This is a genomic window from Spiroplasma cantharicola (assembly GCF_001281045.1).
GTDB classification, from domain to species: Bacteria; Bacillota_I; Bacilli_A; order Mycoplasmatales; family Mycoplasmataceae; genus Spiroplasma_A; species Spiroplasma_A cantharicola.
Genome location: NZ_CP012622.1, coordinates 922,745 through 980,415, shown reverse-complemented (window position 1 = coordinate 980,415; position 57,671 = coordinate 922,745). Strand labels below are relative to the sequence as shown.

The 57,671-nt window shown below is 28.0% G+C and carries 48 protein-coding genes, 3 rRNA genes and 1 riboswitch (2 of these 52 running past the window's edge); of the genes, 44 read left to right on the top strand and 7 right to left on the bottom strand.

Annotated features, from left to right (window positions below):
- The 9 genes from SCANT_RS04270 to phoU form a co-directional block, all read left to right on the top strand.
- Positions 1-1,867, top strand: the 3' portion of a protein-coding gene (locus tag SCANT_RS04270; protein WP_053946486.1) for an ABC transporter permease. It extends 1,853 nt beyond the left edge of the window; the window shows 1,867 of its 3,720 coding nt (coding positions 1,854-3,720); its start codon lies off the left edge, out of view; it ends in the stop codon at positions 1,865-1,867.
- 44 nt (positions 1,868-1,911) lie between these two features.
- The gene (locus SCANT_RS04265; protein ID WP_053946485.1) at positions 1,912-2,130 is read left to right on the top strand and encodes a hypothetical protein; all 219 of its coding nucleotides are present in this window, start codon (positions 1,912-1,914) and stop codon (positions 2,128-2,130) included.
- A gap of 76 nt (positions 2,131-2,206) precedes the next feature.
- Positions 2,207-3,211, top strand: coding sequence for a phosphate acyltransferase PlsX (plsX, locus tag SCANT_RS04260; protein WP_053946484.1), 1,005 nt, complete (start codon positions 2,207-2,209; stop codon positions 3,209-3,211).
- Positions 3,211-3,903, top strand: coding sequence for a ribonuclease III (rnc, locus tag SCANT_RS04255; RefSeq protein WP_053946483.1), 693 nt, complete (start codon positions 3,211-3,213; stop codon positions 3,901-3,903). The genes plsX and rnc overlap by 1 nt, the downstream gene beginning before the upstream one ends.
- Positions 3,904-4,036: 133 nt before the next feature.
- Positions 4,037-6,988, top strand: coding sequence for an AAA family ATPase (locus SCANT_RS04250; RefSeq protein ID WP_053946482.1), 2,952 nt, complete (start codon positions 4,037-4,039; stop codon positions 6,986-6,988).
- 24 nt (positions 6,989-7,012) lie between these two features.
- Entirely contained in the window at positions 7,013-8,209 is a 1,197-nt protein-coding gene (gene ptsS, locus SCANT_RS04245) for a phosphate ABC transporter substrate-binding protein (protein ID WP_053946481.1), read from the top strand.
- A complete protein-coding gene (pstA, locus tag SCANT_RS04240; RefSeq protein WP_053946480.1) occupies positions 8,202-10,328 on the top strand; it encodes a phosphate ABC transporter permease PstA in 2,127 nt (708 codons plus the stop codon). The genes ptsS and pstA overlap by 8 nt, the downstream gene beginning before the upstream one ends.
- 4 nt (positions 10,329-10,332) lie before the next feature.
- Positions 10,333-11,202 carry a phosphate ABC transporter ATP-binding protein PstB gene (pstB, locus tag SCANT_RS04235; protein WP_083434228.1) on the top strand — a complete coding sequence of 290 codons (870 nt, stop codon included), beginning with the start codon at positions 10,333-10,335 and terminating at the stop codon, positions 11,200-11,202.
- Positions 11,203-11,216: 14 nt separating this feature from the next.
- Positions 11,217-11,906: a phosphate signaling complex protein PhoU gene (phoU, locus tag SCANT_RS04230; protein ID WP_053946479.1), complete on the top strand. Its 690-nt coding sequence runs from the start codon at positions 11,217-11,219 to the stop codon at positions 11,904-11,906.
- 12 nt (positions 11,907-11,918) lie between these two features.
- Here phoU and SCANT_RS04225 read toward each other — a convergent pair whose 3' ends face one another.
- The gene (locus SCANT_RS04225; RefSeq protein WP_053946478.1) at positions 11,919-12,812 is read right to left on the bottom strand and encodes a hypothetical protein; all 894 of its coding nucleotides are present in this window, start codon (positions 12,810-12,812) and stop codon (positions 11,919-11,921) included.
- Positions 12,813-12,890: 78 nt separating this feature from the next.
- Here SCANT_RS04225 and ftsY point away from each other — a divergent pair, with 78 nt between their 5' ends.
- From ftsY to SCANT_RS04145, 16 genes are all read left to right on the top strand, one after another.
- A complete protein-coding gene (ftsY, locus tag SCANT_RS04220; protein WP_053946477.1) occupies positions 12,891-13,898 on the top strand; it encodes a signal recognition particle-docking protein FtsY in 1,008 nt (335 codons plus the stop codon).
- The gene (ylxM, locus tag SCANT_RS04215; protein ID WP_053946476.1) at positions 13,891-14,214 is read left to right on the top strand and encodes a YlxM family DNA-binding protein; all 324 of its coding nucleotides are present in this window, start codon (positions 13,891-13,893) and stop codon (positions 14,212-14,214) included. The genes ftsY and ylxM overlap by 8 nt, the downstream gene beginning before the upstream one ends.
- Positions 14,214-14,978, top strand: a complete 765-nt coding sequence (locus SCANT_RS04210) for a TIGR00282 family metallophosphoesterase (RefSeq protein ID WP_053946475.1) — start codon at positions 14,214-14,216, stop codon at positions 14,976-14,978. The genes ylxM and SCANT_RS04210 overlap by 1 nt, the downstream gene beginning before the upstream one ends.
- Before the next feature lie 99 nt (positions 14,979-15,077).
- On the top strand, positions 15,078-15,443 hold the full coding sequence (locus tag SCANT_RS04205; protein ID WP_053946474.1) for a hypothetical protein: 366 nt from the start codon (positions 15,078-15,080) through the stop codon (positions 15,441-15,443).
- Positions 15,444-15,518: 75 nt separating this feature from the next.
- Complete coding sequence (locus tag SCANT_RS04200) at positions 15,519-16,484, top strand: alpha/beta fold hydrolase (protein WP_053946473.1); 966 nt, start codon at positions 15,519-15,521, stop codon at positions 16,482-16,484.
- A 36-nt stretch (positions 16,485-16,520) separates the two neighbouring features.
- A riboswitch (SAM riboswitch) is annotated at positions 16,521-16,615 on the top strand.
- Positions 16,616-16,673: 58 nt separating this feature from the next.
- A complete protein-coding gene (gene metK, locus SCANT_RS04195) occupies positions 16,674-17,807 on the top strand; it encodes a methionine adenosyltransferase (protein ID WP_053946472.1) in 1,134 nt (377 codons plus the stop codon).
- 1 nt (position 17,808) lies between these two features.
- Positions 17,809-18,471: a copper homeostasis protein CutC gene (locus tag SCANT_RS04190; protein ID WP_053946471.1), complete on the top strand. Its 663-nt coding sequence runs from the start codon at positions 17,809-17,811 to the stop codon at positions 18,469-18,471.
- Entirely contained in the window at positions 18,471-19,760 is a 1,290-nt protein-coding gene (gene trmFO, locus SCANT_RS04185; protein WP_053946470.1) for a methylenetetrahydrofolate--tRNA-(uracil(54)-C(5))-methyltransferase (FADH(2)-oxidizing) TrmFO, read from the top strand. Before SCANT_RS04190 ends, trmFO begins: the two co-directional genes overlap by 1 nt.
- A 37-nt stretch (positions 19,761-19,797) precedes the next feature.
- The gene (locus tag SCANT_RS04180; protein WP_053946469.1) at positions 19,798-20,505 is read left to right on the top strand and encodes a hypothetical protein; all 708 of its coding nucleotides are present in this window, start codon (positions 19,798-19,800) and stop codon (positions 20,503-20,505) included.
- A gap of 78 nt (positions 20,506-20,583) precedes the next feature.
- On the top strand, positions 20,584-22,212 hold the full coding sequence (locus SCANT_RS04175; protein WP_053946468.1) for a biotin/lipoyl-containing protein: 1,629 nt from the start codon (positions 20,584-20,586) through the stop codon (positions 22,210-22,212).
- A gap of 67 nt (positions 22,213-22,279) precedes the next feature.
- Positions 22,280-23,269, top strand: a complete 990-nt coding sequence (locus SCANT_RS04170) for a 3'-5' exoribonuclease YhaM family protein (RefSeq protein WP_144416890.1) — start codon at positions 22,280-22,282, stop codon at positions 23,267-23,269.
- Between the two features lie 119 nt (positions 23,270-23,388).
- Complete coding sequence (locus SCANT_RS04165) at positions 23,389-24,129, top strand: helix-turn-helix domain-containing protein (RefSeq protein ID WP_053946467.1); 741 nt, start codon at positions 23,389-23,391, stop codon at positions 24,127-24,129.
- A 74-nt stretch (positions 24,130-24,203) separates the two neighbouring features.
- Positions 24,204-26,798, top strand: coding sequence for a PTS glucose transporter subunit IIABC (locus SCANT_RS04160; RefSeq protein WP_053946466.1), 2,595 nt, complete (start codon positions 24,204-24,206; stop codon positions 26,796-26,798).
- Between the two features lie 2 nt (positions 26,799-26,800).
- Positions 26,801-27,742: an ROK family protein gene (locus tag SCANT_RS04155; RefSeq protein ID WP_053946465.1), complete on the top strand. Its 942-nt coding sequence runs from the start codon at positions 26,801-26,803 to the stop codon at positions 27,740-27,742.
- Positions 27,720-29,129: a glycoside hydrolase family 1 protein gene (locus tag SCANT_RS04150; protein ID WP_053946464.1), complete on the top strand. Its 1,410-nt coding sequence runs from the start codon at positions 27,720-27,722 to the stop codon at positions 29,127-29,129. The genes SCANT_RS04155 and SCANT_RS04150 overlap by 23 nt, the downstream gene beginning before the upstream one ends.
- Positions 29,129-30,583 carry a glycoside hydrolase family 1 protein gene (locus SCANT_RS04145; RefSeq protein ID WP_053946463.1) on the top strand — a complete coding sequence of 485 codons (1,455 nt, stop codon included), beginning with the start codon at positions 29,129-29,131 and terminating at the stop codon, positions 30,581-30,583. Before SCANT_RS04150 ends, SCANT_RS04145 begins: the two co-directional genes overlap by 1 nt.
- A gap of 71 nt (positions 30,584-30,654) precedes the next feature.
- Here the strand turns inward: SCANT_RS04145 and SCANT_RS04140 are convergent, their stop codons facing one another.
- The 3 genes from SCANT_RS04140 to SCANT_RS04130 form a co-directional block, all read right to left on the bottom strand.
- Entirely contained in the window at positions 30,655-31,056 is a 402-nt protein-coding gene (locus tag SCANT_RS04140) for an HIT family protein (RefSeq protein WP_053946462.1), read from the bottom strand.
- A 67-nt stretch (positions 31,057-31,123) separates the two neighbouring features.
- Positions 31,124-32,884: a lipoprotein gene (locus SCANT_RS04135; protein WP_053946461.1), complete on the bottom strand. Its 1,761-nt coding sequence runs from the start codon at positions 32,882-32,884 to the stop codon at positions 31,124-31,126.
- Complete coding sequence (locus tag SCANT_RS04130) at positions 32,884-35,154, bottom strand: lipoprotein (protein ID WP_053946460.1); 2,271 nt, start codon at positions 35,152-35,154, stop codon at positions 32,884-32,886. Before SCANT_RS04130 ends, SCANT_RS04135 begins: the two co-directional genes overlap by 1 nt.
- 161 nt (positions 35,155-35,315) lie before the next feature.
- On the opposite strand from SCANT_RS04130, the gene sufC reads away from it, so the two are divergent.
- The 6 genes from sufC to SCANT_RS04100 are packed head-to-tail and all read left to right on the top strand — an operon-like array spanning position 35,316 to position 40,694.
- Positions 35,316-36,059 (top strand): Fe-S cluster assembly ATPase SufC, encoded by a 744-nt coding sequence (gene sufC / locus SCANT_RS04125; RefSeq protein ID WP_053946459.1) that lies wholly within the window; start codon positions 35,316-35,318, stop codon positions 36,057-36,059.
- The gene (locus tag SCANT_RS04120; RefSeq protein ID WP_053946458.1) at positions 36,059-36,829 is read left to right on the top strand and encodes a SufB/SufD family protein; all 771 of its coding nucleotides are present in this window, start codon (positions 36,059-36,061) and stop codon (positions 36,827-36,829) included. Before sufC ends, SCANT_RS04120 begins: the two co-directional genes overlap by 1 nt.
- Complete coding sequence (locus SCANT_RS04115; protein WP_053946457.1) at positions 36,829-38,043, top strand: aminotransferase class V-fold PLP-dependent enzyme; 1,215 nt, start codon at positions 36,829-36,831, stop codon at positions 38,041-38,043. The genes SCANT_RS04120 and SCANT_RS04115 overlap by 1 nt, the downstream gene beginning before the upstream one ends.
- A gap of 15 nt (positions 38,044-38,058) precedes the next feature.
- Complete coding sequence (locus SCANT_RS04110) at positions 38,059-38,493, top strand: iron-sulfur cluster assembly scaffold protein (protein ID WP_053946456.1); 435 nt, start codon at positions 38,059-38,061, stop codon at positions 38,491-38,493.
- Between the two features lie 4 nt (positions 38,494-38,497).
- The gene (sufB, locus tag SCANT_RS04105) at positions 38,498-39,910 is read left to right on the top strand and encodes a Fe-S cluster assembly protein SufB (protein ID WP_053946455.1); all 1,413 of its coding nucleotides are present in this window, start codon (positions 38,498-38,500) and stop codon (positions 39,908-39,910) included.
- A 25-nt stretch (positions 39,911-39,935) separates the two neighbouring features.
- Entirely contained in the window at positions 39,936-40,694 is a 759-nt protein-coding gene (locus tag SCANT_RS04100; RefSeq protein ID WP_053946454.1) for a hypothetical protein, read from the top strand.
- A gap of 41 nt (positions 40,695-40,735) precedes the next feature.
- Here SCANT_RS04100 and SCANT_RS04095 read toward each other — a convergent pair whose 3' ends face one another.
- Positions 40,736-41,191: a hypothetical protein gene (locus tag SCANT_RS04095; RefSeq protein ID WP_053946453.1), complete on the bottom strand. Its 456-nt coding sequence runs from the start codon at positions 41,189-41,191 to the stop codon at positions 40,736-40,738.
- A 32-nt stretch (positions 41,192-41,223) separates the two neighbouring features.
- Positions 41,224-41,463: a NifU family protein gene (locus SCANT_RS04090; RefSeq protein ID WP_053946452.1), complete on the bottom strand. Its 240-nt coding sequence runs from the start codon at positions 41,461-41,463 to the stop codon at positions 41,224-41,226.
- 88 nt (positions 41,464-41,551) lie between these two features.
- On the opposite strand from SCANT_RS04090, the gene SCANT_RS04085 reads away from it, so the two are divergent.
- From SCANT_RS04085 to SCANT_RS04060, 6 genes are all read left to right on the top strand, one after another.
- Entirely contained in the window at positions 41,552-41,878 is a 327-nt protein-coding gene (locus SCANT_RS04085; protein WP_053946451.1) for a S1 RNA-binding domain-containing protein, read from the top strand.
- Between the two features lie 22 nt (positions 41,879-41,900).
- Positions 41,901-43,181: a glucose-6-phosphate isomerase gene (locus SCANT_RS04080; RefSeq protein WP_053946450.1), complete on the top strand. Its 1,281-nt coding sequence runs from the start codon at positions 41,901-41,903 to the stop codon at positions 43,179-43,181.
- A gap of 69 nt (positions 43,182-43,250) precedes the next feature.
- Positions 43,251-43,754: a dUTP diphosphatase gene (locus SCANT_RS04075; RefSeq protein WP_053946449.1), complete on the top strand. Its 504-nt coding sequence runs from the start codon at positions 43,251-43,253 to the stop codon at positions 43,752-43,754.
- 29 nt (positions 43,755-43,783) lie between these two features.
- Positions 43,784-44,899 carry a hypothetical protein gene (locus SCANT_RS04070; RefSeq protein ID WP_053946448.1) on the top strand — a complete coding sequence of 372 codons (1,116 nt, stop codon included), beginning with the start codon at positions 43,784-43,786 and terminating at the stop codon, positions 44,897-44,899.
- 1 nt (position 44,900) lies between these two features.
- Positions 44,901-45,635: a TrmH family RNA methyltransferase gene (locus SCANT_RS04065; protein WP_053946447.1), complete on the top strand. Its 735-nt coding sequence runs from the start codon at positions 44,901-44,903 to the stop codon at positions 45,633-45,635.
- A 19-nt stretch (positions 45,636-45,654) separates the two neighbouring features.
- Complete coding sequence (locus SCANT_RS04060) at positions 45,655-47,070, top strand: NADP-dependent glyceraldehyde-3-phosphate dehydrogenase (RefSeq protein WP_053946446.1); 1,416 nt, start codon at positions 45,655-45,657, stop codon at positions 47,068-47,070.
- Positions 47,071-47,145: 75 nt separating this feature from the next.
- Here SCANT_RS04060 and SCANT_RS04055 read toward each other — a convergent pair whose 3' ends face one another.
- Positions 47,146-47,823, bottom strand: coding sequence for a type 1 glutamine amidotransferase domain-containing protein (locus SCANT_RS04055; protein WP_053946445.1), 678 nt, complete (start codon positions 47,821-47,823; stop codon positions 47,146-47,148).
- Positions 47,824-48,031: 208 nt separating this feature from the next.
- Between SCANT_RS04055 and SCANT_RS04050 the strand changes: the two genes are divergently transcribed.
- The 7 genes from SCANT_RS04050 to pheT all read left to right on the top strand — a co-directional run.
- Positions 48,032-49,330, top strand: a complete 1,299-nt coding sequence (locus SCANT_RS04050) for an ABC-2 family transporter permease (protein WP_053946444.1) — start codon at positions 48,032-48,034, stop codon at positions 49,328-49,330.
- Between the two features lie 362 nt (positions 49,331-49,692).
- Positions 49,693-51,213, top strand: a 16S ribosomal RNA gene (locus SCANT_RS04045).
- A 299-nt stretch (positions 51,214-51,512) separates the two neighbouring features.
- Positions 51,513-54,424, top strand: a 23S ribosomal RNA gene (locus SCANT_RS04040).
- A 115-nt stretch (positions 54,425-54,539) separates the two neighbouring features.
- A 5S ribosomal RNA gene (gene rrf / locus SCANT_RS04035) occupies positions 54,540-54,645 on the top strand.
- The 16S, 23S and 5S rRNA genes sit together here, the layout of an rRNA operon.
- 65 nt (positions 54,646-54,710) lie before the next feature.
- A complete protein-coding gene (locus SCANT_RS04030) occupies positions 54,711-55,220 on the top strand; it encodes a hypothetical protein (protein ID WP_053946443.1) in 510 nt (169 codons plus the stop codon).
- 125 nt (positions 55,221-55,345) lie between these two features.
- Positions 55,346-56,392: a phenylalanine--tRNA ligase subunit alpha gene (gene pheS / locus SCANT_RS04025; protein ID WP_053946442.1), complete on the top strand. Its 1,047-nt coding sequence runs from the start codon at positions 55,346-55,348 to the stop codon at positions 56,390-56,392.
- Between the two features lie 14 nt (positions 56,393-56,406).
- On the top strand, positions 56,407-57,671 hold the 5' portion of the coding sequence (pheT, locus tag SCANT_RS04020; protein WP_053946441.1) for a phenylalanine--tRNA ligase subunit beta. It continues 1,144 nt past the right edge of the window; only the first 1,265 of its 2,409 coding nucleotides appear in the window; the start codon lies at positions 56,407-56,409; the stop codon falls past the right edge of the window.

The window sequence follows — 57,671 nt, the reverse complement described above, 5'->3', positions numbered from 1 at the left end:
AATGCAGCATGCCTTTGTATCTGCAGGAAAAGGTAAGTTTGCACTTATTATGGGATTATTCTTATTTAGCTCATTTCTATTTACATTACAGTTAAGAGCTATGCCTGTAATTAAAAATATGATTGAAGGGGCATACAATATCTATACTAAAGATGTTAACCATTATTATTCATTCAAAAATGTTGTTCCTATTAAAGTAAAATCAAATGGAATATCTCAAGATGTTACAAAAGAAAACTTTGGTATTAAATATAAAAATATAGAAAAAGAAACTGTTGAAAATTATATTAGAAATTCAGCAGAAGACAAATATAGAACTACTAATAATTTTTCATTATTAATATCTGGTCTTTCAAAAGCAAGAGATCAAATTATAAATACACCTTATTGAGAAGAAAATAAAGAAATTATTTCTAGTGCTGCTACAATAACTGCTCTTGTAACACCACTAAATATCAACATTCCTAAAAATCAAGGTCTTTCAAATAGAATTAGCATTCCCAAAGAAATTCCAGAGTATTCAATATTGAAAGTCACTCCTGAACAAATGGGGGGTATCTTTTTAGATGATATTGGAAAGCTTGCTTGTCTTTCTCCTTTAGGGATGAATTACAAGGGAAGTTGCGATGATGTTGAATCAGTTAAAAAATATTTTATAGATAATATGAATAACATCATCCCAAGAAGTCAAACAAAAACTGATATAAAATTGAGTAATATTTTAGTTAATTTGTTAACAACCTTTTCAAAAATGCGAGAAGGAGTTAATTCTTTATTAAGTGTTAACAATGTAATTTTTAATGGTGATAGTGAAGCTCTTCAAACAATTTTGCCATACCATATTAAAAATAATACTGAAGTTGATATTGAAAAATCAATTTTAAGATTAATTGATACAACAAATATAATTGGGGGAAATACCAGAGCTGTTGTTAATCTTGAATCAGTAAGTGAAAAAGCTATGAAAGAATTACAAGAAAATAACGGAAACTATATTAATGCTGTAGTATCATTTAGATTATCAAAAATTTTAAATAAAAATGTTGGTGATATTTTTCAAATTACTTTAGGCAAAGATAAGAAAGTAGATATAAGAATTGCTGCTATAAATGGAAATGATACTTTACTTCAAGATATCTATGTTGACTACTCAACATTTATTAAAAATATTAATCAAGTACAATCAATTGATAAAGATCAATTATTATTCAATTCAATAATTAGTACAAAAATAGCAAGTGAGGGAACAATTGATTTAAAAGATATTGCTGGATCTCAAAGGAGTTTTAGATATTCACGTGATACTTATACAATTGCATCTTCACAAAATAAACCTTGACTGGGAAGTATTTTAGCACCGTCAATAAATGGTAATTCATTAGAGAAACCAACAGCTGTGAATTTCTTTATGGATTCATCTGTTATTACATTACCAATTTTAAAATCAGTAATAAATCAAGTACTAGGTAAAATGACAAAAGCAATGTTAATGTATATATTAATTGATGTTGTCTTATTAATTATTTTATTAATAGTAATTATGAATATTATTATTACAGATTCTATCAATGTTATTACAATAATGAGATCACTTGGGTATAAAAATGCTCAAATTAATTGAATGGTTATGGGTAAATATGTTTCAGGTTCAATAGTCAGTTATATATTTGCATTCTTAGCTTCACTTGCTGTATGAAGTATAATTCAAGGTTTTGTTTGACAAGAATTTAAAGTATTAATTGCTTTACCATCATTGCCTTGAATACCATTTGTTTCTGCAATTATTCTAGGAGCTATTCTATATATTGGTTGAACAGCAGCTATGCTACAAATCAAAAAACGTCCGCTTACATTGCTTGTAAGCTAATAATTAGGTATAATTTTAATATCAACAATAAGGGGGTCAAACAAATGCCATTACCAAGACAAAAAAGTGAATCATCAAGTGACGTATGCTGTCCTGGAGGAGCTCACAATTGTTATACTTGTAGAGTTTGTAGTGGTTCATTTCATGGTTGCCAAAGTTGTTTAAAATGTATAGGCTGTCAAGTTTGTTTATCAAAAGAATGCCCTTGTTGTTTGCAAGGTACTAAAAAACAACAAGAAAATAAAGTTAAATATAATAAATAAAACATTAAAATGTTTTATTTTTTTTTGCTTTAAATACTAATTATATATATAATCACTATTGTACAGGAGTTAAAATATGGATTATAAAGTAATAGCTTTTGACGTTATGGGTTCGGATAATGGTTTAATTCCAGCAGTTGATGCTGCTATTAAACTTTTAGGTGAGCAAAAAGATTTAAAAATCATTTTTGTAGGTGATGAAGTTAGTTTAAAAAAAGAGCTATCATCAAGAAAATATAACCAAAATCAAGTTGAAATATTAAATACTACAGAAGTAATTGAAATGACAGATGGAATCATGGATATTAGAAGAAAAAAAGATTCAAGTATGGTAAAGGCACTTGAATTAGTAAAAGATGGAAAGGCAGATGCCATTACAACCGGTGGTGCAACAGCTCCATTTGTTGCTGGTTGTCATTTTATTTTAAAAAAAATTGATGGTATTGAGAGACCAGGTTTTATGCCAGTTATACCAACTTTGGTTAAAGGAAAAATAACTCTATTATTAGATGTTGGAGCAAATTTAGAATGTGATCCTGAGGATTTAGTAAATTTTGCTATTATGGCAACAGCTTATTCTAAAGCTGTTAATGGTATAGAAAATCCTGAAGTTGCTTTATTAAATATTGGGGAAGAAAAATCAAAAGGATTGGAATTACATCAAAAAGCTTATAAATTATTAGAAGAAAATAAATCATTAAACTTTGTTGGAAATATTGAGTCAAGATATTTAGCAAATGGTAAAGTAGATATTATTGTTACTGATGGATACACAGGAAATATTGCTTTAAAAGCAGCAGAGGGAATGGGTAAATCACTTTTAACAGAAATAAAATTTGCTCTTACAAAAAATCTATTTAGAAAATTGGCAGCATTAAGATTACGTAAAGCATTTAAAGAAGTTTCAGCAAAATTTGATTATAAAAATCATGCTGGAGCAATTATCTTAGGAGCAAAAAGTATTGCATTTAAATCTCATGGATCAAGTGATAAAATTGCTTTTTATGCTACTTTAAAAATGACTTACAATGCAATCAAAAATGATGTTGTTAATAAAGTTAAAAAGGCTTTAGAGAAATAATGACAATTAGAAAATTTCTTTTAAGCGAATTTGGAATTGAAATTAAAGATGAAGCTTATTATAATGAAGCATTAACTCACAATTCTTTTTCAAATGAAAATAGACTTGCTAAAAACTATCAAAGACTCGAATTTCTTGGAGATGCAATTTTGCAAATGAAGGTAAGTGAATATATTTATAAGCTTTTCCCAAAATCAAACGAAGGTTTATTAACAAAATATCGAAGCTCAATTGTTAAAAAAGATACACTAGCTGAAATATCAAGAAAAATAAATCTTGGTAAATTAATTAGATTAGGAATTGGAGAATTAGATTCTAAAGGATATGAAAAAGATTCAATTCTTTCTGATGTATATGAATCAATGACAGCAGCCATATATTTGGATCAAGGTGAAAAAATTCTTGATAAATGATTAAAAAAAACTATTTTTAGTGATTATGTAATTAATCAATTTCTAGATAAATCTCATGATTTTAAATCTGAATTGCAAGAACTTATTCAATTGGAGATAAGAAGTGAATTATCATATGTTGTTGTTAGTCAAGAAAAACTTGAAAATAATACAACTTTATTTATAGTTAATGCTGTTCTTGAGGGAATGGTATTTGGAACTGGAAAAGGAAGCAATAAAAAGCAAGCAGAACAAGAAGCTGCAAAAAATGCTTTATCAAAAATTAAAAAAACTAAATAAAGGCTGAAAAAGCCCTTAAACAAAGGGTTTTTTTAATTGTTAAATTTTAAAAAAAATTGTACAAATGCATTAAAATATATATAATGAGTTTGTTATATAGGACGGCTATATACGATTACAAGAGGTAAAAAAAATGATATTCTTAAAAAAAATTGAAGCGTTTGGGTTCAAGTCTTTTGCTGAGCCTACTACTTTAAATTTTGATTTTTCAATGACAGGGATTGTAGGTCCTAATGGTAGCGGTAAGTCTAATATAAATGATGCTATTATGTGAGCTCTTGGAGAACAGTCATATAAATCACTTCGTGGAGATTCAATTGATGATATTGTATTTTCAGGAAGTAGTGAAAAGAAACCATTAAACATGGCAGAAATTACCCTTGTATTCGACAATAGTAATAAAGCGTTCAGTTCATTAGAATATAATGAAGTGTCAATTACAAGAAAATTTTTCAAATTAACAAAAGAATCTGAATATTATATAAATGGTAGCAGAGTTAGATTGAAAGATATTCAAGATGTTGCTTTAGAAACTGGATTAACTAAATCAAGTTTGGCAATTATTTCTCAAGGTTCAATTAGTAACTTTGTTGAATCAAAACCTGAAGATAGAAGAAGACTTTTTGATGAAGCAGCAGGAGTTGCTCGTTATAAAAAAAGAAAAGAAGAGGCTATTAGAAAACTAATAAGGTCACAAGAAAACTTAGATAGATTAAATGACATAATAAATGAAATTGAAAGAAAATTACCAACTTTAAAAAAACAATCAAAAAAAGCAGAGTCTTATAAAGAGTTTTTTGATGAACTTAAAAACATTGAGGTTTCTGTTCTTGTAAATGATATAAAACTTTACAAACAAAAAATTCTTGAAATCAATGAACAAAAAACTGAATTAAAATTACAAATTAGTTCTTTAGAAAAGCAAATAAGTAAAAGAAGTGAAGAATTTAATACTATTGCTAATTCAAATTATGAGAAGGAAAAGGAATTATCAAGTCTTAATAAGGGATTTACTAAAATTGTTGAAAAAATCGGTGAGTTAAAAGTTTCAAGAATTACTTTGGAATCTAAAAAAAATAAAGTTGATATTGATGATAAAGAATTTAAAATCTCTGATTTAAAAAATAAATCAAAGGAATTGGAAATTAGATTAGAAGCTGAAGAGCAAAAACTTTCAAAATTATTAAAAGACAAAGTTGAAAAAAGAGAAAAACTTGATGAAGCAAGTGAAAAACGTTTTAAATTAAATCAAGACTTAGACTCAATTAGAAAACAACTTGCAAAAACTGAATCTAGTTTAGAAACTTTATTAGCAAGAAAAAATTCTTTTGATAATTTATTTGAGGGAGTTAAAAATATTCTTGAAAATAGATCAACTCTATCAGGAATTATGGGAACTGTTCAAGAGTTAATTACTGTAAATAAAAATTATGAAGTTGCACTTTTAACTGCAATTCAAAATGGTTTACAAAATATTGTTGTTAAATCCACAACAGATGTAAAATTATCAATTGATTTCTTGAAAAATAATAAAGCAGGTTATGCAACATTTTTACCACTTGATAATTTAAAACCAAGTTTCATTAATAATGAAACAAGATTTATTATTCAAAAATCAAAAGGGTTTATTGGTTTTGGAAATGAACTTGTAAAAATTGATAAAAAATATCAAGTAGTTCTAGATTATCTTTTATCAAATTATTTAGTTGTTGATGAGTATGAAAATGCAATTGAGCTTTCAAAAATTACAAATCAAAAATTTAATATTGTTACTTTAGATGGTCAAAGAATTTTACCACATGGTGCAATAATTGGAGGAAGTAGAAAAAGTAAAAATGTAGTTTTAAATGATTCAGTTCAAATTCAAGAATATGAAAATAGAAAAATAGAACTTGATGAAAAAGAACTAGCAACTTCAAAAGAGGTAGAAGTCTTAAGTTCTACAATTGAAGTTCTTAGAGAAGAAATTGCAGAAATTCAAACTTCAATTGGAGCTTCAAGAAACTCTTCTCAACTAATTGAAAAAGAAGCAACAGAAGTTAAAGATGAATTTAGAATTATCACTGGTAAAGAACTTGATGGTGGTCAGCAGGAATTTCAATCAATAGATGAACAAATAATTAAAATTATTTCTCAAATATCTGCACAAGAAACTTTAAAAGATGAAATTCAACAGCAAATTAATGTTATTAGATCTCTAAAAGATAAATCAAATGAAAGACAAAATAACTTGAATTCAATAATAAATGAGGATAGAGGTTTATTATCTTCATTAAAAGATAAATACTCAAATTTAAATTCTGACGCAACTTTGATGCAAGAAAAACAAGGAAATGCAACAGCAAGATTAGCACAAAACTATAATTTAACTTTTGAAGCTGCTTTGGAGTTAAATACTAATCTTGTTGAAACAGAAAGTGAAGTTAGAGATAGAATTAACTATTTAAGAAAAGAAATTAATTTATTAGGAAATGTTAATTTAGATTCAATTGATGAATATCAAGAAGAAAATGACAGATATCAAACATATGTTGATCAAACTCAAGATGTTATTGAATCTATAAAAAATTTAAAAGACGCAATTGGTGATATGGATCAACAAATGATAATCCAATTCAAAAAAATAATCAAAGATGTTAATGGAGTATTACCAGATACATTTGCAACATTATTTGGGGGGGGAACTGCGTCTATCATTTATACAAATCCAGATGATATTTTAAACACAGGTATTGATTTAAAAATTGCTCCACCAGGTAAAAAAATTGCAAATCTAAATTTATTAAGTGGTGGAGAAAAATCAATGGTAGCATTATCTGTTTTATTCTCAATCTTAAAAGTGAAACCAATTCCATTAGTTATTCTAGATGAGGTAGAAGCTCCTCTAGATATTGCAAACGTTGAACGTTTTGCAAAATACATTAAAACATTTACTAAGAGTACACAATTTATGATTGTTACTCATAGGATGGGTACAATGGAAAACTGTGACACTTTATTTGGAGCAACAATGGAACAAAAGGGTATTACAAAACTTGTTCAAATTAAGTTAATTGAAGCAAAAAAATTATCAAATACAAATTAGCATAGAAATGCTAGGAGACGAAATATGACAAGAAAAATAAGCATAATATTACTGACTTTTTTATCAGTAATATTATGTCTATGAATATGAAGTGCAGCTGCTCCTAAAAAGGCAATTATTTTAGGTGGAAGCACTAGTGTTAACCCGTTTATGCAAAAACTTACAAAAGAATATTATAATAAATCAGAAAAGGTAGACTTTGTTTATAATTCAACAGGTAGTCAAGCTGGAGTTGGTGGTGTTGAAAAAGATATGTATACAGCAGGTTTCATATCTAAGGATATAAATGATAAAACTTTAACTAAAGGAAATAATTTTTTACAGATATGTGAAAATTCGAATGAATGTGACTTTAATCCAGAAGTTATAAAAGAAATTGAAAAAGGTGAAAAAGATAACTCTTATATAGCATTAGAGTTTGCAATTGATGCAATTGGAGTAATCTATAATCCTCCAACTTATTGAAATCAAAAAATTGAATTAAAGGAAAATAAAGAAATTACTTTAAACGATCTTATGAATTTTGATTTTAAAAAAGAAGATGAAGCAGACAAAGAATTATTGAAAAAAGCTTATAGTGGAAATTATAGTTGAGAAGAATTAGCAACTGAGTTAGTAAATTCACACCAGTGAGAAAATAATAAAGATGCTTATAATGAAATTATAAATTTAATAAATGGTCAATCAAAAACTAAGTTAATAACTTTTACAAGAGAAGATGGTTCTGGAACAAGATCAGCATTTTCTGATTTAACTAAAATAAAAGATATGTCTTCTTCAAATGTTGTTAACTCAAATGGTTCAATGATTGAAAATATGAGTAAAAGTCCAAGTCTAGGTTATGTTTCAAATGGATTCTTGGGTCAATTATCTCAAAGTGGTATTGTAAAATTAGCGGGATTTAATGGTTATAAATTACCAATAGGAATAGACAATGATAATCCTTTAGAATGGTCAGATCAAGATAAAGAATGAAAGAGCTGAGAATCATCATCTTCTGAATCTGTTATTAATGGATTAATTACAGATGAATTTATTAAAACTGTCTATGATTTTAAAAGACCATTTATTGCAATATTTAACTCATACAATAAAAAGTTAGACCAATTAATCGAACTTTTCAATTTCGTGAATAGTAATGATTCAAATGAAGTATTTAAAAGTGAAGGACTTGTGAAAAACATGAAATATAAGTCTTTAGGAGGTACTTCTAATGATTAAGAATAATGTAAAGAGTTTGCCAAAAGCAAAAACCTCTAAAATGGATTTATCAACAAAAATATCAGTTTTTTTTATAACTACAATTGTTTTAGTTATACTAGCAGTCTTGGTTGGATATATATTATATAAATCTGTTCCTGTATTTAAAGAATTTTCATTTTTTAAATTCTTATTTTCTGGGATGTGAGCACCAGCAAGAGATGGTGAAGATGGGTCGTATGGATTAGGTAAAATAATATTATCAACGTTAATGATGTTATTTTTAACGTTACTTTTTGCAATACCATTAACAATTTTTAGTTCACTCTTTATTACTGAGTATTTAAAAAATAGAACTAAAAAGTTTGTAATAACTATGATTCAACTATTAGCTGGAATACCATCGGTTGTTTTTGGACTATTTGCTTTAGATCAAATTGGACCAATTTTTGTTGCAATGGGTGCACCTACAAGTGGGAATATGATGACAGCAAGTTTTACATTAGCATTTATGGCTTTGCCAACAATGATAAGTTTATCTGTTAATGCAATTGAATCAGTGCCTGAGGGACATAGATTTGCTTCATTAGGTTTAGGAATGACAAAAGAAAAAACTACTTTTGGTGTAGTTTTAGTTGCAGCAATGCCTAAAATTATTACAGCAATTATTACAGGTGTTGCTAGAATAATTGGTGAAACGATGGCTGTTATTTTAATAGCTGGGAATTCAACAAAAGGATTAAACACTGGTGATGGTTTCTTTGGATTTATTTTTTCTTCAATTAGAACATTAGCAGGAACAATTGGTTTAGAAATGTTAGAAAATCATGGAACAACTCATGAGTCAGCACTTTATGCAATTGGTATGGTTTTATTTGTAATAGTTATCTTTATAAATTTATTAATAATTGCTGTAGGAAATATTAATAATAAAAAGACAAAATCAATTAAAAATTTAAAACATAAAAAGACAAAATCAATTAAAAATAACTATCGTTATGATAATCATAATTTAAATATTCTTGTGCATACTTACACTGAAAAAAGATTTGCAAAAAAAGTAAATAGTTTTATTCTAAATTTCTTTATGATATCTTCAACTGCAATAATTGTTGGATTTACCAGCTGAATTTTATTGACAGTTATGATTAAGGGAATTGGTGGTTTTGATTCAGCAGCTTTTGTTGAAATTGAAGGACAAAGAAGTGGAATCTTTGCTTTATTATTTACAACTATACTATTAGTTTTAGCAACAATAATATTTGCAATACCATTAGCTCTAATAGTGGCAATATATTTAGCTGAGTATGCTCATAAAGATAGCAAGTTTGCAAAAGTAATAAGGTTTTCAATAAACGTTCTTGCCTCTACACCAAGTATTGTTTTTGGGGTATTTGGATTAAGTTTATTTGTTGTTGGTATGGGAATACCAATGTCAATATTTGCAGCAAGTTTAACTATGACAATTGTTATTTTGCCATCAATGATAACAAACTTTGAAGATTCAATTACTGGTGTGCCATTACTTTATAAAGAGGCTGCTTATGGTATGGGAATGACAAAGACAGGAGTTCTTTTAAAAGTAATTATACCCAATTCAACAAAGGGACTTGTTACAGCAACTATTTTAGCTGTAGCAAGAATTATTGGAGAATCAGCGCCTGTTTATTTAACATTAGGAACTGCTGTAAGAATGCCTTCAGAGGGATTCTTCTCATCAGGAGCAACATTAACAACTCAAATTTACATGATGGCATCTGAAGGAAATGATCCTCATACTTTGGGAGTAGCTTATCAAATAGCTCTAGTAACAATATTCTTAGTTTTAGGATTGAATTTTTTAAGTAAATATATTGGATTTAAGTTAAATCCAATTAATAAAAAAATTTCAATAAAAATGCGATTCAAATTATTTATTGGAATGTTTACTTGAACAAGCATTAAAAAGGTTTCTTTAAAAACAAAAAAAGATACAATATCCTTGTATAAGAAATGAATAAATTTCTTTAATTTTAAAAGGATGAAAATATATATTAAAAATGCTAAAACTCGAAATAAAGTTATAAAAACAATTAAGAGTGAGTCCAAATTAAAATCCAAAAGTAAAAATAAGACAGAAATAAAAGAGAGTGAGAATTAAAAAGATGGCTTCAGATAAAATCATAGAAAATGAAAATTTGGAAAAAGAAGATTTAGAAATCTTATCAGAGGAAAAAATATTTCAAAAACCTAAAAAAGTTCCAATAAAGCAAAGACAAAATGTAATAGAAATTGAAGGATTTAATTTCTATTACAATTCTGGTTCAAAGCAAGCTTTATTTGATATAAATATGGCAATTAAAGAAAATACAGTTACTGCATTTATTGGACCTTCTGGATGTGGAAAATCTACATTATTGAGATCAATCAATCGAATGAATGACCTTGTAGATAATATTGCAGTAGATGGAAAAATTGTAGTTCACTCTAAAGATATATATGAAAAAGGGATGGATGTTGTTAAGTTAAGAACTGAAGTTGGTATGGTATTTCAAAAAGCAAATCCATTCCCTATGTCAATTTATGACAATGTCGCATTTGGTCCTAGAAATCAAGGAATTTCAGATAAAAATATTTTAAATCAAATTGTTGAAGACTCATTGAAAAAAGCAGCTTTATGAGATGATGTAAAGGATTATTTAAAAGATTCAGCACTGGGATTAAGTGGTGGTCAACAGCAAAGATTATGTATTGCAAGAGCGATAGCAATGAGACCAAAAATTTTATTAATGGATGAACCAACAAGTGCATTAGATCCGATTGCAACGCTAAAAGTTGAAGAACTTATACTAAAATTGAAAAATGAATATACAATAGTAATAGTAACACATTCAATGGCACAAGCCACAAGGGTGAGCGATTATACAGCGTTCTTCTTACATGGTGAATTAATTGAATATGATAGAACAAAAAAAATATTTACAAATCCAAAAGATCAAAAAACAGAAGATTATATTTCAGGAAGATTTGGATAGGGAGGGAAATTTAAATGTCATATAACAAAATACTTGATAGTGATATCAAAACTATTAAACGTGAATTAATAAGATTAGTAGAGGCTACAAAATCTCAGTATGCAAATACTTTTGAATCTTTAAAATCACAAAATCTTGAATTAGCACAAGAGGTAGTTAATGGTGATATTAAAATAAATGATTTACAAAATAGTTTCACAAAAATGGCTTTATGAAAAATTGCAAAACAACAAATGGTAGCTGGTGATTTAAGATTAGCAGTTGGAGGAGTTTTAATTAGTCGTGAAATTGAAAGAATTGCTGACGTTGCTAAACATATTTGTGCCTTTACTATTAAATATAATCCCCAACCAATTGAAATCGAATATATTTCAAAAATGTTTGATTTAGTTAATAAAATGCTAAATATAATATCTGTTTTAATTGACAATTATGACAATGATCAACATCAAAAAGTTTTAAAAGCTGAAGAACAATTGAGCATTGAATTTTCTAATCTTTCAAATATTCTAGCGACTAGAATATCAGATTCTAAAAATGCAACTGAATCTAGAAAAATAATAACAATTGTGAGACAGTTGAAAAACTTAGAAAGAGCTGGAGAGTGCTTAATTAATATTGAAGAGACATTGCAATTTATTAGAACTGGTAAATTTGAAGAACTTCAAGAATCAATGATTAATAATTTAACTACTAAGAAATAATAAAAGGAACTTTTAAAAAGTTCCTTTTATTATTTCTAATGTTATTAATTTGCCATAGTTAAAATACTTTTTTGAAAGTGAAAAAGTTATTTGTTTTTCATCTTTTGACTCAATTTTAAATATGTTATTATAATCTGTTATTTCTTCATTAAAAAATGAATATTTTTTAATTCAATTAAATATCTCTTTATTCATTAATTTTTTATCTGAATAATAGGTAATATATTTATCACTTTTTTTAACTCCTATATTTGAAGCATCTCTCATTATTCTAAAATCTAAATTTGTATTATTCAAAAAATTAGCTTTTATAATGTCATTTTTTTGGTTCTTCACTTCTTCAAAATCTAGAAACTCTCAAAATTCATTTACACTTTTTAAGAATATATTAGAAGAAATATATCTATCAAATAATCTTTTAAATTTATTTTTCAAAAGATCTTCCAATTCAATTTGAATATACTTACTTTTATTTATAATCAAAGGATTAGCAAATAAATAATTATTCAAAATATAGACTGCATCATTAATTTTGTCATAATTAAACAAAACAAGATTGAATTTTATAATAATCTTTTCATTTAAAATATTAGAATTTTGCTTATCTTTAAATAATATATTTAATTCTCCATCTTCTTGATTTAAAATTTCATAATCAATTTTTTTATATAAATTAATTCCAAATTCATTGATAGAAAATGCTTCCTTTAATATTTTTTCAATTTGTTTATTTGATAATTTGTCTACGCTCTTTTCTTTTTCTACTTTTAAATAAAGAAAATCATCTAAACTAGTTAAAAACTTTGAATATTTATTAATATTCTTATTTTCATCTTTCAATACAACACTAACACCAGTAGAAACAGTCAAACCTAATGAAAGTCAAACTGATAACATCTTTTTCATAATATCCCCTCACACATTAATATATGTATAATATATTAAATTTATTATACAATTAATATTGAGAAATGAGGAATTTTTATGGGATTTTGGAGCAATTTAAAAGAGCGTAGGGAAATTAAAAAACAGCAAAAGGAAATCAAAAAAGAACAAAAAAAACATAAAAAAGAGCACAAAAAGACTTTAACATTTTCAACTGATATTAAAAAATTAAGTAAACGTTATAAAGAACCAAATAACGAATTTTTTGAAGACTTAGAAAATATTTTAATTAGAACTGATATGGGAATGAAAATGGTTTTAGAAATATCAAATAGAGTTAGAAAAAAAGCAAAAGCAAAACATTCTTTTGATCAAATAAAAGAAATCCTTGTTGAAGAAATCTATGAAACATATAATAGTGGTCGTAAATATAATGATAAATTAAACTATAAAGATGGTAGATTAAATATCTTTATAATGGTTGGGGTTAATGGTGTTGGAAAAACAACAAGTATTGCTAAAATTGCAAACTATTATTCTAACATGGATAAAAAAGTTCTAATTGCAGCAGCAGATACATTTAGAGCAGGAGCAGTTGAACAACTTCAAGAGTGATGTGATAAAAGACTTAAAAATGTTGATTTAATAAAATCTGTAAATAATTCTAAAGACCCTGCAAGTGTTGTTTTTGATGGTATTAAAAAAGCAATGGAAGATAAATATGATTTATTATTAATTGATACAGCTGGAAGACTTCAAAATAAAGAACACTTAATGAAAGAGTTAGAAAAAATGACAAAAATTATTCAGAAAAGTGTTTCAGATGGTCCACATGAAAGATTATTAGTTATTGATGCACAAACTGGTCAAAATGGTATTAGTCAAGCAAAAGCATTCTCAGAAACAACAAATGTTTCTGGGATAGTTCTTACAAAAATGGATGGAACAAGTAAGGGTGGAATTGCTTTAGCTATCAAAGATATTTTAAATATTCCTGTTAAATTAATTGGAACAGGTGAAACTGTCAATGATATAGAAGAATTTGATGTAGATAATTATATTTGAGAGTTGACATCTGATTTTATGGAAGAAAATATAAATGATTAATCAAGATATACAAAAAACTGCTAATTTAGCTGAACTTTATGATTACTATAAAAATTTATTAACTGAAAAGCAAGGACACTATTTTGAACTATATTTTTTTGAAGACTTAACGTTGCAAGAAATTGCTGAAGAATTTGGAGTTTCAAGAAATGCAATTTATGATAGTATTAACAAAACTTCTTTACTACTAAATGATTTAGAAAAAAAGTTAAATTTAAAATCTAAAAATAATAAGCTTAAAGAAATTTTGGATAAAGCAAAAATTGATAAAATTTCAAAAGCAGATTTAATTATAGAATTGGAGAAAACTTTATAATGAATTTTTTAATGATAGGAGATGTATATTCAAAATCTGGAAGAGATGTTTTAGAAAAACAACTTAGTTCAATTGTTGAAAAAAATCAAATTGACTTTATTATTGTTAATGGTGAAAATATTAGTCATGGTAAAGGCATAAATAAAAATCATTATGATTTTCTTAAAAAATTAGGAGTAAATGTAATAACTAGTGGAAATCACATTTTTAAAGTAAAAGAGACTTTTGAATTTATTGATAGTGTAGATGATCTTTTAAGACCAGCAAATATGAATTCTTTTAATCTTGGTATTGGAACAAATCAATATAATTTTGGAAAAATTAAAATTAGAGTCACTAATATGATGGGTAAAAGTTTTATGGAACATGTAAATAATCCATATGAAGTTATGGATAAAATAATTAAAGAAAATACAGCTGATGTACATATTGTAGATTTTCATGCTGAAGCAAGTGCTGAAAAATTAGCATTTGCTTGAAATTATGATGGAATTTTAACAGCAGTACTTGGCACACACACACATGTTCAAACAGCAGATGAAAGGATTTTACCTAAGGGAACTGCGTTTATAACTGATGTTGGAATGACAGGGCCCATTGATTCTATAATTGGAGCAAATCCAGAAGAAGTTATTTTTAAAGAAAAAACAGGTTTGCCAACAAAGTTTTCTCCCTCAGAAAACCCTGGACTTCTTTGTGGAGTAATAATAAAATTAAACTCTAAAAATAAAGCAAAATCAATTAAAAGAATACAATTGAAATAATTTTTTCTTTTTTAAGAAAGGTATTGAGCTTGAAAATATTTTGTATTTTAAATTGTGTATAATAAAAATATAAAATATTTATTCTTAAGGGAGAAAATTATGAAAAGACAGGACAGACTTAGAAATTTACGTGAATGCCTATTTGCTTTAGATAACGAAGTAAAAAGTGTTTGTGATAGTATTCAATTTAGACTAAAATCATTTCAAAAATATAATGAAACTTATAAGAGAGTTTTAAGTGAAGTTGAAGTAGAACTTAAAAATGAAATGTATGGTCGTTCAACAGTTTATAATTTTGAAACAATGAGAATTAATTTAGAGCAAGATGCAGGTAATGTCGTATATGAAGCAATTAATATTATGGATAATAGTGATTTTTTAATTAAAAAACAAAATGTTATTTATGCTTTTTGATTTATGGGTCAATTTGATGTTTATGCACTAGAATTATCACATCAAGACTAAAAAATTTATAAAAAGGAATTTATAAAAAGTACTTATTTTAAGTGCTTTTTATTTATAATTAAAAAAGGTGATTTTATGGAAATTTGAGTGGCAGTTTGAAACTTACTTAGCATAATTATTTATATTATGTTAGGAACCTTTCTCTTTATTTTTCTTTTAGCTTTAAGCGCAAGAATAATTAAATTTAATAAAATTAAATTTAAATCTACTCCAATTGTTAAAAGTGAACTTATAAAGAAAAAAATGTTTAAAACTAGTTCAGGCTATGAGCTAAGATGATTTGGAGAAATAGATCCTAAAAGTGAGTATATTATTATTGGAGTTCATGATATCTATAGAAATAGAAAAGATTTTGATAAGTTAGAGAATTGATTAAGAAAAAACCAAAAAAATAAGTATTCTCTGGTTTCTTTTGACCAAAGAAATTGTGGAGAAAATGAAATAAATAGCCATTTTAGTTTTGGTGCAACAATTGCTGATCTAAATGAAATTATCGATGTCATTAGTGAAGCAAATCCAAGTTCTAAAATAGTTCTTTTAGGAGAAGGTTTTGGAGGTACTATTTGTTCATTTTTTTCAAAAAACAAAAAGGTATATAAAATAATTTCTTCATCATTAAGATTAAATAATCCTTATAAAAAAAGTTTTGGTTTTTATATAAAACTTTGATGGGGGACACTTTTTAAAGCAGAAAGTAAATTGATTGTTCCAATAAATGGGTTAGACTTTACTGATGAAAAGGAGTATGCCAAAAAATTAGAAGATGAAAATATAACCAAAAACTTATGGAGTGTTAGAGAGTATTATTTATGAAAAAGAATTAATAGAAAAGCCATTAAAAATATTAATGACAGTGAAATAGAAATTGTATTATTTCTTTCAAACAACGATTTTTATTGTGACCCAAAAAAAATTGCTAAATATTTATCAAGATTAGATAAAAATAAATATATTTTAGAGAAAATAAAAGAAAAAAAACATTACTTATTAAATACTAAAAAATCAGAAGAAGTATTTGAATTAATTGTAAAAAATATATAAAAATTTGTTATTATTACTTTGTAAAACTTAAAATTATTCTTATTTAGAACTACTGAGAGAAAACAACTCAATGAGGTAGTAGCAACCTATTAAATTAGGTGCTGAAATTAAGGGGAAACCAACGATGAGATTTATTAGACTTCTCTTTTGTTGGAGAAGTTTTCATTTTTTAAAAGGAGAAAATAAAATATGAAAAAATTATTTACTAGTGAATCTGTTTCAGAGGGACATCCAGATAAAATTTGTGATCAAATAAGTGACGCAATACTTGATGAATGTTTAAAACAAGATTCAAATTCAAAAGTTGCTTGTGAAACTTTTGTAACAGAAAATTATTTATTAATAGGTGGGGAAATAACCACAAAAGCAGTTGTTGATTATGCTGGCATTGCAAAATGAGTTTTAAAAAGAGTAGGTTATAAAGATGCTGCAACAGGTATTGATCCAGAAAAATGTGAGATTGTAATTAAAATTAACACACAATCTCCAGATATTGCAATGGGTGTTGAAAAAAAAGAAATGGGTGCAGGAGACCAAGGAATAATGTTTGGTTATGCAAATAGTGAGACTCAAACATATATGCCTTATTCAATTCAAATAGCTCATGATTTAGTTCACATCGCTTCAAAATTGCGTAAAAATGGTGCTTTTAAATGAGCTCAACCTGATATGAAATCACAAGTAACTATAGATTATACAAATGAAAAAAATCCAAGAATTGATACAATTTTAATGTCAATTCAGCATGATGAAAATTATAATCAAGAGCTTTTTGAAAAATTTATAAAAAGTAATATTATGGATGTAATTGCAAAAAGATATGGATTAAATACAGACTTTAAAGTTTTAATTAATCCAACAGGAAGATTTGTTATTGGAGGACCAAAAGGTGATACTGGTCTTACTGGAAGAAAGATAATTGTTGATACTTATGGAGGATATTCTCGCCATGGTGGAGGAGCTTTTTCTGGAAAAGATCCAAGTAAAGTAGATAGAAGTGCAGCTTATATGTGCCGATATGCAGCTAAAAATATTGTCGCTGCAAAATTGGCAGATAAAGTTGAAATTCAAGTAAGTTATGCGATTGGAAAACCTGACCCAATTTCTATATTGATTGAAACTTTTGGAACAAATAAAGTATCTATGGATATTCTTTATAAGGCTCTAAATGAAAATTTTGATTTTAAAGTTAGTTCAATTATAAAAACCCTAAATTTACAATCACCAGTATATTTCAGAACAAGTAAATATGGGCATTTTGGAAAAAAAGAATTTAGTTGAGAAAAGTTAGATAAAATAAGAGTGTTGGAGGAATATTTATAAGATGTTACTAGAAGTAATTGCAAAGGATTTTAAAGATATAAGAATTATAAACAATTCTAATGCTAATAGAATTGAATTTTGTGAGGATCTAAAAGTTGGTGGATTAACACCAGCTTTAGAAGATATTAAATATGCTTGTGATTTATCAAAGTTACCAATAAATATTATTGTTAGAAATACATCAAGAGATTTTTTTTATACTGATAAAGAAAAAAAAGATATGATAGAACAAATTAAATTTATTAAAACAACTAAAGCAAATGGAATAGTTATAGGTGCTTTAAATAAAGACCTTACAATTGATGTTGATTTTTTAAACGAAGTTATTAAACATAAAGGAAACTTAGAAATAACTTTTCATAAAGCTTTTGATGAAGTAAAAGACTTTATAGAAGCATTTAAAATTTTAGATAAATTAGGTATAACAAATGTTTTAACAAGTGGTGGAAAAGATATTAAAAAGGGTAAAAAAGTTATAAAAAAACTTGCTACTCTTAACTTAAATACTAAAATATTAATTGGTGGAGGAGTTAATCAAAAAAATTTTTCTAGTCTAAAAAAAATATCAAAAAATATTCATGTGGGATCATGTGTAAGAAATAATCAAAGTTGAGATGAAAGTGTTAATGATAAAAGAATAAATGAGTTATTGGAGACAAATTAATGAAAGTTAATATAATTGGAGCTGGTTTAGCTGGTTGTGAAGCTGCTTGACAACTAGCAGAAAATGGAATTAATGTTCACTTATATGAAAAGAAAAAAATTCAAAAAAATGAAATTCAAACTTTAGAAACTTTTGCTGAGTTAGTTTGTTCAAATACTTTCAGAAGTCTTTCAACTCAAAATGCTGTTGGAATTTTAAAAAAGGAATTAGAGCTTTTGAATTCTTTTATTTTAGATTGTGCTTTTAAAACTCAAATTCCTTCTGATGATGCACTTGCAGTTGATAGAACTGCTTTTTCAAATTTAGTTGATGAAAGAATTAGAAATCATAAAAATATCAAAGTATTTGAAGAAGAGTTTTTGAACTTAAATACACAAGAAATAATTTTAATAGCCAGTGGTCCTTTATGTTCAAAGGAATTTAAAATTGAGTTGGAAAAATTACTTGGTAAACAAAAATTATTTTATTTAGATGCATCTGCTCCTATAATTGAAAAAGAATCAATAGACTTTTCAAAAGTTTATTATAAGTCAAGATATAAGAATGATAATAGTTATATTTGCATTCCGCTAAATGAGCAACAATTTGATATTTTTCATAATAAATTAATAAATGCAAAAACAGTGGAACTTAAAGATTTTGAACAAGAAATTTTCTTTAGGGGCTGCCAACCAATAGAACAATTGGCAAAAACTTCAAAAAAAATATTATTAAAATCAGCAATGTCACCAAATGGATTGGAAGATATTCATGGTTTTAAGCCTTATTCAGCTGTTCAATTAAGAAGAGATGATGCAATGGATAATTTGTATAATATGGTAGGTTTTCAAACAAATATTGCTTGAAAGGAACAAAAAGAGATTTTTTCAACACTTCCAGGACTTGAAAAAGCTGTTTTTAGAAGATTTGGAGTTATGCATAAAAATAGCTTTATAAATTCACCTAAAATACTTAATAATAAATTACAAATGATGAGAAAAAAGAATATTTTTTTTGCAGGCCAAATTACAGGAGTAGAAGGTTATATTGAGTCTTTTGCTTCGGGTTTAGTTGCAAGCAGAGGAATTATTAGTTTTATTAATGAAAGTAAATTTATACCCTTTCCAGAAGATACTGTTTTGGGAAGTTTAATAAACTATATTACAAATTCCAATCACAAAAAATTAAAACCAATGAAATCGAATATGGGTTTAATTAAGGTTGACCCAACTCTAAGTTTTTCTTCAAAAGAAGAAAAATATTTTTATATATATAAAAATTCTTTAGATAAAATAAAAGACTTTATTTAGTTTAAATTATAAAATGATGTAAATGGAGGTTTTTTATTTGTATAGAGATAAGCGAGTATGAGCTGAAATTGGTTCAAGATTAGTATCGAGTCTTTCGTATTATAATGATTTTAAAATATCAGAAGAAGAAATTTTTGAACTAATTGCAAATGGTGAGTATCTTTTAGATGATTCAGAAGAAATCTATGGAAAAAATCTAATCAATTTATTAAAAATTTGAGAAATTATTAGAACTAAAATAATTGAAACTAAGGATAATTTTATAAAAACTGCACATCATAAATGAGCATTTAATTGATCTGATTATAGAGAAATTTACTTACTTTTAGATGAAAAGAATGAAAACGGCAATATTTTTGAAAATGAAAAATTTATCAATGAGAAAAGTGAAGAAATGACTAAATTTTTTGAAAACTGTTTAATTGAAGAATCTAGTTTAGAGTCAATTTTAGAAGATATTTTAATTTCATATATTTATTTAGCAATTCATAATTCACTAGGTATAATAACTTCAATTTTTATGTATCTAATAATAAATGCAATGCTTTTATACAAGGAATTTGGTCCAATTTTAGCAACATATAGAGGTGAAGTAACTAATATTTGAGATTTAGTAAAAAGATTAACAATTCAATGTCGCAATTTACCAATTAAAAGTTATATTACAACCCCATTATTTAGTGTATGTCTTAGAAGAATTATCGATTTATCTGAGAATAATAAGTTATTCTTTGAGTCAATATAAAAAACTTCAATAGTTGATTAAAGTAGTGTAAAATATTAATATAGTGTTTTATTAGCACTTTAACTAAAGGGGTTCTTTATGGAAAAAATAAAATTTAAGAATGTCAAGAAATATAAGGGTATTGTAGAACAAGTATTAGTTAAAGAAGGCCAACCAGTCAAAAAAAATGAAATATTAGCAACAATTTCAACACAACTTGAAAAATTTGATATACGTTCTACAACAGATGGAGTAATTAGAAACATTTATGTAATTGAATCATTAATTGTTTCGCATGGAGATACTTTATTTGATATATTCTCTTATAAAGAAATGAAAAATTTATTGAAAAAACCATCAAATATGAATGAAACATTAAAAGATGGATTAAGCGAATTTGGGTACTTAGAAAAGTTAATAAGTGAGCCAGATGAACCAGAAGAAGAAATTAAAGAAGTAAAATCAAAAAAAGACAAAAAGACAAAAACTGCAACTGAAGAAGAATTAGAAATTCTTAATGATTTTGAAAATAAAAAGTACTTAATTGATGAAGTTATAGATACTGACTATCAAATTGAAGAAGAATTTACAGAAGATCCTATCGCAGATGCAAAAATAGATATTGCTCCTGTTAAAACAATAACAAGAGAAACTTCTACTTTTGATTTAAGAGAAAGTCCAGTTATTGTTTCTGAAACAATAACAAAAAAAGTTATCTATGAAAATTCTGATAATTTTAAAGATGATGATATGTTTTCAGATGACATTTCAACAGTTTCTCAATCTGAAATTTTAGAAGAAATTTCAAGAAGTAATTCACAAAAAAATGTTATTAAAGTTGAGAAAGAAGTAAAAGAAAAAAAACAAAATATTATAAAAGAAGAAAATAAAGTTGAAGAGTCTAACTCTGTTTTATTAAAAGAATTAGACTACGAAAGATTCCAAAAGGTTCTAAAAAATAATGAAAAATTATCTAATAAAGTTAAAGAATTAGAAAAAACAGTTTCATCATTTATAGAAGAAAGTAAAGAAAACAATGATAAAAAAATTAATTCATTAACAAAAAAAATAGAGGAAAAGTCAAAAACTATTGAATCTAAATTAAAAGAAGTTGAATTAATGTCTTCAGAAAATAGTAAACTTGTATCAAAAACAATAGAAAAAAAAGTTATTGTAGATAAAACAGATATTGGTAGCTTTTCATTTAAATTGGATATAACTGCTTTAATAAGTTTACAAACATTAATGATTGAACCTTCAAAAGAAGAAAATATTGATTTAGAACTTAATGCCTTTTATGTTAAAGCATTAAAAAGAGCTTTAACTAAATTTGAAGAATTAGATTCAAATCACTCACTTGTAAGATTAGTAAAAACTGATGGTTATTCAGTAAAAGATACTGTTGTTAAAGTTAGCGATGATTTAAGCATTTTAGATATTTCAAAAGAAATACATAAAAATAATCTAGTTAAAGATAAAGAAGTTAAAGTTGCAATATATGATATTTCAAACTTTGGATTGGATAATGCTAATTTTGGCCTAAATAAAAATTCAATCTTGTCAATTTATATCTCATCAATCTCAAGTTCGTTTAAAGATGATGGTAGTTTAACAAATTATGTAAAAATAAATTTTGCATTTAATCAAAATAGTTTGGAACCTGAAGATGCAATAATGTTTGGAAAAGAATTTATAAGTATTTTAAAAAATCCGGGTTTCTTAATTTAATAATAAAATAAGCACTAAACAATAGTGTTTTTTTGTTAAAATTAGAATATCTTTGAGGAGTATAAAAATGATTAATGAAATTAATGCAGATAGTAAAATAGTTACTTTAATAGCTAGAATAGAAAAAGCAATTTTATCAACAGGGAATAATGGAGCTAATTACTTAATTTTAAATTTAGTTGATATGACTGGAAGAATCGAAGCAAGACTTTGAAATTCTACTGAAAAAGATCTAGATGAATTAAAAACAGGCTTAATTGTAAAAATAGAGGCTGTTACAAATGTTTATAGACAACAATTACAATTAAAAGTTAATTCATATGAAATTATTAATGAAGGTGATTATCAAAAGCATAGTATAAATGAAGAAATGTTTAGTATTAGTGCTCCAATTAATGTTAAGACTAATTATGTTAAATTAGTTGACTTTATAAACAGTCTTGAAAATAAAACTTATAAAACAATAACTTTGGAAATTTTAAAACAATACGAAGTTGAATTTAAAACATTTCCAGCTGCTGTAAGTATTCATCATAATGTAGTTGGTGGTTTATTCTGACATAGTTTTTCTTTATTAATGGGTGCAAAAGCACTAAGAGAGGTTTATAAATATGCAGATATTGACTGAGAATTAGTATATTGTGGCACAATTCTTCATGATATAGGAAAAGTACTTGAAATGGCAGGTAAGAATGCTTCAGAATATACTGATCAAGGTAAACTATTAGGTCATATCTCGATAGGTAATACATTTGTCTCAAACAAGGCAATACAACTGGGTTTACAAGACAATGAAGATGTATTAAAGCTACAACATGCAATATTAGCAAGTCATGGTAAAAATGAGTATGGTTCACCTGTAGAACCTTTATTAATTGAAGCAGTTATTATTTCTTCTTTAGATTCATTAGATGCAAGAATTTATAAAATTAATGATGAACTATCCAAAGTAGAAGAGGGAGCTTGAACTTCAAGAATTCTTTCTGAAGATGGTAGAAGCTATTTAAATCATATTAAGAAAAGAAATAAAAGTAAATCTTCAAAAATAAAAACATAATCTAAAGATTATGTTTTTATTTTTTAAATATTACTAAAGAAATATTATAAATTTGTTATTTTGTTAAACTTTATTTTTTTAATTTAAAATTATAGAGAAAATACAAGGAGCAATTATGTATGAAATCAATTTTTTCAAAATTGGAAAATTTAACAAGAGAATATAAAAACACAAGCGATAAAATAATTGCAATTAATGTTATAAATGCAATGAGAAAAAAACAAATATTGACTCAAAAACAACTTGCTAAAATTTGTTTTGTTTCAGAATCAAAAATCACAAAATTTATTCAAAATATTGGAGAACCAAATTATAAGCTCTTTATTTCTAAACTAAAAAGTGAACATTTTTTATATGATTCAATTAATAAAGCTAATTTAAAAATGAATATTATTCATTTAATTGAAATGTGATGTAGAGTGAATTATGAGTTTATTAAAAATTTAGCAGAGGAAATAAAAGTAACTAAAAATATTAATATTTTTGCTTCTGCACAAACAGTTTGAATTGCAGAGGGCTTAAAAGACATATTAGTAAATTATAATAAGCGCCCCTTAGTAATTTATAAAAATTTTAATATTTTTAATGAACCAGAAATTGATAGTGAGGACTTAAATATTGTTTTTTTATACGGTAGAGATATTTTTACACTTAATTCATATTTAAAATTAATTAATAATAAAACAAATCCATCAAAAAATTTTTTAATTGCTTCAGAAACAAACTATGATACAAAAATATTGAATTGCAATAATTCTTTAAAGTTGGATTATTTTAGTAATAATAAATCAAATATTTATAGAAATTTAGCTTTATATATTTTGATATCCGAACTTGCAAAAGAGATTGAATCAAAGTAAAACTTTCCGAAAGGGAAAGTTTTTTATTTACTTTTATTAATGGACTATTATCTATTTGAGGAGGAAGTAAATAAATGAGTATAAAACTTTATGCTCCAGTTGATTGTGAAGTTAAACGTGTTGAAAAATGTTCTGATGAAGCCTTTGCTAATAAAATGTTAGGAGATGGAATTTTAATAATTCCTAAAAATAACATATTTTTTTCACCTTTTTTTAATGCAAAAGTGAAAATGATATTTAATACAAAGCATGCATATAAATTTGAAGTTGAAGGCTTTAATGTATTACTTCATTGTGGACTGGAAAGTGTGAATTTAAATGGTAAATATTTTGAAACTGATTTAAAAATAAATCAGGAGGTTGATTTAAAAACAAAGTTATTTTCTGTTGAAATAATTGAATTAGAAAAGTTAAATATTTTAACAGAAACACCAATAGTGTTTGAAGATCCAAAAATAAAAATACCATATTTTGAAGAAAGAATTTATAAAAAGGGAGAATTAATTTGTGAAATTAATTTAGAGGATGAAAAAAAATTAGATAATGAAAGTATAGATCCTTATACTTTTTTTGAAACAGATAGTAAATATATAGCAGTAGGTCGTAAAATTAATGAATTTATAGGAGGAAAAGAAAATTATACAAACTTTTATAATTGTGCTACAAGATTACGATTCAAAATAAAAAATAAAGATAAAGTTGATCTAAAAAAAATAAAAGAGCAAGAAATTGTTAAAAGTGTTATATGAAGCAGTGACGAGTTACAAATAATTATTGGTCCAGATGTATATAAGTTAAAAAATGCAATAGGAGAAATAAATGATTCAGGTGATGTTAGTTTTGCTTTAAAAGAAAAAGTAAAATCAAATAAACCAAAAGTTTCATTATTCTTTGGAACAATAATGGCAATTATACTTAGAATATTGCCATTTTTGGTTGGATTAAGTTTATTGCAAGCAGCAATAGCTATGTTTCAACAATTGGGTTGAATGCCAGATATTACAACTGACCCCACAAAAGAGACTGGAGATACTATTTATTTATTAAATGCTCCTGTAATTTGAGCAATGATATTTATAATGGCAAGAACATCAATTGTTATGTTAGGAATAATGATTGCATGATCTACTTCTGATTATTTTAAACTAAGACCAGTAATAGGAATTGGAATTGGTGCAATTCTATGTTCACCATATTTGTTTGTAAGTGGTGGACCAAATGGAATGGGAGAACATATTGTTATTTTTGAATTATGAGATCAACCACTTGATCCAAAAAATCCAGTAACTCTTTTTTTAAAACAACTTTCCGAAGTTCGTTTAAATGGGATGAATACTAAACCACTTGTAATTTTACCAACAATTTTATTGGCTAAAAAAATGGATGATAAAATTGGAGAATGAATGCCTCCTTCATTGGAATTAATTGGTAGACCCTTTTTAATATTTATAACAACATTACCAATTGCATTTTTAATTTTTAGCCCAATTTGGAACGTAATTGAAGCACTAATGGCCATTTTTGTTTTCTATTTTAAAAATATACCATTCGGTTTAGGAATTGGATTTTATGTGGCTTTTTGACAAATTGCTATTATCTTTGGTATACACAGTATTCTAGCAATGGTTCAATTTCTTGACCATATAATTAATGGAGGACAAACTGAAATTGGTGTAGCTGGAGGAATTTCATTATTTGCCCAGTTTGGAGCTTTAGTTGCTGTCATAATTGTTACAAAAAATATTAAACTGCGAAATCAGAGTATAGGACTTATAACAGCTGCTGTAATTGGTGTTACAGAACCAATTCTATATCAAGTTAATTTACCTAAACGTCGACCATTATATTCTGGGATCATAGGAGCCTTTGTATTTGGTACATTATCTGGTCTATTAGGTATAACAACAAGGGCTAAAACGGGATGGGGCTTTCTGGAACTAATTGGATATTATTCTGATCCAATCTTAGGGGGCACATCCGACATCTCACCTTTAGCAAATGGTTTAATGTATACTTTTTGTTGTCTTGGTTCATTCTTATTATCAGGAGTAATTTGTGTTTTCTGATTTAAAGAGCGTAAATCAGAAAAAAAATTAGTAAAAGAAGTTACAAATAACTTAGTGAAATTAGTTAAATTACAAGACGGACAAAGTTCATTGGAATTTAAAACAGAGGTTTATAAAATAAATAAAATGTTAAATAGTATGAATGAAAAGATGATTAAGGAATATGAGATTAAAATTCAAAACTTAGTACTAGTTAGAACCAAAATTCAAATGTTAAATAGCAAACTTGAAAAGGCAAAAGAAAGAATTTTACTTAAAGGTAAAAAACTTATGAATGAAAATAAAATTGAAAAAGCAAATAAACTTATTTCAAAATATAAAATACTAATTGAAAAATACGATGTTTCAGATTTTGAAAAAAAATTGCTTTTAATTGAAAAGGAAATTGATTTTAAAACTTTAGATTTATTAATATCAAATAATTTAAATGAAGTATCAGAAGTTCTAAATAAATATAAACAAAAAATTGGAGAAAATAAGATAGAACAAGTAAAAAATAATTATAATAATGCCTTAAATGCTTTACGTATTAATTATGAACTAGATGTTCAAAATGATAATATTTTAAACTTTGAAAAAGAATTTAAAATGCTGAGAGGATAAAAATGAGAAGATATACATTTGATATTGGTGGTATGGGAATTAAATTTATCTTATTTGATAATCAAAAAAAGATTGATTCTCAGATAATAAAATTTGAGCAAAATGAAAGAATGAGAAATACAATAAGTTTTCAAATAGAATTAATTACAGTTATTGAAGAAATCAAGAAAATATTAAATTTAGAAAAAGATAATTTTGAATTAGCAATTTTAATACCAGGAATTGTAGATTCAGTTAACAAACAGGTTTTAAGCGATTCAGCAATTTGCAATGTAAATTTAGATCTTCCAAAAATTTTTTCACAGTATAAAAATTGTAAAAAATTTATAATTGAAAATGATGCAAGAGCAGCTTTAATTGGAGAATATTATTATCGCAATGATTCAAAAATTAAAACGCAGATCCATTTAACAATTGGAACTGCATTAGGCGTAGCTATGATTATTAATAATAAAATTTATAAAGGAAATACGCTTAAAGCAGGAGAAATAGGCAAAGGGTTTTTCAGTTTAAGTATTGAAGAAAATTTACCAATTGTAGCTTACTGTGGAGTTGGTGCAGTATTATTTAAATATAAAATGGCAACTAAAGCAGAAGAGTTTATTGATGGTAAAAAGGCTTTTAGCTTATATGAACAAAAAGATCCGATCATGCTTAAGTTATTTGAAGAACTAGTTACTGGTCTTACTAAATTAATTATTAATTTGGATTTTATTCTTGATTATGACTTACTTACTTTGGGTGGGGGAATTAGCAATAATGAAAAATTTGTTAATTTAATAAAGGCAAAACTAAATGAACTTGAAAACTTTAATTATGAAGGACGTATTCTTTATCAAAACTTAGATGCCAAAAATAAAGTAGAAGTTGCTAAATTAAAAAATGAAGCTGCTTGTTATGGCGGAATGTATATTTTAGAAAATGGAGATAAAATTTATGAGTAAAATTAGAAATGACTTTTTATGAGGAGCTTCGACTAGTGCATATCAAGTTGAAGGTTCAATATCTGAAGATGGTAAAGTTAGTTCAATAATGGATGATGTTGCTAATAGAGACAACTATTCAAAAGATATTACTGACTTTCGTGATGCTTCTGGACATTATAAGAATTGAAAAGAGGATGTAAAATTATTTGCAGAAATGGGAATGAAATCTTATCGCTTTTCAATCTCTTGACCAAGAATTATGAAAAATCTTAAAGGTGATGTCAATGAGCAAGGAATTAAATTTTATAGTGATTTAATTGATGAATTAATAAAATATAAAATTGAGCCTGTTGTAACAATTTATCACTTTGATGCTCCCAATTTTATTTTTGAAGATGGTAAGTTTACAGATAAAAGATTTATACAGTTATTTGAAAATTACTGTAAAGTTTTATTTGAAGCTTATGGAAGTAAAGTTAAATATTGATTAACAATTAATGAATTAAATATGTTTGCAATGGCATCATCAGCAATTGGTATATTAAAAAGTAATCAAATAATTAATCGATGACAAATAGTACACGCCTTAAATGTAGCTCAAGCACGTGCTATAAATTTATGTCATGAAATGCTACCAAATGCAAAAATAGGACCAGCTCCAAACTTAGGATGTATCTATACAAATAGTTCAAAGCCAATTGATTATACAGCTAAATTAAATATGGATCTTGTGCGAAATTGAGTCTATTTAGATATTGCTTGTAAGGGTCACTACAGTAAAACTTTTTTAGAATTTGTTAAAAAAAATAATGAGGTTTTTTTAATTGATCCAAAAGATATGGAAGATATTAAAAGAGCAAAACCAGACTTTATTGCCTTTAATTATTATTCTTCAATGACCGTTGAAATGACCAATGAAGAGACAAATATTAAATTAGCTCAGGACCAACAAAGTGGACATACTATTCCAAATTTTGCTGCAGCTGTAAAAAATACAAACTTAGAAAAAACTCAATTTGGTTGAGAAATAGATCCTCAAGGATTTAAGAATACTTTACGTGAAGTTTATGAGCGATATAATCTTCCAATAATGATTACAGAAAATGGAATAGGTGCAAGAGATGTGTTAACTAAAGATGGCAAGATTCATGATACATATCGAATTGAATACTATCAAAAGCATATTTCAAAAATGTTAGAAGCAATTAATGAAGGAGTAGATATTATTGGTTACATGCCCTGAAGTGCAATTGACTTAGTTTCTACTCATGAGGGAATTTCAAAGCGTTATGGTTTTATTTATGTAAATCGAAACGAATTTGATTTAAAAGATATGAAACGATATAAAAAGGATAGCTTTTATTGATATAAAGATTTAATTGCAACAAATGGAGAAAAAATATAATGAAATTTGAAGATAAGGATTTTTTATGGGGTGCTGCAAGTTCAGCAGCTCAAATTGAAGGAGCATATGACATTGATGGTAAATCATTGACTGTAGCTGATTTAATTCCATATATTAAATTAAAAAATAAAAAAGACCTTTCTGAAATTCGCTCTTTGGGCAAAGAAGATTTTTTGGATGGACTTAATCCCAATAGCACTAAAACTTATCCAAAGCGTTTAGGAAATGATTTTTATAATCGCTATAAAGAAGATATCAAATTAATGAAAGATGCTGGTATGAATATTTATCGCCTTTCTGTTTCATGAGCTAGAATTTTTCCAAATGGTGATGAAGAAGTTCCAAATGAAGCAGGACTTGCTTTTTATGAACGTGTCTTTAAAGAATGTCGCAAACAAAATATGGAAATTATGGTAACTTTAAGTCACTTTGATTTTCCTTATCCAATTCTTGAAAAGTACAATGGTTTATTAAATCGCAAAGTTATTGAAATGTTTGTTAAATATGCTAAAACATTAATTGAGCGTTTTTCGAAATATGTCAAATATTGATTACCTTTTAATGAATTAAATATTTGTTTGATGCATACACATATAGGATTAGGTTTTTTTAGTGAAAAAACCAATAATCATATGGATATTATAAGAAAGTCCTTTCAAGGATTACATCACTTATTTATTGTTCAAGCAGAAATAATTAAATTTGCAAAAAAATATCCTGATATTAAAGTTGGGTGTATGGTATCTGATATGACAACATATTCTTATGATTGTAATCCAATCAATGTTCTTAATAATTTAAAACAAGAGCAAATTCGTAAATGATTTTTCTTTGATGTAATGGTAAGAGGTGAATATCCACGATATTCTAAGCGCTTTTTTAAAGAAAACAACATTGAATTTACTATTGCAGAAGGTGATATGGAACTGTTGAAAAATAACCCAATTGATTTTATTTCATTTAGTTATTATCAAACTCATACTACTTCAGTTACTGAAAATGTTGGTCAAAGCCAAGGGAACTTAATTGATGGAGGAATAAATCCGTATTTAAAACAAACTGAATGAGGATGACAAATTGATCCAGTAGGCTTACGCTATGAGTTAAATCAACTATGAGATCGATATCAATTACCGTTATTTATTTCTGAAAACGGGATTGGCGCTATTGAAAAATTGGATAAAAATATGACAGTTGAAGATGATTATCGTATTGAATATTATCGTGAACATTTTCTTCAAATTAACGAAGCTATTAAAGATGGTGTAAATGTATTTGGTTATACAATGTGAACTTCAATTGATTTAGTAAGTGGCTCAACAAGTGAATTTGATAAGCGTTATGGAATTGTCTATGTGGATTATGATGACTATCATAATGGAACAGGTGATAGATTTTTAAAAAAATCATATCATTGATTTAAAGAGTTTATGAGAACAAAAGAATTAAAATAAAAATTGAAGAACTACAATTAATTTAATTAATACAATAAAAACTTTATAAAAAAAATAGTTACATATAGTAACTATTTTAATTTTTTATAGATTTTGTCAATATCGCTTAAATATTCCGGTTTATTGTTTATTTTAAAGCCATATCCTTGCTCTTTTACAAATTTAGGGATAATGTGCTCATGATAGTGAAATACCATTTGAAAGGCCTCTGAACCTTGATTAGAGACGTAATTCATTCCTTTTGCATTCAATTTTTCTCTTAACATTTTAGCCACAATTTTTTTAGTCTTGGCAACTTCTTGTAGATAGAAATCATCAGTTTGCTCATAGTTTTCAAAGTGCTTTTTTGGGATAACCAAAGAGTGACCATCACTGTTTGGGAAAATATCTAGAAAGGCTAGGGTATGTTCATTTTCATAAAATACCTTAGATTCCATTTCTTTGTTAATGATTTTACAAAAAATACAATCCATATTTTAATTCCTCTTTTCTTAAATATTTTATAAAAAAAATAAACCTTGTGTAGGTTTATTTTGAACTTTATTCGTCTTTATCATCTTCACTTTTAATATATGTTCCAATTTTATCTCATAGTCCTGCATAATATACATCATCTTTATCTAAGTATTTTGTATATATGATTGTTTTTGCCAATTCACTTGAAGTAGCATCTTTTGAAATTCCATACATTATTTGGTTTAATAAAGCATTTTGTTTTTCAGAATTTTGAGCTAATTCAGCTACATCTTTTGAATGAAGAGTTGAGTTATTTTTATTATTTCATCTCTCTTTATAAATAGAATCATTTCCGATAGTATTACTGAATTTTATTTTACTTTCTTCGTCTTTTCCTTTACCAACAATTTTATAAGTTGGATCTTCATTTGCATCTTCATTTGAACCATCAACTGTACCAGATCCACCTAATAATTCAATCATATAGATTGGAAGAACAATTACTAAATCTGCATAGTTATTATTTTCTGAATCGATAGTTAGGAAGTTTTCAGAACTTGATTTTATAATACCTGGACCATTATTTCATGATTTAACTTTAGATTCATAAGCTTTACCTGCAATTGGACTTTCTCCAATTGCATTTTCACCATCATAAATAGTTAATCCTTGGAAACCTTGTAATCCAAAGTATGAGTCATAAGCAGTTTTATTATCTTTAATTGGTTTTTCAGTACCATTGAAAATACCAACAATATCTTTAATTGATTTACCTTTTATTAAAGCACCACTACTAATATTTAATAGATCTTTTTTATCGTTAATTACTTTATTTATGTTAGTAATTGCCTCAGCTTTAGTAATATCAAATTTTAAAGTTCAAACCATTTTAACATTTGATTTTCAATACTCATTAATTGAAGTTTCATTTAATGTTTGTGTTTTTGAAAACATTGCTGAAGATGGATTTATAAAAGGTGCCTTTTGATTATCACCAAATGTTTTAGTATCAAACATTGTTGATTTTAAATATGAATTTGTTAGAAGATTATCATTGATATCTTCTAACAGTTTTGATTCAAAATAATCTTGAAATCTTAAATACAATGCTGTTTTTGCACTAATTTGTTTAAATTCTCCATCATTATTTTTAACTCAAAACATTGATGAACCGTTTTCTTGGTATTCTTTTGTTAAATCTTCAATTTGAGGTAGTTTACTTGTTCCCCCAATTGGACCTTCTTTTCCTTGTTCATTTGAAAATTTTCAAATACTATTTTCATCAGTTGGAGCACTTTCAGATATGTAAATATAAGGATTTTCATTGCTTAACTCAATTTGCTCACTATTGATATCATTTACTTTTGTTTCATTATTTTGAATATTTAAATTATAATTGTTTCTTATAGCTCAATAGTCAAGTCTTGTAGTACCAATTGACTTTGTGTAATCTTCAAATAATTTATTTTCAGCTATTGTTCTTGATTCAAGACTATATTTAGTTTTAAATGCTTCTTCTATTCCTGTTTCTTTATCAGAAGTATAAAATTCTTTAAAATCTAAATTTCTAAACATATTGTTTGTTGAATCAAAACTGTATTGTAATGATAATAATTCGTTTACCATGTTAACAATTACTGTTTCAATTTGAGCATCTGTAAATAGTGAACCAAAATCAATATTTGCAAGATCTTTATTACCTGAAATTTGTACTAATAATTTTTTAGCTAGTTCTTTATTTAATTTTGGACTAGTTATTCTTTCTTTTGTACCACAAGCAACAACAAGAGAAGGGGTAGATACAGTTAATGACACTGCACTAAGTATTCCTAATAATCTTTTCATTATTTAATACCTCCCTTATTGAAATTTAAATACGAACTTTCAATGTTTTTTATTACTAAATTATAGTCAAATACAATTGAACTTAAATCATTGCTTAAATTTCTATTACTTGGAATTTCTTCACTTACTTTAACTTTTGGTTTTCAAAATGATTCAATTGTGTTTGAAACAATATCTTCTTTATACTCATCATTTTTTAAAAGTTTCTTTGGATAACCACTAGCATCAGTTTTTGTTTTAATTTCGTCTGTTCATTTTTCACTTGCTTCAATAAATAAGATAGCTGGGTCAATTGCTGCTAAACTTTGTTTTGAATTAACTGCAGCGTAGAATCAAGATTGAGTTTTTTTAATAACTTCTTCTTCTTGACTTTTTTCTTCACTTACATTGAAACTAATGTAGTTATCAATAAATTCTTCTTGTTTAAATGAATCTTTTTTATCATCTTTTACTTTTGAAATTGTTTTAAAGTAATCAAATACTGATGTCATTCAATGTGAAGCTCCACCTTCTGTTGAAGAAGATACTTGTGCTCATGATTTAACTTCTGACATAACATCAAAGCTTGAAGCAGAACCTGCAATACCTTTCAACATTGAAGAATTTGTTAAATAATGTAAATAGGGATTTACTATTGTTTTATTTAAATTATCGTAAGCTTCGCTTTTGTTTGTTTGTAAAGCAGCTACTTTTTCATTATCTTGTAAAGCATTGTACTTTTTAAATTCATTTAATTCATTTAATGTATGTTCATTAATTTTGCTTTCTTTAATTCCTTCTTGGCGCAGTCCTTCTTTTGGAGCTCCCTTAGAATCTTTAAAGTATTTGTAGCCATCAATTTGAACTATATGTAACCCAGTTGAATCAACATAATAAACTCTTCCTTTATCTTCATCATAAACATAAAATTTCTCTGCTTTTTCGTTTCTTGAAATTTCATTAATTAATGATTCTAAATCACCTTTAGAGTAAGGTTTTCCATTTTTGTTCTCACCTAGAATAAAGTCATAGACAACAGCTCTCATATCTTGAGTAAAGTCTGCTGAATTACTTAAAGTCATAAGTTTATCGTAGTTTTTAACAGTTGCCTTTGGATGTTTATCAGTTTTTCCTTCAACCATTCATCTTCTTCATGTATCTCCAGTTTCATTATCTGATGATATTTGAGTTAACAGTTCTTCAGTGTTTACTTGATCATTTCCATCTAATGATTTAAAATCTGCTACTGTAACTCCATCATCGAATGAACCATTTTCTGAAAATGGAATAACAACTTCACTTATAGCAAGAGGGGCTTGAGTATTGTAGAAACGATCTAAGAAAAATTTCTGTGAATTACTTAAGAAACCTGCTCTTGAGTTATTTGTATCACTTATTGTGAAATTGTTTATGCTAACTGGTGTATCATTCTTAATTTCTTGTACATCTACTTTAATTGCTTCTTTTGCAGCTGCAACTAATTCTGCATCAGTTGATTCTGAATGCAATTTAGTTTCTTTTCAATCTTTTGAAACATCAGTTAATGAGTTGTTAATTTGAGCTATTTGATCTAAATCTGATTTTAAATAACTAGCAATTGCTGCATCATTGCTTGTATTTTCTTCAACTACTTTTTTTAGCGCATTATATTTTTTCATAATGTCATTTGAGCTAATTCAAGTAACTCCTGTTTGATCAGTGTTAATTAAAACATCTAATAATGTTTTTGAAGCATTATTATTTGAATCTGTTAACAGTATATCTGCTTTGTATTTGTTTTCTAGGAAGTCTTTATTCATTGACTTGACGTCGTCTTGATAAACGCTGTATTTTTCAACAAGCATTTTATTTCATTCTTTTTCTCATTTTTTACCGTGTTCTTTTTTATATACATCTTTTTCATTTGCAATTTGTCTATCAACATTTGAAATAGCATTTGCTCATCTTTCTTTCAAAGTGTTTTTTAAATCATAATTTGTATATAAGTTATCTTCATCTATTGTAAATTTGTTTTCTTCTGAATCTATATTTGCTAGAATAGATAAATTAATCATTTTCAATAAGTCTAAAGTAAGTTTTTCTCTATTTTTTGGACCATTTGAAGAATTAATTAACTTTCATAGAATATCAGTAGATGTAATTTTTGCTTTTCCATCTATTGATTGTAAAAATTGAATAAGAACTGAGTTTCCGTCGTCTTTAACGTCATAGTTTGTACCGCAAGCTACAGCCATTGTTGCTGTTGTTGCTGTTAAACTAACACTTCCTAACAGTGTTAATAATTTTTTCACACCATTCACTCCTTGGTTTGTATCAAAATAATTATAATGAAAAATAACATAAAATAACATTAAATTGCAATTTAATGTTAAATATTTGCTTTTTGCTCTTTTAAAGTTCGCTTAACTTTTACTATAATAATAACTATAATAATAAAGCAAGGAGCTTAGAAATGCACAAATTAGAAATTAAAGAACTATATGTAAGTATAGAGGACAAAGAAATATTAAAAGGAATTAATTTAACAGTTAATTCAGGAGAAATTCATGCTCTAATGGGGCCAAATGGTAATGGAAAGTCGACTTTATTAATGGCAATTATGGGTCACCCCAAGTATGAAATTACATCAGGAGATATCTTAGTTGATGGAAAATCAATTTTAGAAATGGATGTTAATGAAAGAAGTAAAGCTGGTATATTTTTAGCAATGCAAAATCCGCAAACTATTCCAGGGGTTTCAAACTTAGAGTTTTTAAAATATATAGTGAATGCTCACAGTGATGAAAAGAAAAAGTTACAAGAAATCTTTAAAGATATTAAACAAGGAGCTAAGGAATTAGATTTTGACTTAAATATGCTAAAAAGATTTGTTAATGATGGTTTTAGTGGTGGAGAGAAAAAGAAAAATGAAATTTTACAATTAAAAATGTTAAATCCAATTTTTAGTTTAATTGATGAAATTGATTCAGGATTAGATGTTGATGCTTTAGAAGTTGTTTCAAAAAACTTAAATAAAGTTGATTTATCAAGAAATGCAATGGTTATTGTTTCTCACTATGATAGATTCTTTAAAAAAGTAAAACCAACTCATGCACACGTTATTATTGAAGGAAAAATAATAAAAAGTGGTGGAAAAGAGATTGTTGAAAAAATTAACAAAGAAGGTTATACATGAGCAAAGGAACTATCTAAATAATGGTTAATTTAAAATTAAATGAATCATATATAGATTTTAGAAACAAACTACCTAAAACTTTTAATTTTGAAGATAATAAAAGTAAAATTATATTATTAGAAAATACATTTGGAACAATTAATTTAAATATCAAAGAAAATATTGAAATTAACATTATTGTTTTATTCTTACCTTCAAAAGAAAAAAGTCAAAAAGACTTTAATTTGAATTTTAATCTAAGTAAAAACTCTTCTTTAAATTTGAAAATATCAAATATTGCAAATTATGATTGTAATGATAATTTCACTATTAATTTAAATGAAGAAAATACTGCTGTGGAGTTTTATAATGCCACAATTATTAATAAAAACTTTAAAAAAAATTCAATCATAAATTCAGTACATAAAGCTCGAAATTCATATTCAAATATAAGAACATATGAAGTTTTAAAAGATACCTCAAAGGGCTTTATTAGATGTATTAGTGATATTAAAAAGGGTTCAAATCAAGCAGAAGCACACCAGGAATTAAGGTTATTAGTTCTAGATAAGAAAGCAAAAGCTGATTCTGATCCAGTTTTATTAATTGATGAAAATGATATTGTAGCAAGTCATGCTAATGCAATTGGTATGCTTGACCCAGATCAAATATTTTACTTGCTTTCAAGAGGTTTAAATGAAACTCAGGCACAAGAACTGATTATTAATGGTTATTTTGAGCCTGTATTTCAAGAAATTGAAGATGAACAATTGCTAAATTACTTAAAACAACAATTAAAAGGGATGATTTAATGAATTTTAAAGATAATTTTTCATATTTTAAGAATAATAGTCAAGAGATTTACTTTGATTCAGCAGCAACATCAATTAAATTTGATAAGGTTATACAAGCTCAAAGCGACTATGATTTAAAAATTGGTGCAAATACCCACAATAATTTATTTAATAATGCTTATAAAGCTAATGAAATGCTTAATGATACTAGAATTAAAATAGCCAAATTTATTGGTATTGAAGATAAAAATGAAATTATATTTACAAGTGGAACAACTCATTCATTAAATCAATTAGCATTTGGTATGAGAAATTATTTAAAAGCAAATGATGAAATTTTAGTTACAAAATTGGAGCATTCATCTAATTTATTGCCTTGGATGGTTTTAGCCCAAGAGGAAAAATTGAAGTTAGATTATTTAGAATTAAATGAAAATTTTTTGATAGATGTTTCTAAAATTAAAAATAAAGTAACTAAAAAAACTAAAGTTATTTCTTTTGCAATGAATTCCAATACAATTGCTGGATTAAATGATGTAAAAAAGATAGTTAAAGAAATTAGAAAATTAAATAAGAATATAATAATAGTTTTGGATTTAGCACAATCAATAAAACAAAATAAAATTAGTATTAAAGATTTAGATGTTGATTGTGTTGCATTTTCTGCTCATAAAATTTATGGACCTTTTGGATTGGGTATTTTATGAGCAAGAAAAGAAATTTTAGAATTTTTAAAACCTATTTTTTATGGTGGGGGCAATAATACAAGTATTGGTATTAATAATTATAAATTAGCACCAATTCCTGAAAAGTTTGAAGCAGGAACTCTTAACTTGTCAGCAATTTATGCTTTTAATATTTGTTTAGATGTGCTAGAAGATTTAAAAATAGATAAAATGATTGCTTATGAAGAGGAATTAAAAAAATATTTTAGAAGTAAAGTCAAGAAAATTGACCATTCAAAATTTGAATTTTATAATCTTGAAAATGATCAACCAATTGTTTTGTTTAATTTAAAAAATGTAAATTCTCAAGATTTTGGAGCGTTTCTAAATAAAAAATATAATATCTCAGTAAGAGTTGGAAAGCACTGCTCAAGATTAGCAAATGAACTTTTTAAAGTCAGTTCTACAATAAGAGCAAGTTTTTCAATTTATAACACAAAAGAAGATATTGATAAGTTCATTGAAGCTTTAAAAGATTGTGATAATTGAGTTAATGAAATTTTATAAAAGGGGGATTATGTAATGTTTGATAAAAATGATAAGATTCAATTAAGGCAAATAATTATGGAGCATTATACGCAACCAGATTTTAAAGGCCTTATTAAAAATGATAAATCAATTATTAAATTTCAAGATTCACCAACTTGTGCTGATGAAATTAATGTTCAATTATTAATTGAAGGTGAAAAAATTGTAGAGGCAAGATTTGAAGGCAATGCTTGTGCTATTTCAACTGCTTCAACTGATATCTTATGCTCAAAACTACTAAATTTAACTCGTCAAGATGCTCAAAAGCAACTTGTCAATTATTTTAATATGATAGCGGGCAATGATTATGATGAAGATATTTTAGATGAATTAATAGCTTTTTGAGAAATAAATAAGCAAGGCAATAGAATTAATTGTGCTCTTTTAGGAGCAGATGGCTTAAAGTGAATTCTAAACAAGGAGGTGTAAGGATATGAAAAAATTAAAACAAGAAGAAGAAATTAAACAAATATCAGATTATAAATATGGTTTTAATGAAGGTGAAGTTTCAACTTATAAAGTTCAAAAGGGTTTAAATGAGAGTGTTGTGAGAGAAATATCAAAACACAAAAATGAGCCACAGTGAATGTTAGATTATCGATTAGAAAGTTTAAAGGTTTTTGAAAAAAAATCTCAACCAAGTTTTGGACCAGATTTAAATTGAATTGATTTTAATGATTATTATTACTATACTGAGGGAGCTGGGAAAACTGTAAGATCTTGAGATGATATTCCAGATAATATCAAAAGAACTTTTGATCGTCTTGGAATTCCTGAAGCTGAAAAAAATTTCTTAGCAGGAATTAATGCACAATGAGATGCACGTCCAGTTTATGAAAGAATGAATGAAGAGTTAGTTAAACAAGGAGTTCTTTTTACTGATTGTGATACTGCTTTAAGAAAATATCCTGAAATTTTTAAGAAATATTTTGGTCAATTAGTTAAAAATGATGACAATAAATATGCTTCTTTAAATGCAGCTGTTTGATCTGGGGGAACTTTTATTTATGTCCCAAAAGGAGTTAAATTAGAAAAACCCTTACAAGCTTATTTCAGAATTAATTATCAATCTTCAGGACAGTTTGAAAGAACATTAATTATTGTAGAAGATGATGCTGAATTACATTACATTGAAGGATGTACTGCACCAGTTTATTCTGAAAATAATTTACATGCAGCTATTGTTGAAATTTTTGTTGGGAAAAGATCTAGTGTTAGATATACAACAGTTCAAAATTGAAGTGATAATGTTCTAAATTTAGTTACAAAAAGAAGTATTGTTGAAGAAGATGGTAGAATGGAATGAATTGATGGAAATATTGGCTCAAAAGTCAATATGAAATATCCATCTTGTATTTTAAAAGGAGATAGAGCTCAGGGAGATACTATTTCAATTGCAGTTGCTAAAAAAGGTGTTTATCAAGATGCTGGAAGTAAAATGATTCATTTAGGGAAAGAAACTAAATCAAAAATTGTGTCTAAGTCTATTACTTTCCAAGGAGGAACTGCAAATTATCGAGGGCTTGCCTATATTGGTCCTGAAGCTATAAATTCAAAAGCAAGAGTAGAATGTGATACTTTAATTTTAGATAATCAATCACACTCAGATACAATTCCTCAAAATAAGGTTCATAATAATCAATCTCAAATTGAACATGAAGCAACTGTTTCGAAAGTAAGTGAAGAGCAATTATTTTACCTAATGAGTAGAGGACTTGATGAACAAGAAGCTTTAGAAATAATTGTTATGGGGTTCTTAGAACCCTTTACAAAGGAATTACCTTTAGAATATGCAGTTGAATTAAATCAGCTAATAAAAATGGATATGGAAGGTTCTGTAGGTTAAGAAGTCATCAAGAGGAGAAATATTTATGTCTAAAAAAAACGAAATTAAGAAATGATTTAACTATTTTTTCTATGTATGATGTACTTTAGCATTACTTTTTGCAGTCCTATTAGATCTTATTTGTGGAACAGTTTATGATCCGAAAAAAAGTAACTTTGATGTTGCTATTATTGAGCAATCAATTTATTTCTCTGTATGAGTAGCTATTATGACATCTTTTTTTGGTTTAATAAATTGAATTCACATTCACAATAAAAGTATGGCTAAATGAATGGTGGGCAAAAATGCTCATACTTCAATTACGACTTTAAATATAGTAATTTTTATATTATTTAATGTTACATTTATAGTTCAAAAGGGAGATATTATTGGTTTTGATACTTGATATGGTAAAACCAAATCAATAATTGAGCATATTCTAACTCCAATTATTGTGTTAGCATTTTATTTTATTTATCAAAATGAAAAAGTTGAAGATAAATTATTTATTAAAAAATATTGTTGATTTAATTTAATATTTGTAGGTATTTATTCATTTTATATTATTTTAAGAATGAGTATGTTATTAAAATTGAATATTGAAACTAATGAGACATTACCATTAATTCCTTATCCTCAAATTGACCCAACAATAGTTGGTTATCCAATATTTATAGCAGGTACACTTGCTGGTAATTTTGGAACAGTTTTTATTTCAATTTTTTTCAATAAGATGTCTAATATTAAATATGTAGCAATTCAAAAAAATTTAAGTGCAAATAAAACAAATAAAAATATTAACTAAAAAAAACGCTAGCTTATTGCTAGCGTTTTTTAAATATATTTTTAATTAGTTAATGCTTTTTTTGTTACTTTTTTCTTAGTACATTTATAGCAAAATAACGTAGTTAATTCTATTTTAAAACTCATTCTTCCTGTTTTAAATGAAAAATTATTTATTTCAGGAATTGTTTTATCTACTTTTTCAAATCAAAGCATATATTTTTTTGAGTTACATTTCTTTTTACAATTTGTGCATAAAAAAGAATTTATTTCATAACGTTTCAAAATTGCATTTACTTCTGCTAGATATCACTCAAAATCATTTTTTGAATACTCATCTGAAAAATATTTATCAAAGGCATCCAAAATTGCCTTTTCAGCTATATCTAATTTTTGTTTTTTATCATTATATTTTTTTACTAAAAAAGGTATTAACAAAGATGCTGCAAAAACAGTTACTGTTGAAATGGCTGTTAAAATAGTATTAGTTATTTCCATTCCATATGTTAAAAAAATCATAAAATAAGTCTCCTAGTCCATTTTATTTCAAGTTACATTACAAGTTCAACACCATCAATATCATAGGGAAATTCTTCAATTAAAACTCCCTCAACACCTTCTTTAAAAGTTAACTCTGTAAGGCCACATCCAACACAATTACCCTTAAGTCTGATGTAAACAAGTCTATCCTTTATTGCAACAAATTCCATATCTCCACCATCTTGCGTAATATACATTCGCAATTGCTCAAGTGTTGCTTTAACTTTTTCTTCTAAATTATTTTTTTCCAAAAAATCACCTTCTTTTAATAATTTTTTTCAAAATTATTATTTCTACAATAATTTAAGTTTATAATTATTTTGTAAGGAGAGCAATAGGATGTTGAATAAAGGACAAAAAGTAGAAGCGAAGATTACAGCAATCGTTAACTACGGTGCTTTTTGTGAAATTCAAGATGAGAATGAAATAGTTAAAGGACTAATTCACATTTCTGAAATATCTGATTTTTTTGTTAAAAATATCGACGAGTTCTTAGTGATTAATGAATCATATGAAGTCGAAGTTATTGAATATTTAGAAGACAAAAAACAAGTTAAATTGAGTTACAAAGCAAATAGACCGCAGTTATTAAAATCATCTGAAACCAAAATAGCAGAAACAAAAAGTGGTTTTGATAATTTAAAAAATAGCGTAGAATCAAAGTAACAATAAGGAGAGTATTAGCAATATGATAAAAGTGAATTTGAATGAATCAAAAATTAAAAATGATATTAATAAATTTAGGGAAACAAAAATTAAAGAAGTACATGATATGATTGAAAATAAAACTGGTGAAGGTTGTGAATTTTTAGGATGAAACAATTGACCAGTTGAATTTAATAAAAATGAATTAAGTAAAATGAAAAAAGTGGCACAAGAGCTTAGAAATAAAATTGACATTCTTCTAGTTGTAGGAATTGGGGGAAGTTATTTAGGAGCACGTGCAGCTGATGAAATGATCAGAGGTTTGTATACAAAAGATAAAGTAGAGTTAATCTATATTGGAAATACTATATCATCTACATATACTCAACAAGTAGTTGATTATATTAAAGATAAAGAGTTTGGAATTGTAAATATATCAAAATCAGGAACTACAACAGAACCTGGAATAGCTTTTAGAGTATTTGAAAAGCTTTTAGTTGATCTAAAAGGTAAGCAAAATGCAAAGGAAAGAATTGTTGCAGTAACTGATAAAGCAAAAGGTGCTTTAAAACAACTTGCAACAGCAGAAGGCTATGAAACATTTACAATCCCAGATGATATCGGTGGAAGATTTTCAGTATTTACACCAGTAGGTATTTTTCCTTTATTAGTAGCAGGAGTTAATGTTGATGATATCTTTAAGGGAGCTAAAAAAGCTATGCAAGATACAAAAAACATTAATAATGAAGCTTATAAGTATGCAATAGCAAGATATATTTTGCATACTCAAAAAGGTTATAAAGCAGAAACTTTAGTAGGTTATGAATTACAAATGCAAACATTTACAGAATGATGAAAACAATTATTTGGTGAATCAGAGGGTAAAGATGGTAAAGGTTTATTTCCAACAAGTTGCATTTTTTCAACAGATTTACATTCATTAGGACAATTTATTCAAGAGGGTACAAAAAATATATTATTTGAAACAATAATAGATGTTAAAAAACCAAATCTTGATTTAAAAATTCCAAAAAATAGTGAAGATTTAGATGGTTTAAACTATTTAACAAGTAAAACATTTCATGAAATTAATAAGGTCGCGCTTGAAGGTGTAATTGATGCCCACGCAAATACTGGAGAAGTTCCTAATATAATATTAGAATTTGATAAGATGGATGCTGAGATGTTTGGTTATGCAGCTTATTGATTTATGAAAGCATGTGCAATGAGTGGATATTTATTAGGAATCAATCCTTTTAATCAACCAGGAGTTGAAGTCTATAAGGCAAATATGTTTAAATTGCTAAAAAAACCAGGTTTTTAAAAAAAATAAAAAATGATAGGCTACTATCATTTTTTTAAACTAAAATTATTTTATATAGGAGAGAAAAAAATGTTAACAAAAGAAAATTTAATTTATTTAAAAGAAAAACAAATACTTTTAGATAAGTATATTATTGATACAAAAAAGATAGTAGTTGATAAGAAAATAATTAAAAAGAAAATAATTGCATTTCTTGTTGAGGTTTCAGAATTTATTAATGAATATAGAGAATTCAAATATTGGTCAAATAAACCAGCAAGTGAAAGATCAGTAATATTAGAAGAATTAATTGATTGTCTACACTTTATTATTAGTTTGGGAATTGATGTAAATTTTGACTTTTTAAAATTTAATAATAAAATTATAAAGACTAGCAATATTGATACATGAAGTATTAATGTTTATAGAAAGACTTTAATATTTGAAGAAAAATTTAATCTTGAATCTTATGATCATTTATTAGATGAATTTTTATCAATAATGTATATTTTAAAAATAACAACTGATGAAATTATCAATATTTACAATAAAAAAAATGAAATAAATTTTAATAGACAAGATAGTGGATATTAATTTTAGAAAATGAGAAGGAGGTATTAAAAATGGCAAATAAAGATTTTAAAAATATATATAATTATCAACCTTTAGATCCCCATGACCCAAAAATGCCCTCTTTAACAAAAACTCCATCATCTTATGAAAAAACACAAACTCTTGACTTAAACGAACACAAATCAACAAAGGAACCAACACAAGAACTTGTGTTTGAATCAGATAAACCAAAAAAAAAATCAAGTGAAGTTATAATTGAAGGTTTAGAAGATAGCAAAAAAAGTGCTTCAAGTATTATTTCTAAACTAAAAAAACAAAATGAAATTACTCAGACAACAGAATTAGAACCTGAATTAGTTACTAATGATTTTGTTTTTCCTGACCCGAAATCTGAATTAAATATTCTCAATTCTTTTGCTCACAAAAGAATGACATCTTATAAGGAATTAAATGAAACAAAAGCAAGAATAAAGATGTCTCGTGGAGAAGTAAGAATTAAATTAACTCAAGAAGAGATTCAATTAGTTTTAAACAAATTTAAAGCTAAAGTTGTTAAAGTTACTCAAAAAGAAGTAGTTCTAAAAAATAATAAATATGGTTTTGAAATTTATCGAAATGGTTCTGATAAAAGATATTGAGTAGTTGCAACTTGTTTTGAAGAAATATGAGATCCTAAATCTACGAATTATATGAATCTATGAACAGGTAATTCTTTTACAGGCTATGGTTTTCATAACTTTAATGAAACTTTAGAACAAACTGAAACAATGATGACAAAAGGAAAGACTGGTTGAATAATGTGAAAAGATCATGTTATTGACTGAAATAAAGATACTAATCGTTTTTATTCTGGTAGTGAACCTAAGCAATTTAGTTATAATGAATATAAAAAAATTGTAAAATGATACAAAGAGAATAAAATTTGAATTTTAGTAAAACAAGAAAAAGTAAAAGATATTGAAGATTTAATGGAGGAAAATAAAGAAAAAAGAAGAAGAGGAGAAAAGATTCCTGCACTTTCAACAATTCAAGAAAAATTATTGCAACCACCGCGCAAAGCTTCATTAGTTTATGGCTATCCTGTTGCTAATCCAAATTATAAAGGGAAGGACTATGTAAAACCAGAAAATAAATTGTATCAAATTGGTTTTGCCTATAGTGAATAAAATGAAAATAACATCTGTAAGTAATTCTTTAATTGAAGAGGTTTTATCATATAAAGAAAGTAAAATTCAAAAAGAACAAAAAAAATACATTATTGAAGGCCTTAAAATGGTTGATTTAGCACTTCAAAAAGAAGTTGTTGAGTTACTTTTAGTTGAAAGTAAATTAATTGATAAATATAGGAATTTTAATAATGTTATTGAAATTTCAGATAATGTTTCTAAGAAATTAAGTGATCTTAAAACTAATCAAGGAATTTATGCAGTTTGTCGTATTCAAAAAAATCAAGAATTAAAAGGTAATTATCTTATTTTAGATGGCATTCAAGATCCTGGAAATTTAGGAACACTTATAAGAAGTGCTTTTGCTTTTGACTTTAAAAACATTATCTGTTCAAATGATTGTGTTAGTTTTTATAATCCCAAAGTTTTAAGAGCAACACAATCAAATCATTTTAATTTAAATCTTTTAAATGAAGATTTAAACAATTTCATAGATAATTTAAAGCAAAAGAATATAATAATTTTAGGAACTTTATTGAAACAAAAAAGTGATTTACTTGAAAATATTAAGAATAAAAGAGTAGCATTAATTCTTGGCAATGAAGGGCAAGGAATATCAAAAGAAGTTTCTCAAAGAATTGATAAGAATATAGTAATTAAAACTAATGAGGAACTTGATAGTTTAAATGTAGGAGTGGCAGGTTCAATATTAATGAATATTATTTATTCACTTTAGAAAAGGAAAGATATTTAAAATGAGACAATATAATGCATTGATTAATAATAAATTAATTGATAATGGACAATGATTAGAAATAATCAATCCAGCAACTTTAACTGTTGCAGGTAAAGTTAGTGCTCTAAGTGCTAAAGATATAAATGATGCTTTTAAAGTAGCAAGAAAGGCACAGAAAGCTTGAGAAGAAAAAACTTTATTAGATAGAATTAATGCTCTAAAGAAATTTAGAGATTTAATTGATCAAAATAAACAAGAGATTTCTAAAATAATCTCAGAAGAAATTGCAAAAAATTTAAAAGAATCATTAGCAGAAGTTGTTAGAACAATTGAAATTATTGACTATACTTTTGAAGAAGCTAAAAGAATTGAACCTTCAGCATTTACTGGTGAAGGTATGGGTGCACAAAATAAAATTGGAATATTTTCAAGGGTTGCAAAAGGAGTAGTTTTAGCTATTTCACCTTTTAATTATCCATTTAATTTAGCATTAGCTAAAATAATCCCAGCATTAGTAATGGGAAATACTGTAGTATTTAAGCCAGCAACTGCAGGGAGTTTGGTAGGAACTTTCTTATCTAAGTTAGTTATTGAATCTAATTTACCCAAAGGGATTTTTAATATTGTTACAGGAAGAGGGAGAGAAATAGGAGATATTATTACTTCAAATCCTGAAATTGATATGATTTCTTTTACAGGAAGTGTGGGAATTGGAAATCAAATTAGAAAAAATGGTAGTACCACTGATTTAGTTTTAGAACTTGGTGGAAAAGATCCTGCTTTAGTTTTAGATGATTTAAATCTTGATAAATATTGTGATGAAATAATTAATGGAGCTTTTGGCTATTCTGGGCAAAGATGTACTGCTGTAAAACGAGTTTTAGTAAGTAATAAAATTGCAGATAAGTTAGTGCCATTGTTAAAAGCAAAATTGGAGTCATTAAGTGTGGGAATGCCAAAAGACAATGCATTTATTACGCCTGTAATTGATGAAAAATCAGCTGATTTTATTCAAACTTTAATAGATGATGCAAAAGAAAAAGGAGCAAAAATAGTAACTGGTGATAAAAGAAAGAAAAATTTAATGTGACCAACATTGATTGACAATGTTACATTAGATATGAAAGTTGCTTGAGAAGAACCTTTTGGACCTGTCTTGCCAATTATAAGAATTGATTCAATAGAAGAAATGATTGAAATTTCTAATAATTCACAATTTGGTTTACAAGCAAGTATTTTTTGCCAAGATATTTCCAAAGCAATCCAAACCGCTAAAAAAATTAAAACAGGAACAGTTAATATTAATTCAAAACCGTCTAGGGGACCTGATAGTTTTCCATTCTTAGGAATTAAAGATTCAGGTGAAGGAGTTCAAGGAATTAGAGAATCATTGTTGAGTATGACAAGATATATGGGATTAGTTATTAATTATTAAAACAATAAATTAAAAGGAACCAATAAATGGTTCCTTTTAATTTATATATTTTTATTTAATTACTTTTAAAATATTTTAATCTTTAATGAGTAATTTATTTATTGTTTGTGCAAGTTCAATTACAGAGTAAGGGTTTTGTCCAGTAACAATATGACCATCAACAACAACGTGAGATTTAAAAAAACGCTTTTTAATAAAATCTGCACCGTTATTTTTAGCAGCTTGCTCATTTAAAAATGGAACTTTTCTTCTTTTACCACTTAATATTTCTTCAGTCTTTGTAAAACCTGTGATTTTTTTCTTATGAATTAAAAATTCACCATTAGAAGTTTTTACATTAAATAATGCAGCAATACCATGACAAACACTACTAATATAAGCACCATTCTCATAGTTAAATCTTATAAGTTCTTCTATAACAGGATTATTGTAAAAGTCTCACATCACCCCATGACCACCAGTAAAATAAATTAGATCATATTTTTTCTTAATAACATCTTTAATTGATAATGATTGTGATATTGAATTTGAAAAGTCATTTTCTGATTTTAGAATTTCCAAAGATTTTTTATCAGCCATTTTAATACTTCTAGGATCTATTGGAACTTTTCCTCCATTAGGACTAGCAAAGTCAATTTTAAAGTTTGGATGTAACTCTCTAATAAACTCTGTAGCTTCTCCTAGTCACAAACCAGTTTTTTTATTAGTATTTCCATAGGTAGAAATATTAGTTAATACAATTAGTACTTTCATTTTTTTACTCCTTATTTTTAATTATTATAAACAAAATAAAAAGTATAAAAGTTATTTAAAACTAAAAAAATTAACTTGGTAAATGTTATATTGTTTTTAATTTAACAAAAACATTTATTTTTTTATTTTTTTAAATACTTGTCTTTACAATTTAATGGTGCTAAAATAAAGGTATATTTTAGGGCTATATAAGATAGGGGTATCTATTATGAAAAGTATATTTTTTAGCTTGTTTATTTGAATAACAGCTTTATTATTTAGTTTTTTGGGAATTTTTTTAATGCAATGAAACATGTTTGTTGTATTTTCCTTTGAAGAAGAGTTTGCGATTTTTAATGCACTGCAAATTCTTTCATTATTATCAATTGGGTCTTTTTTTGCAGTTGGAATAGTTAACTTTATTACAAAACCAAATAAGATAACACCAATTATTTATACAATAGCAGCAGTCTTTATAAGTGCAATTAACTTAGTTTATTTATCAGTTTTAATGTCAAAAATTGCTACACCAATTACTATCATTAATAGTGAGAATATTATTACAAGTGTTATTTCTAATGCTATATTATTGCCACTTGCTTCATTTTGTGCACTAAGTTCTATAATTACTATGTTTATGTTTAAAATACAAACAGTTAATCAATCAAAACCAAAACAAAATTCAAGCTATTCACAAATTTCATCACCAGCAAATCAAGGGCAACCTATGATGGTAAAAGAAAATACAGCTGCAATTAAAGAATTTAACTCTGATTTTACTTCAACACCTAATGAAAAAACATATAATATGGTAGATAAATTGGCACGTTTAAAAGAAGATATTAGCAGTAATAAGTTTAGAGATTCTTTTACAGAAACTCCTATAGATGAAGTAAAAGTTAAGGCTAAACCTCAACAAGAAGAGTTAAAAGTTGAGCAGGAAGTTCCTGTTGAAAATATTTATCCAATTGAAAAAGAAAATATTCAAGTTCAAAATGATGAACCTATAATAGCTCAAAATGAGCGATTTATTGAAGAAATTGAAGAGCCAAATGACTCATTTAATAACTTATTAAAGCGACCAAATCAAAAAATTGCACCAATTAATAATCTACCTAAGGTTGAGGATTTACCACCAATTGGTGAGCCTAAGGACCCATATAAGCAAACAATAGTACCTAGAAGATCTGCAAAAAGAGAAGGTGAATTTAATAATCCTATTGGAAATATTGCCAAACCATTATATGTTGAAAGAAAAGTTAGAAGAACTCCTAAACTTGATGAAAATTATCAAGGAAAAGTCTTTTTAGGAGATTCAGATAGAATCTGAGAAGCTATGAAAAATCAAGAAAGAAGAATACCTCAAAGAGCTGCTAAAGTAGCACCATTAAATCCTAAGGCAAATACATTAAATGGGCTAAAAAAGAGTAAATCAAAGAGTATAGAAGTCGATCTTGATAAGATTCTAGACCCAGTAAATGAGCAAAGTAGTGTAGATTTAAGACCAACAATTGATTGAGATGAATAAAATAAAAAAGTTAAAACTTTTTTATTTTTTTTATGATTTTTAAAATTTAATATGTTATTATCTTTCTTGTCAATGAGAGTGCCCATTTTAAAGGGTTTTTTAAAGAAATTTAAGATTTTATTAATAAAAATATTTTATTGAAATAAAAATAGTAAATTTTAAAACAATTTTAAAAAAAGTATTGCTTATTGGTTTCAAATCATATATATTTTTATATGTCGTTGGTTTTGAAAAACTGACGTGAAACGATCTTTGAAAACTAGATAGAACAACAACAACCAATTAATTTGTACAATTTATACAAGTTCAATTATTTGAGAATAAAGATATAGTCATGAATCAAAATTTTCACATTAATAAAATTTAATGAGAGTTTGATCCTGGCTCAGGATGAACGCTGGCGGCATGCCTAATACATGCAAGTCGAACGGGGTGCTTGCACCCAGTGGCGAACGGGTGAGTAACACGTATCTAATCTACCTTTTAGTGGGGGATAACAGTTGGAAACGACTGCTAATACCGCATACGACATCATTATCGCATGAGAAGATGTTAAAAGGCCCGTTTGGGCCGCTAGAAGATGAGGATGCGGCGTATTAGCTAGTAGGTGGGGTAAAGGCCCACCTAGGCGATGATACGTAGCCGAACTGAGAGGTTGATCGGCCACATTGGGACTGAGATACGGCCCAGACTCCTACGGGAGGCAGCAGTAGGGAATTTTTCACAATGGACGAAAGTCTGATGAAGCAATGCCGCGTGAGTGATGACGGTCTTCGGATTGTAAAGCTCTGTTGTAAGGGAAGAACAGCTAGAAGAGGAAATGCTTTTAGTTTGACGGTACCTTACCAGAAAGCCACGGCTAACTATGTGCCAGCAGCCGCGGTAATACATAGGTGGCAAGCGTTATCCGGATTTATTGGGCGTATAGGGTGCGTAGGAGGTTAGTTAAGTTTGAGGTTAAAGCCCGGAGCTCAACTCCGGTTCGCCTTGAAAACTGGCTAACTAGAATGCAGGAGAGGTAGATGGAATTTCATGTGTAGCGGTGGAATGCGTAGATATATGAAGGAACACCAGTGGCGAAGGCGGTCTACTGGCCTGTGATTGACTCTGAGGCACGAAAGCGTGGGGAGCAAATAGGATTAGATACCCTAGTAGTCCACGCCGTAAACGTTGAGTACTAAGTGTCGGCTTTAAGTCGGTGCTGCAGCTAACGCATTAAGTACTCCGCCTGAGTAGTATGCTCGCAAGAGTGAAACTCAAAGGAATTGACGGGGACCCGCACAAGTGGTGGAGCATGTGGTTTAATTCGAAGCAACGCGAAGAACCTTACCAGGGCTTGACATCCAGTGCAAAGCTACAGAGATGTAGTGGAGGCTAACATTGAGACAGGTGGTGCATGGTTGTCGTCAGCTCGTGCCGTGAGGTGTTGGGTTAAGTCCCGCAACGAGCGCAACCCCTATTATTAGTTACTAACATTAAGTTGAGGACTCTAATGAGACTGCTAGTGTAAGCTAGAGGAAGGTGGGGATGACGTCAAATCATCATGCCCCTTATGTCCTGGGCTACACACGTGCTACAATGGCTGATACAAAGAGTCGCAATCCTGCGAGGGGGAGCTAATCTCAAAAAGTCAGTCTCAGTTCGGATTGAAGTCTGCAACTCGACTTCATGAAGCCGGAATCACTAGTAATCGCGAATCAGCAATGTCGCGGTGAATACGTTCTCGGGTCTTGTACACACCGCCCGTCACACCATGAGAGTTGGTAATACCAGAAGCACGTATCCTAACCGTAAGGAGGGAGCGTACCAAGGTAGGATTAGCGATTAGGGTGAAGTCGTAACAAGGTATCCGTACGGGAACGTGCGGATGGATCACCTCCTTTCTATGGAGTATTCGTAGATTAAGAAAAAAGAAGCTGAGTGAAACGATAAAACAGCTTTTGATTATATCTCGTTCTATCTAGTTTTCAGAGATTGTTTTTTAGGGCCATTAGGCCCGAAAGCAATTTCTGAAAAGAAAATCGTTCTTTGAAAACTGAATATTAGATGAAAATAGACATTTTATTTTTCTTACGTTTATATACAATATAAAACGTATTTAGTAACTTAATTTAGATTAATACTAAGAAAACTAAAATTTCATTAATTTTATAGATTATCTATATATGCAATAGGTTTTTCTTTAGAAAGTATAGTAAGGGCGTATGGTGAATGCCTTGGAAAATGGAGCCGATGAAGGACGTGACTACCTGCGAAAAGCGCCGGGGAGCTGGAAGTAAGCTTTGATCCGACGATGTCCGAATGGGGAAACCCAGCACGATTAATCTCGTGTTATCCATAACTGAATACATAGGTTATGTGAAGGGAACCTTGGGAACTGAAACATCTTAGTACCAAGAGGAAAAGAAAACGAATGTGATTCTGTCAGTAGCGGCGAGCGAAAGCGGAACAGGCCAAACCGGTCTACGGGCCGGGGTTGTAGGACTCTTGTTAGAGTTACAAAATTAGTGTATAGCAGAAGCTGTTGGGAAGCAGCACCGCAGAGGGTGATAGTCCCGTATGCGAAATGCACTAATCTCGAGAGAGTATCCTGAGTACGGCGGGGCACGAGAAACCCTGTCGGAATCTACCCAGACCACTGGGTAAGCCTAAATACTACCATTTTACCGATAGTGAACCAGTACCGTGAGGGAAAGGTGAAAAGTACCCCGTGAGGGGAGTGAAATAGTACCTGAAACCATATGCTTACAAGAAGTCAGAGCCCGTTAATGGGTGATGGCGTGCTTTTTGTAGAAAGAGCCGGCGAGTTACGATATCGTGCAAGGTTAAGTGGAATACACGGAGCCGTAGTGAAAGCGAGCCTTAATAGGGCGTTTAGTACGATGTCGTAGACACGAAACCAGGTGATCTAGCCATGAGCAGGTTGAAGTTAGGGTAAAACCTAATGGAGGACCGAACCAACGTTCGTTGAAAAGACCGTGGATGACTTGTGGCTAGGGGTGAAATTCCAATCGAACCTGGAGATAGCTAGTTCTCCCCGATATAGCTTTAAGGCTAGCGTCGAGGTAAAGGATTATGGAGGTAGAGCTCTGAATGTGTGATGGCCCCACCTAGGGGTACTGATCACAATTAAACTTCGAATGCCATAATTTCATACTCGGCAGTCAGAACATGGGTGATAAGGTCCATGCTCGTGAGGGAAACAGCCCAGATCAACAACTAAGGTCCCTAAATTTACGCTAAGTGTGTAAGGATGTGGAAGTGCACAGACAGCTAGGATGTTGGCTTAGAAGCAGCCATCATTTAAAGAGTGCGTAACAGCTCACTAGTCGAGTGCTTCTGCGCCGAAAATGTACCGGGGCTTAAGCGTAGTACCGAAGTTTTGGATTTGCAGCAATGCAAGTGGTAGGGGAGCGTTCTAATTGCGATGAAGTTCGACCGTGAGGACGGGTGGAGCGATTAGAAGTGATTATGCCGGCATGAGTAACGTTTGGGAGTGAGAATCTCCCATGCCGTTTGACCAAGGTTTCCTGGGCAAGGTTCGTCCACCCAGGGTTAGTCAGGACCTAAGGCGAGGCCGAAAGGCGTAGTCGATGGACAACAGGTTGATATTCCTGTACCACCTAATAAAGTGATGGAGTGACGGAGAAGGATAGTGGATGCCGGCTGTTGGTTATGCCGGTCTAAGCACAAAGAGGTGTACGTTGGCAAATCCGCGTACTATAACCTTGAAGTGTTATGGGGAGTGAACGCTTCGGCAAGTAGCGAAGTCCATGACTCCACGCTTCCAAGAAAAGCTTCTAGCGTTAATTTATTAGGTGCCTGTACCTAGAACGAACACACGTGGTCAAGGAGAGAATCCTAAGGCAAGCGAGATAACTATAGCTAAGGAACTCTGCAAAATCACCCCGTAAGTTAGCGAGAAGGGGTGCTCACTTTATGTGAGCCGCAGTGAAGAGGAAGGGGCAACTGTTTAGCAAAAACACAGCTCTCTGCAAAGTCGTAAGACGAAGTATAGGGGGTGACGCCTGCCCAGTGCCGGAAGGTTAAGAGGAGATGTTAGCTTCGGTGAAGCATTGAATTGAAGCCCCGGTGAACGGCGGCCGTAACTATAACGGTCCTAAGGTAGCGAAATTCCTTGTCAGGTAAGTTCTGACCCGCACGAAAGGCGTAATGATCCCTTCGCTGTCTCGGCTATAGACTCGGTGAAATTTTAGTACCAGTGAAGATGCTGGTTACCCGCAACTAGACGGAAAGACCCCGTGGAGCTTTACTATAACTTAATATTGAATCTTGGTGTAACATGTAGAGGATAGGTGGGAGACTTTGAAGCGGTCACGCTAGTGATCGTGGAGTCATCCTTGGAATACCACCCTTGTTACATTGAGGTTCTAACCTAGACCCGTTATCCGGGCCAGGGACAGTGTTTGGTGGGTAGTTTGACTGGGGCGGTCGCCTCCTAAAATGTAACGGAGGCGCTCAAAGGTACCCTCAGTACGGTTGGAAATCGTACGAAGAGCGCAAAGGTATAAGGGTGCTTAACTGCGAGACTTACAAGTCGAACAGATGCGAAAGCAGGACTTAGTGATCCGGCGGTCCCGTGTGGAAGGGCCGTCGCTCAACGGATAAAAGTTACCCCGGGGATAACAGGCTGATCTCCCCCAAGAGTTCACATCGACGGGGAGGTTTGGCACCTCGATGTCGGCTCATCGCATCCTGGAGCTGTAGTCGGTTCCAAGGGTTGGGCTGTTCGCCCATTAAAGCGGTACGCGAGCTGGGTTCAGAACGTCGTGAGACAGTTTGGTCCCTATCTGTTGTGGGCGTAGGAAAATTGAGAAGAGCTGTTCCTAGTACGAGAGGACCGGAATGGACGCACCCCTGGTGCTCCTGTTGTCACGCCAGTGGCACAGCAGGGTAGCTATGTGCGGAAAGGATAATCGCTGAAGGCATCTAAGCGAGAAGCCTCCTTCAAGATGAGTTTTCCCATTCTTCGGAAGTAAGATCCCATGTAGACCACATGGTTGATAGGTTGGGTGTGTAAGCACGGTGACGTGTTTAGCTTACCAATACTAATAGATCGAGGACTTTCAAAGAAAAACCTAACAAAATTGCTTGTATAGATATATAAAATCATCTAGTATTCAGTTTTGAGAGTACGATTTAGTTTTTGAAAAAGAACTTAGTCTCTCAGACACAAAAAAACTTAAGATCTGGTGGTCATAGCGCTGAGGTCACACCTGTTCCCATGTCGAACACAGAAGTTAAGATCAGCAACGCCGACGATAGTATAATGCAAAAATAGGACGCTGCCAGTTTAAAGTTTTAAAACCTACTCTAAAGAGTAGGTTTTTTTTGTAAAATATAGTTAAAAGAGGTATTTATGATAGTTGAACAAATTTCAAAAAGATTTAAAAAGAAAATATTGCAAATAAACTTGGAAGATATTAATTTTAAGTGGGAATTTGAAGATTTTTTTCAGATTTTAAATATTAATAATTTCATAACAATGATGCAACATCAGCTAAAAATTAGCTATAATTTCACCCAGGAACAAGATATAAGAGAAAAAATAATAAAAATCAGAGAATTTCTCACTCAAATGGTAGATGAAATTAAAGATTATAAAATAAATTTAAATCAAATAACAATCTTAGATAACCTTATGCATATGATTTATATGGAAATTAAAGAAATTATAAATGAAGGTTTAATTAAATATTTATTCTTTGAAAAAATTCATTTTACTGTTGAATATAATCAAGTGATTTATGATACAGATGACTATTTTAAGTTAAAATTAATGGAATTTAAAGAAAATGTTAATAATCATTTTGAAATCTTTATTAAATCTTTTAAAAATAAGCAAATTAATGATAATTTTGTTTTTTAATTTTCTATTTTTAGCAAAAAATGAATAAAAAAGCTAATATATTAAACAAAAAAATTATCAAATAATAATTTAATTAATTTATTTAGTATAATTAAATTGCTTTAAATTTAGAAAAGGTGCAATTTATGTTAAAAAAAATAGATGAAATATTAAATAGTTTTAATAAACAATTCAATAAAATTAAAACAAAAGATGAATTAGAACTTTTAAAAAAGGAGTTTGCAGGTAAAGAATCTCCGCTAATAGATATTCTTAAAAAATTGAAATCAGCTTCTCCTGAAGAGAGAAAAGAAGCTGGGATGAAAGCAAATGAAATTAAAGTTATAATTTCTGATAAGTTAAATAATTTAAGTGAGAAATTTGAAAATCAAGAACTTAAAAAAATACTGCAAAATGAAAAAATTGATTTATCTTTAACAGGAGTTAATTTAAAAGTAGGAACAAAACACCCACTTAATCTTGTAATTGATGAAGTTTCTTCAATTTTTACTGAATTAGGTTATGAAATGATCGATGGAACAGAATTTGAAACAGATGAATATTGTTTTCAAAAATTAAATATGCCCATAGGTCATCCTGCAAGAGATATGCAAGATACATTTTATATAGATAAACATACAGTTTTAAGAACTCATGCGACTAATATGACAGCTAGAATGCTTACGCAAGCTTCAAAAACTGGAAACATTAACATGGCAGCTGTTAGTTATGGTAATGTTTATCGTCGTGATGATGATGATGCAACTCATTCACATCAATTTATGCAAATGGATGTATTTGCAATTGGAGAGAAAATCAGTTTTGCTAATTTAAAGTGGGTTTTGGAATATATGTGTAAACGTTTATTTTCAGAAGATACAATAATTAGAATGAGACCAAGTTTCTTTCCTTTTACCGAACCTTCAGCTGAAGTAGATGTAAGATGTATTAACTGTAATGGTGAGGGTTGTCCAATTTGTAAATATACTGGTTTTATTGAAATTTTAGGTTCAGGTATGTTAGCGCCAGAAGTATTAGAATCAAATGGATTAGATCCAAATAAAGTAACTGGCCTTGCTTTTGGAGTTGGAATTGAAAGGTTAGCAATGTTAAAATATGGTTTAAAAAATATTAGAGACTTATATGAAAATGATATTAGATTTTTAGACCAATTTAAATTCTTTGGAGATTAGAAAGTGAGATTAATATGTATTTAACAAGAAAATGATTAGAAAAGTTAATTGATTTAACTGGTGTTAAAAATGAGCAAATAACAGTTGCATTAAACTCACTTGGTTTTGAAGTAGACTCATTTAAAGATTATTCAAATTTAAATGATAAGCTAAAAATTGCCCATTTAGGTAATGTTGCTCCAATTGAAGGAACTCATTTAAATTTTTGTTTTGTAGACAAAGGTGAAGATTTAGTTTCACCAATTGTTTGTGGAGCAAGTAATGTTAAAGAAGGACAATATGTTATTTTAGCAGAGGCAGGAAAAAAACTTGCAAATGGAATGAAACTTGAAAATAGAGAAATCAAAGGGAAAATGTCAGAGGGAATGTTATGTGCTTTACCAGAAATTGGTTTAAATCCTAAAGCTCTTTCAGATAAAGAAAAAGATTGAATTTATCCAATTGTTACAAAAGAAGACACTTATTCAATGATTGGTAGCGAAGCAGCCTTAGATGAAATCGGTTTTTTAGATGCTGTATGAGAAGTTGATTTAACTTTGAACAGAAGTGACGCTCTTGGAGCAATGCAACTTGCAAAAGAATTGGCTAACTATTTTGATAAGAATATTGATGATTTATCAAAAGAATATATGCTAAAAATTAATAAACTAAAAGCACCTGTATCAATTAAAATTCAAAAAGAAATAGATAAATTTGTAAGAAGTGCTGTTGTGCAAATGGTGAATGTAAAAGAAGTTATTAGTATTGATGAAAAAGAATATAAAATTTATTCAAATCAGGATTTATGACTTAAATTTAATGATTCAAAAACAACCCATAATTTTTGATTAGATTTAGCTAATGCTATTGCAATCGAAACAGGTCAACCAGTAATGTTTTTGGATCCAAAAAAACTTAATTCGCAACTAGAAATTAAAAATAGTAAAAATAAAGAACATGACGTTAATTTACAATTAATTTGTGATAAAAAAGTTATTTCGACTCTTGGAGTAGAAACTAATTTAGATTATTTACCAACTGTTGATTCAAAAGAAATTTTAGTTGTTTATTTATCATTAGATCCAATTTTCATGAGAAAACAACAAAAAGAATTTAATACTTCAACAATTGATTTACAAAGATATATGAAACCAGTAAGTTCTAAATTATATACATTAGCTCAAAATAGAGTAATGTATTGATTAGATCAATATAATATTTATGAATCAAATAGTGAACTTGAAATATTAAAAGAATCAAATGAAAAACAAACTCAGGTAAGTGTTAAATTAGACTATAT